Here is a 56,756-nt window from a genome sequence, read left to right on the forward strand (position 1 = left end):
CCGGATAGAAGGGCGCCAACGGCGAAACCACCGTCGCGCCACAGCCGGTAGACACCAACGGAGCGGGCACGCCATTCGGGGCGGGCAGCGTCGCCGATGGCGGCGAGCAACGTGGGATAGACCATGGCCGTACCCGCGCCCAGCAAAATGGCAGCGGCAATCCAGACCGTGAACGTGTGCCCGTAGGCGATCATCATTAGGGCCCCTGATTGCACGATCATCCCTCCGACGATCAGCACTTTGCGTCCGATCCGGTCGGAGAGTGCGCCGGTAATGAGCTGGCCGGCTCCCCAGACAGCCGGGTAGAGGGCGGCCAGGATGCCGATGCGCTCGATGCTCAGCCCTTCGGCGGCGAACAGTACCGGAAAGAGGCCCCACGCCAGGCCGTCGTTGAGGTTGTTGACCATGCCGGCCTGGCTGAGCGAGGAGAGCGACTTGTCCCGGAAGCTTGTGAGTATGAACACTTCACGGCTGCTGAGTGTGGCCACAGCGCTCTCCTGGGCGGAGAGCTGGTTGGCAGCTTCTGTTTTTGCGTATTGGTGCGTTTCCTGCACTTTGAGTACAGAGAGACCCAGACCTAGCGCTATGTAGGCGGCACCGAGCAGGAACGGACCCGGGCGTAGCCCGTAGTTGGCCGCAATGTATCCGGTGGCAAGCGCCGTGGCGGCGACACCGAGGTAGCCGGCCGCCTCGTTGAGGCCCATGGCGAGCCCGCGCCGGTCCGGGCCGACGAGGTCCATTTTCATGATCACGGTGCTGGACCAAGTAAGGCCCTGGTTGACTCCAAGGATGCCGTTTGCCGCAACGATCCACCACCACGTGGGGCCCAGGATGAGAAGCAGCGGCACGGGGATTGCGATCAGCCAGCCGGCGACCAGCACGGGTTTACGGCCGTATCGATCTGAGAGAGTGCCGGCAAAGTAGTTGGCTGCAGCCTTGGCTAGGCCGAAGGCCAGGATGTAGGTCAGGGCGCTGGTGTAAAGGTCAAGGTGGAACACCTGGTCTGCCAGCAGCGGCAGCACGGTTCGTTCCTGACCGAGGGTTCCGCCCACCAGTGCGTTGACCGCAACGAGCAGCACGAATTGAGCGAGGTTCTGCCGAAGCCCCAGCGCGATTTTGCGGTCGGAGCCTTTGCTCTCCGCTGCGGAGCTTGACCCGCTCGTCATCCTCCCCTTTCCAAGGGGAGGTGGGTTGCCTGCGCCCAGTCCGCACCGCCGTCCAGGACGGCAATGTCGGTTCGGCCGGTGCGCTCGAGGATACTTGCTGCCGTCATGGCGCGTTCTCCGTGTCCGCACATGAGGACAAGGGGGCCGCTCGGCAATTCGGAAAGGTGCCCCCTAGTCCCGCCAGTTCGACATTCCGGGCATCGGCGATGTGACCTGCACTGAACTCTGTACCCTGGCGAACGTCGATAACGGATGCCGAGGCTTCCGCGCCCCTGACAAGGCGTCCGGCCGCAATCAAAGACGATGCCATTGCTGTGGTGGTGTCGCCCCAGGCAGGAAGGCCGCCGTCGAGTTCTCCGGCAAGAGTGTCGAAGCCGACCTTGGCTGTCGCCCAGACAATGTCGTCGGGATCCTGGTCCGAACTGCACACGATAACCACGGGCCGCCGGGGATCGGCCAGCCAGCCAAGCCAGGTAGCGAACACCGGGCGGAGCGCGATCGACAGAGAGCCGGGGATGTGGCCGGCGGCAAAGTCCGAGGCCCGGTGGGTATCCACGATTTGAGCGACTTCGTCCTGGAACTCGACTACCTTCTCAAGTGAGAGTGCGGAGAGAGTCGGCGCGGCTGCGAGCACGGCGGGTCCACGCAAGTTGACGTCTCCCGGCCGGAGGAAGTAATCCGGGAATTTGCCAAGCGAGCCGAGCAGGGCGTCGACGAAGAAGTCTTCGCCGTCGACCTCGACCTGCAGGAGCGAATTCGTGGCCCGTTCCCTGCCGATCGTTGTGGTCCTCTCCCCTGTTGAGGCGGCCGAGCAGAAAGACCCGGCACCGTGGGCGGGCCAAACCAGGGTCTCATCGGGCAGCTCCATCAGCAGCTGCAGCGAGTGATAGTGGGCCCGGGCCAAGGGCACCGTCATTTCGGGGCTCACAAGGTCTGTGCGTCCCGCGGTTCCGCCCGCACCTGGTGAACGTCCCGCTCCAAATGTCACCACTGCTAGTCGGTGCTGAACTCGATCGTGAGCGGGATAGACCGGGCGAGGGAGTCACCGACGGGAGAGGAGCGTTCGACACGTTCGCGTAATGAGCGGATCTGTTCGTCGTCGGCGCCCGGGGCGTTAAGAATGATTTTGTAGGAAATGCCGGTATAGCCCGAACCCGGCGCCTCAAGGCCCAGATACGCCCGAACGTTGAAATGGCCGGTAGCTTCGACGCGCAGGTCCTTCACCTCTAGCCCGAGCAATGCCGCATGCAGTGTGATGAGATCGACGTCGCACGCCGCCAGCGCCCCAAGGAGCGCCTGCATGGCGTTGAACTCGCCGTCGCCGCCGATGTGCAAGGTCTTTTCTTCAAATTCCACACGCGACCGCGATCCACCCACCCAGCGTGCTAGGACTGTAGGCCGCCTGTCGGCCAACGAGGCGTCCTTTCGTACCTCGTCGCGAAACGCTTCCCACCCCGCGACGCTGATTCCGTTAATATGCGACATCGTCCCACTTCCCATTTGTCTCAACTTCTTTCTTCTGATCTGGCCGCAATCCATCATCGATTGCCGTGATGTGGTCTCAATATGGACGGTGTCAGTAGCTGAAGGTGGTCGCGCCGTCATCACCGATCCAGTCCCACGCACGCAACGGCATGATGGACCGCTAGCCGGACCGCCTCCTTAGTGAGGAACATAAGGGTAGGGCGGCCCGTCTCGGCTACTCCCACCGCAACGAGAAACGCAACCATCACCTTCCCGGAATCCTCCAGCCCCGTCGTCAGGCTGATAACTGCTTTATTACTCATCTTGGTCCTCCTGGGTGGTACCAATGTACGAGAACGATGAACCAATTCAATGGTTTTCTTGAATAGGACACCCTAGCGAGGGTATTGTCAAGAGAAGACTTGAATACAAGGGCCGGTGGAGGCGGTAGCATGTCAGATCATGTAGCGAAGGCAACCCTGTATGACGCACTGACCCAAGCAGCCAAGGCGCTATCGAACGGCAGACGCGCCGAGTTGGTCGACGTTCTCGCCCAAGGCGAACGACCGGTCGAGGAACTCGCAGACGAGATCGGCCAGACCATAGCCAACACGTCCCAGCACCTGCAGCGGCTGCTGCGGTCCGGCCTGGTCAAGACACGCCGCGACGGGACGCGCATCTACTACTCGCTTTCCAGCCCAGTCGTGCACGCCCTGTGGCGGACCATGCGGCAGACCGCCGAAGAACACGTCGCGGGATTGCAGCAGCTCGCAAACGACTACCTGGGCGACCGGAGCAAGCTCCGCACCATCACCCGCGACGCTCTCCAAGCGCGGCTCAGCGATGGCGACGTGGTCGTGCTCGACGTAAGACCCGAACCCGAGTACACCGCCGGCCACATCCGCGGCGCCATCACCATCCCTATCAGCGACCTGAAGTCGCGTCTCGGCGAGATACCGGCCGGTGCCGAGGTCGTGGCCTACTGCCGCGGGCCGTACTGCGTTTACGCCGACGACGCGGTCCGACTTATGACCAGGAACGGCCTCGATGCAGCCCGCCTCGAGGACGGCTTCCCGGAATGGGTGGCCGCCCGGCTCCCCATCGAGGGCCGCACGCCATAAAGCAAGCGCCGTAAGGAAACATCGATGCCTCCTTGCCACGCGGCGGACGCAAAGACATCGATCAGCTACGCGCTCTTGCTGTTCTCCAACGCCATGGCGGCTTCCACGACGGCGTCGAAGAGCGCGTCCTTTTCATGGTGGCTCCCACTCCCGCGCCCTATTCAAGAGTTCTCTTGACAAGAGCACCGTCCTGGGATTCTTATTCAAGTACCCATTTAAATAAGAAAGGGGGTGGTGGCCATGTCCACCATCCAAACTCCTCACGGACAGCAGTCCCGCCTCCGGACAGGAGCCGCTCTCATGACGCTGGCCGGTCTGGCTTTCGTGGGGTACGCCGTGATCTTCTTCGTCCTCAACTTCACGGACGCCTTCCTCGAGCTGGGTATCGGCCCCGATCAAGTGGGCAAGGGAAAAGCGGAGATCGAGGCCTTCAGCCCGCAGCTGTACCACTACATCAGCCATCTTCATATCGCGGTCAGCGGCTTCATCGCTGCGACCGGGCTGGCCGTCGCGGGCCTGTCCTGGTATGGGGTGCGGCGCGGAGAACGCTGGGCCTTCGCCACGGCCGTCACCGTCCCGGTCGTCGGACTCGCCGTGGCACTCCCCGCGCACTACCCGTGGGGTCTGGCAACACTTGGACACCTCGGCCTGATCTACCTCGCCGTCCTCATTTTCCTCGTCGGAGTCGTGACAGCCTACAGTGGAATGCGAAGCCCCGCGATGACACACCACTAACACTCCACTCGACGGCCCAAAAACCCAGCCCCGATAGTCCTCGTAGCACGAGAAAGCAGCGGAGCCGGAAGTCTTACGTGGCTCCGCTGCGGATCTCACGCGCCGACGTAGCTTGCGAGGTGCTGGCCGGTGAGAGTTGAGCGGGAGGCGATGCGGTCAGCCGGCATTCCCTCAAAGACGACGCGGCCGCCCTGGCCGCAGGGCAGAGGTCCTAAAAGGCAGCTACGTCGAGGTCGGAATGAAGCCTCACCTTCAGCGACCGCTTCCCGGCAGCTGAAAGACTACTAAAGAAATCGCCGGATACACCCTTTATGAGATAGTCCCGGCCGGGGAGATAGTGCTCCCTCTCAGCGGCGGCGAATCCTGACAGTTCCATCATCACCGCACGTTTTCGAGCCTTGCCCGGGTCAAATCGGGAGCTTCCGCTATTGCCTTGACGGCCTCCCTGGCGCTGTTGACGGCGCCAGGGAAGGCGTCGTTTCCGAGTTTGGTGGAGTTGAACAAGATGCTTGGGCGCCGCGTTCGGCCCCGTTCGCGGCGTCGCCCGCAGAGTCCGCGATGATGCAGAGTGCGCAACTGGCAGAGGTTGTGACGTTGGTTGTTATCCGGTCGATGGCTGGTCGACGTCAGGGCGGGAGGACTGACCGGGTAGCCCGAGGGATAGGGAGAGGTCGCTGGGTCCGATCCATATGGCGTCGAGTCCTTGGACTGCGGCGATCCCGGCGCTGTTTGCTGCGTACGGCCTTGTCTTCTGCCTGGGCAATGACGAGGGTGTTCGCCCTGGCGGCCTCGAGGTGCGCCTGCAGCGGCACCGTGCTGTGTCTGCCGGCGAGGGTATTCACGGCCAGGCCTTGGGTCCTGAAGGGCGGATAGTGGGCGGCAGCGGCTTCGGCGGCTGTGGAAATGTGGGGAAGGACCACGCCTGTGGCGCCGACGTCGAGGGCGCGCAGGATCAGCAGCGGGTCGTTGTGGCCGGTTCGATGGTTCCTGTAGGTTTTCCGCAAGAACCCATGATTTTGCGCAGCCCCGGCGCAGGATGATGCAACGTCCTCGACGGGCAGGTGGTCGACACCCGCGCGGACACTCAAGGCTGGAGCGCCACAGTCTCCCTCACTCCTTTCACCGGTGCCGACACTGAAACCGTGATCCCGGCCTCCGCCGCCACCTAGACCCCGGCCGCAGCGGACGAGACCGGAACATCCAACGTGACCGCCGCCGGCGCGCAGGACCCGTCCGCGGCCAGAACGGTGCAGACAGCGGGAGGGGTCAACGGCAACAACACCGCCACCTGCCGCCACCTGGGACCCCAGGGAACAAGGACGGCATCATGGCGTTCACGAAAGACGGCGCCAGATACCGGCTGAGTTACAACGTCCGCTGAGCCAAACGCCGGCAAGAAGTACCGCGCCACCGCTCCGGACTTGCAGGACTTCTTTCCCCGCCCGCAACTTCCTTCCTCCGCATTTGTCCCGGATTGGCCATGACGGATCCTCGCTCGGTCCCCAGTAACCCCATACCCTCTTACCTGACCGGGGAAGCTGGAGCTTCCCGTAGCCTCAACGCGCCCTGTTGCGGAGCTGACGCGCACGGTATGTTGCTCGAATGGACGATACATATCAGGTCATCGTGGTTGGCGGCGGGTTTGCCGGCATGACCGCGGCCGAGGAGCTCGGCCGCAAGGGTATTCGGGCACTCCTGATCGACGTGAACAATTACCACCAGTTCCAGCCCCTTCTGTACCAGGTGGCGGCGTCGCAGATCGGCGTGTCTGCGGTGGCTCGGCCTCTTCGTTCCGTGTTCCGCGGCATCAAAGGCGTGCGTGTCCTCACGGCGAAGGTGACGGCGATCGATCCCGCCACCCGCACCGTTACCACGGCCGACGGCTCCCCTTACCAGGCACGGATCCTCGTCATTGCCGCAGGCGCCGTCCCGAACTTCTTCAACACTCCGGGCGCCGAAGAACATGCCTATCCGCTGTATTCAGTGGCCGATGCCACCCGACTGAGCGCTGCCCTCACCCGCGCCCTGGATGAGGCGGACCGTGAGCATGCGGGCAGCGCGGACGTCGTCGTGGTCGGCGGCGGCCCCACCGGAGTGGAGACCGCTGGTGCCCTGGCGGAGAACGTCAAGTACATTGTGCCGAAGTATTTTTCGCCGGGCCTTGCTGGCCGGTGTCGCATCCATCTGGTGGATATGGTGCCGAACGTGCTGATGGCGTTCTCCGCCAAGTCACAGGCGTATACCCGTGACCGGCTGGTGAAACTCGGGGTACAGCTGCACATGGGCCAGGGCGTGACCGATGTCCGTCCCGACGGCGTCACGCTCGCGGACGGGACCGTCATTCCAGCCCGGATCGTTGTGTGGGCCGGGGGCTTGCAGGCCGGACAAATCATCGCCGAGTCCGGCCTGCCGCAGGGGAAAGGCGGACGCATCGACGTACTGACCGATCTGACCGCGCCCGCGGCCGAGGGCGTCTACGTGCTGGGCGATGCAGCCAACATCACCGATGCCGCAGGCGCCAAACTTCCCCAGCTCGGTTCCGTCGCCCAGCAGTCCGGCAAATGGGCCGCCCGCAACATCTACGCTGACCTCACCGGCGGCACGCGCCAGCCGTTCGTCTATCGGGACAAGGGCTACATGGCAATGGTCGGCCGCGGAGCCGCAGTCGCCGAACTCGGCCGCAAGCGTATCCAACTGCAAGGCCCGCTGGCGTTCGTCTCCTGGTTGGGGGTTCACCTCGCCTTGCTGCCCGGTTTCCAGCAGAAGCTCCGTGCCCTCTTTTCCTGGGCTAATGGCTACGTCACGCACAGCCCGTCGCAGGTGATTGTCGGCAGACCCGACTAGCCGATATGAGGTACGTGCAGCCCTCAAGCGGCACCCGTGGGCGGTCGGGCTTCTTGAAAACCGCTCCTCCCCCGGCGCGGCGACCCCGAGCCACCCTGGGCACCTTAGGTGCGGCGGGGTTTTCGGTTCAGCTATCGTGTCGGTCTTCAAACCGTGGGGCAAGGTATAAAGGTTTGCCGCCTTGCGCGAGCGGTCCGGCCCGCGGCGGGAGGCGTCCGGTTTCGACGCCACGTAAGCCATCGGGTTGACCGACGGCACCCTCGTGAGCCACCGATCCGGTCCTGAGACCGGCCCAGCGACGGACGCGGTAGCGGATATGGGTGGCCTTCGGGGTGTCGATCACCCGAACGATCTCCATCTCGATCCGCGACGGCAATACGTCGAACAACCGACGACCACGACCAGCAGACCGAATCCGTCGCGACAACCTTTGAAGACGGCTACAAAGTCGCAGAAATCGTCGACACCATCGAACGCGCGGCAGAAGAACGCGGCACACTCCCGGTGGCATTCACCCCATAGGAAACAGCGGGGGGCAGAAAAGCCCCCTGCCCGCGCGGCCCAAACCTCGCGACACGTCCGGGCACATAGTGGTTGCCGGCGCGAACTACGGCCAGGGATCCTCGCGGGAGCACGCGGCAATCACCCCGCGTTATCTTGGACTGCGCGCCGTAGTGGCCATCTCGTTCGCGCGAATCCACTGGCAGAACCTGGCCAACTTCGGCGTCCTCGCACTCGAATTCACAAATGCCGCCGACCACGATCGTATCCAGCAAGACGATGTGCTCCTGCTGACAGGCACACGCGAGGCGCTCGTAACTGGCACGGCGATCCTCGTGCACAACAAGACCCGGGATGAGGCCTACCCTGTGCGGCACAGTCTCTCGACCCGTCAGATCGACATGCTCCTCGCCGGTGGTCTCATCCCTTGGCTGCGCGAGCGAAGGGCGCAGGATACGCCCACGAACCCTAGAACGTTCGCGCACGGGTCAGCCATCCCACGCCGTTCATCCATATCGGGGCGCTCGCATGAAGCACTAAGACAGCAGAAAGCCTCGACGCTCAAAGAAGGAAGGAACCGGCCACAAGAAAAGCTACCGACAAACACGGCGTGACCGACACCCAAAGCGAGCTCCCGGACAGGGTGTGTACATTGTGCGCGCAGTCAGAGGCCCGAAAAGGGCCTCTGACTGCGGAAACACTGTTCCAGAGGTGGGACTCGAACCACATTCCAATCCCTGCAAACACTGGGAACTCCAGAAAACATCGCCAATCCAAGCCACTCCGGCAGGTGTACGACCCAGTCCGGAGCCAAATCCGTGACATTGGCAACACCGCCTTTCTGACAGATTTTGTGCAACCCAAAGCAGCTGCCGCACTCCTGAACCAGGGGGCGCGACAGCTGTGCTGAGCCCACCGATGCCGGCGCCGATGATCGCGCGGCGCTTCGCCTTCCCCGTCGTCGCCTGCCTCCCCCTTGTCCACGGGCCGACTGGGAGGCTGCAGGGACCGCTACATGACCGTGACGAGGGGCGCCACCTGTCGACTCGGGGTCGATGCCGACCCGCAGAGGCTCACCGAATTCGTCGACCACGCGAGCCGCGTCGTATCGCTCCCGGTGGGGCGTCGCGCCGCCCAGCCCTACACCGTGACGCACGGTACGGCACCGTCGGGGAGACGACCCGGATGGCCGCGAGGGTGACGACGAACCAGCGTAGTCGCACGCACTCGATCCCAGTCGAGCGCCCCCACTGCAGGGGCAAGTCTATGTGGACGGCGAGCCCAAGCGAGGACTGCGCGGCAATGCCGATGGGACCAATGAGTAGCTGGAGGATGGCTAGCGCGAGCAACGCCGCGACGCCAGCATCCAGACCCTCCAGCCAGCTGCCGGCGCGACCAGGAACCCAGGCGTGGAACACCACTGGCAGCGAGGCCGGAGACTCCGCCCTGCCCGAAAACCAACCCGCAGCCGGCCGCATAGAACAACCGCGACCAACCGCCGATCGGTGGATCAAGGCCTAGGGGCGGCCACCTTCTCGATGGCAACCGTCTCGATGATTCTGGTGGAAGGCTCGCCGACCAGAGCAGGAGCCGTCACACCGGTTTTCCACGTGTCGTTCTGCAGCCGGGCCAGGAAGTCCACGGCGGCCTCCTCCGTATCGAAATCCATCTCCAGCATTACGTAGTCCTCCTGGTCGAGCGGACGCGAGATCCGGTAGGACCGCACCCCCGACGTAGCGCGGTCCAGAGGGTCACTGTCGAAAGCTCTCCTCCACATGCCGAAGTCCCGGACCTGATGTTCGATTTGCAGGGTAATCATGGTGGTACTCCCGTCGACGGTTCTGCACGCCTAACCTTAGGCCGGAAGTCCGGAATTTGGGGCAGTCAACGCGTGAGGTCCTGATTTTTCGGCGCGAAGGCCAGACGGGTCGGTGGTCACGCCGTGGGAAGGACCCCGAGCTCGTAGTAGCAGCGACCGAGATGATTCCACCGGAGTGCGTGGTAGATGGCGAGGCCTCGTCGCCGCGCGGATGCGCGGCACCGACCATAAACCAGCCCAAAGGAAGCCGCATCCGCCGCCCCAGTTACCCGTAGACCAACGTTCTTAGGGTTCGTGGGCGTCCCGCGCCCTACGCTCACGCAGCCAAGGGATGAGACCACCGGCGAGGAGCATTTCGATCTGACGGGTCGAGAGACTGTGCCGCACAGGGTAGGCCTCATCCCGGGTCTTGTTGTGCACGAGGATCGCCGTGCCAGTTACGAGCGCCTCGCGTGTGCCTGTCAGCAGGAGCACATCGTCTTGCTGGATACGATCGTGGTCGGCGGCATTCGTGAATTCGAGTGCGAGGACGCCGAAGTTGGCCAGGTTCTGCCAGTGGATTCGCGCGAACGAGATGGCCACTACGGCGCGCAGTCCGAGATAACGCGGGGTGATTGCCGCGTGCTCCCGCGAGGATCCCTGGCCATAGTTCGCGCCGGCAACCACTATGTGCCCGGACGTGTCTCGGGTTTCGGCGGCACGGGCAGCGTAGGTTTCATCGACCTGGGCGAAGGTGAATTCGGCGAGCTTGGGGATGTTGCTGCGGTAGGGCAAAGCACGTGCGCCGGCCGGCAGGATCTCATCGGTGGAGATATCGTCGCCAAGGACCAGGGCGACCGGTGCCTCGATCCGGTCGGCGAGTGGGCCGAAGACCGGGAGCGATGAGATGTTTTCGCCCTTGATCAGTGTCACTGTGGAGGCCTCTTCCGGCGGCAACGGCTTCTCCAGCATCGTCAGGTTCACACTCGCCACCGCGGGCAGTTCGATCGCGGGATACTCCAGGTCGAAGAGTTCTACCAGGTCCCGCGGGTCAGTGATCGTTCCGGTGAGTGCGGCCGCCGCGGCCGTCTCCGGCGAGCACAGGTAGACCGAGTCTTCCCGCGTGCCCGAACGGCCCGGGAAGTTTCGCGGCATGGTGCGCAGGCTGTTGCTTCCGCTCGCGGGAGCCTGGCCCATGCCGATGCAGCCAAGGCATCCGGACTGATGCAACCGGGCTCCGGCGCTGATCAGATCGAAAGTGGCGCCCATTTTCGTTAGGTCCTGCAGGATCTGCCGGGTGCTGGGATTGACGTCGAAGGACAGGCCGGGGCGGGACTGCCGCCCCTTGGTGATTGCGGCGACTATCGCGAAGTCCCGCAATCCCGGATTCGCCGATGACCCGATCACAACCTGCCCCACGGACCTGCCGGCGACCTCCCGCACCGGCACGACATTCCCAGGTGAACCCGGAAGCGCGATGAGCGGCTCAATCGCAGAAAGGTCGATCTCCTCACGCACGTCATACGCGGCATCGGTGTCGGCGAGAAGTTCGGTGAAGTCGCCCTCGCGGTGCTCGGAGCGCAGGAAGGTCCGAACCTTCTCGTCCGCCGGGAAAACAGTGGTCGTTGCCCCCAATTCAGCGCCCATATTGGCGATCACATGCCGGTCCATCGCCGTCAATGTCGCAAGGCCGGGGCCGTGGTACTCGATGATCCGGTTCAGTCCGCCATCGACGCCGTGCCGACGCAGCATTTCCAGAATGACGTCCTTGGCGCTGGTCCACGGCGGCAACGCTCCATAAAGCCGCACGCCCCAGATCTCCGGCATCTTCAGAAAGAGCGGTTCTCCCGCGATGGCCAGGGCCACCTCGGTGCCCCCGACGCCGATGGCCAGCATCCCGAGCGAACCTGCGGCCGGGGTGTGGCTGTCGGAGCCGACCATGGTCTTGCCTGGAATCCCGAACCGCTGCATATGGGTCGGGTGAGATACCCCGTTGCCGGCCTTGGAGAACCACAGACCGAACCGCAGGCACGCGGAACGGAGAAAATCATGATCCTCCGCGTTCTTGCTGTCGGCCTGCAAGAGATTGTGGTCAACGTATTGCACGGACACTTCCGTCAGGGCGCGGTCCAGCCCCAGCGCCTCCAGCTCAAGCATGACCAAGGTTCCGGTCGCGTCCTGGGTGAGGGTCTGGTCAACATGCAAACCGATCTCCGACCCGGGAATCATCTCCCCCGCAACCAAATGTGATGCGATGAGCTTCTGGGCGACGTTATGAGCCATGGTGAGCGTCCTTACTCGATCCGGCTGCCCCCAGACCTGTCAGGTAAGTAACAGGCCTCCGGGGGCATGCCGCTTTACCCCCAACGTAGCCCGCTGATGGCGCCGGGGCCAGTAGCAGGCGTCGTACCCCGTTACAGCACCCGACGGGCCGGGGGGAATTGCGGAGACGCATCTCGTCCATAATATGGATATCGGCGTTTCAAAGACCACACCAGCACCCGCCCGCCAAGCCAGGAAGGCCGCGCAACTTCTGCTGACACCCGCCACGTAACTCCCCTTCCTAGCGTGGAGTTCTAGCTCCGGGGAGAGGGCCGGTGACGACCGAGATCGGCCGGATTTGCCCTCGGCACCGCAAGGGCACCAGCCGAAACTAAACCCGGTCCCAGGACTGGCGGCGCCGCATGCCCTGGAGACGCCACGAACTGGCCCTATCAGCTGTGGATGAATGTCCTACTCGCGCCCGATGTCTCCCGTTGGCGCGATGTTGAACCGCTGTGTCCCCAGTACCGCGAGCAGCCTCAGCTTCTCGTCCGCGTCGCTCCGGGGCTCGGTAGTGAGCACGAGGAGCGCCTGTGATCGGTCGTCGGTGAACAGCACCTGGCAGTCGAGTTCGATGGGCCCGATGTCGGGATGGATGAGCACCTTGTGGTCGGTGAAGCGTTGGGCCACTTCGTGTTGCTCCCATAGCTCGCGGAACTCTTCGCTGCCTTTGGCGAGCTCGGCCACGAGTTCGGCGGCACGTGATCGGGCCCCCATCGATCCATAGGCCGAGCGCAGTCCGGCGACGAGCGCTCGGCTCTGCCGCGGCCGGTCGTGCTCCGGGTAGTGCAGACGTTCCGTCTCGGGATGGATGAACCACCGGTAGCTTTCGTAGCGTTCCCACCCGGTCGCGCCGGAGTGATCCCCGAGGAGTGCCGAAGCGAGCGAGTTCTGTAGGAGGGTTTGCCCGAGGTTAGATATCACGAGCGCCGGGGTGTCTGCGAGCCGGTCGAACACCCGCTGCAGGGCAGGTGCGACGTGCTCCGACGCGCTGAGCCGATCCGGAACTGCGTGGCCGGCCGACCTGTAGAGGTAGTCGCGCTCGTCCGCGGTGAGGCGCAGCGCGCGGCTCAACGACGCGAGCATCTGCGTGCTCGGCTGCGGCCCGCGCTGCTGTTCAAGGCGGGTGTAGTAGTCGGTCGACATCAACGCGAGCTGCGCGACTTCCTCACGGCGCAGCCCGATCGCCCTGCGCCGCGGGCCCATAGGCAGGCCGACGTCGGACGGCCGTAGCGCTTCGCGCCGTCTGCGCAGGAACTCTGAAAGGGCTTGCCGATTCACTTCTTTATCCTTCCACGTCTGCCCTGGAGGTAACCATAGGACTCCCGGTCCCCCGACAAGCAGTCTCTGGAAGCCACAGGACACAGGCCGAAGACTTGAGATATGCGAATCAACGGAAACACCATTTTCATCCCCGGAGCGACCAGCGGCATTGGACTCGCCCTCGCAAAGCGCCTGCACGGTGCAGGCAATACAGTCATCGTGGGCGGGCGACGGGCCCGGCTGCTCGACGAGGTCGCCGAACTCAATCCCGGCATTGACACCGTCCAAGTCGACACGGCGGACGCCGCAAGCATCGCATCCGCAGCCCAGCAGGTCATCGCCCGGCACCCGGATCTCAACGTCCTCGTGACCATGGCGGGCATCATGCGCTTCGAGGACTGGACAAGCCCCACAGGGTTCCTCGGGACCGCGGAGGAGATCGTCACAACGAACCTCCTCGGCCCCATCCGGCTTATCGGCGCCTTCATCGAACACCTGCGCGCTCAACCCGACGCGACTATCATGACAGTCTCGTCCGGCCTCGCGTTCGCACCCCTGCGGATTACACCCACCTACAACGCGACCAAGGCCGCCGTGCACATGCTCAGCGAGTCCATCCGGCTGCAGCTCGCCGACACGACCGTGCGCGTGATCGAACTCCAGCCCCCGGCCGTACGTACGGGACTGCTCCCCGGCCAAGAGGACAGCACTTTCGCAATGCCACTAGACGAGTTCGTCGACGAGGTCATGATGATCCTGGCCGAGCAGCCGCACGCCACCGAGGTCCAGGTCGAAAACGTCAAGTTCTTGCGCTACGGCGAAGCCCGCGGCGACTACGACCACGTCGTGGCGACCCTCAATCGGCTCGATCCGCACGCGAAGGCATGAGCCGGCACGGGGAACTCCCGGACGGCATATGCGCCGCGCTTCAACAGGCCGAAGCCTCAACCGTCCAAATGGCGTGATCCGTTCTTCCGCTGGACAGGGCAATATTGTCGGTTCGATGCGGACTGGTGACCAGCCGGATCGGTCAGGGGCCTCGCGAGGGACTCCTCGAGACAGTAGCGGCAGTAGCCGAACAGAAAGGTCAGGCCCATCAGGACCAGGAACAGCTCGCCGGGGAACCCGGCGATAACTTCCTTGGTGGTCATGCCTGCGACCGGAACACCCACCGCGAAGGCGGCTACGAAAGCCAGCACGCCCATATTGACAGACCGGACCGTTGCCACGAGGAAGAGAAGAGCCAGGACGATGAGGCTGTGGCCAGGCCTCCAACGCTTCATCGGCTGCAACGGCCTCCGAACAGGCACAGGCGCCCATCAGTGTGGTGACCACCACGAACGTCTATGGAGATATTGCGAATTCAATCGGTGGGGGGAAGGTTCAGGTGACCTCGATCATCAGCAAGACCAGCCAGGACCCGCATTCCTACGAGCCCAAACCGCAGGACAAATTGGCCTTGTCCAAGGCCGGATTGGCCATCGGGAACGGTGGAGGCTATGACCCGTTCTTTGACACGATTACGAAGGAGTCAGGCCTCAGCCCGGACCGCACCATCCAAGGCTTCGACGTCGCCGAGCTGGATGGCGGTGGGGAATCCCCCGCCCACGGTGGGGCCAATGCTGCGGAGACCGACGGCCACGACCATGGCGAGGTCAACGAGCATGCTTGGTACAACATGGCCGCAGCGTCGAAGATCGCCTAGGAAACCGCCGCACGACTCGGCACGATCGACCCTGCCGGAGCTTCTGGCTTCGCCGCCAACGCGGAAAGATTCAAGGCCGAAACGGCAGCAATCTCGGACAGGCTGGCTTCCATCAAGTCAAAGCACAACGGGGAGAGCGTGGCGCTTACTGAGCCGCTGCCGGCGTACATGCCGGAGGAAGCGGGCCTGGAGAACCGGACACCCGAGGACTTCCTGGAAGCCGCCGAGGAGGGCAACGACGTACCGGCAGGGGCACTGAAGGAAACCATCGACGTTGTCTCATCCAAGTCCGTGCGTTTCCTTGCCTTTAACGATCAGACGTCGACGCCTCAGACTGAGTCGGTCCGCAAGGCGGCAGAGACGGCGACGGTGCCGGTTGTCGAGTTCACTGAGACGCTGCCCGAGGGTACGCGTGCGTTGGTGTGAAGGCAAAGAACCCGGGTTTTGGGGTCGGCCCGTGCGAAGTCCCACACAGTGTGGACCAACGCACGGGCCAGTCCGTTTCGGCGGTGCTGTGGGCAGGATAGTCATGTACCTCCCGGCCGGTCACACCATGAACACACGTGCCCGAGGAGCTGGCACTGAGCTGGGAAACCAACCAAGGCCCGCATCGGGAGCACAGAGGCGCAAGACCACATGAATTCGCCGGTTCCGAATACGTCGGCTCACCAGCAGAACCGCGATTATTGCATCTGCTGCAAGATCGACCCCTTCTCCGAAATAGTGCCCTAACTAGGGCGAGAACGCTATCGGTTGCCTGCAGAACATCCGACGTGGGAAGGCTTGGTCGGCAGTCAGGCAAAACCAGTTGGTCCTGCAAGCAGCCGCATGTATTCAGGTGATAACCCTTGGGGCTACTATGACGACATCACGTCTGTCCATTTATCTATGGGGAGCAATGAATACTTCTCGGGTCGTCGCCGGAATCGCGCTCTTGGCGCTAATGCTCACGGCATGCTCCGGCCCGCAACCCCAGGCAGCACCGACAGTCTCAGTTGCGCCCGCATCGGCGCCGAGCGCAAGACCCACCCCCAATGCGGCCGCTGCCGGTAATGAAAACGAACGCGGCCAGGTGGTCCAGGAGATCGGTGAAACGGCCGTACTCGTTACCGACGGATATGACGCCCCTCCTACGATGACCTTCAAGGTGACGTCCATTGAGCCGGTCAAATGCGACGCACCTGACGCACCCCGGCCACATGGAATTGCCATCGCAGTGGCCCTTGAGATCGTCACCTCCCCAACGTTTTCGGGACCACTGGTAGTCAATGGCCAGCCAGGGATGATCAGTTTCCGCCCGCATTACTGGAAGGGCTATGCCTCCAACGGCACTCAGATGAACACCGTTGAGTCTTCCATCGAGCACGGCTGCCTTGCCGACAGAACAAAGCTTCTGCCCGATTATTTTGGTAAAGACCGAAAGCTGAACGGGCTGGTCATCCTTGATGTGACGACGCCGACCGGCGAGGTTGCGTTCGTACCGAACGGCATTGGGGGCTGGGTCTGGGAGTACCCCGGGGATGATTCGGGAACCAGAATCGGACCAGCTTGACGGAATGTGGATTTATCGGCGCGTGGATTATCTGCGTTCAAAGATTGACCGGGGGAGGCTCCGAGGAGCCAATCCTGGGCGGCCCGTCTAGTGCCGCGAAGAAGGGCGCCGCGCGGACGTGTCGCCACCTTCTGGACCTGCTGGCCCGTCGGTAACGAATCGCGACCATGCGATTTCAAAGATCGTCTTCGGGCCGGGCACTGACGATTTTATTGGCGCGCATCTGCAGGATGCCGAGCGACTCCTGGATCAGGGGCGATGTGATGCTGCCCCTGCGCACCGCAGCGACAATGCGGCGCGCGGGTTTCCCTTTGCCAGTTATGCGCAGCCGAACCACGTTTTCGGCACTATGTAGGGGCGCGAGTCGCGGCAGCAGGCCCACGCCAAGCCCCGCACCCACGAAGGCGATTTGGGTTTCCCATTCAACAGCCTCATGGGCAATCCGCGGTGTCACTCCGACTGCCGTGAACGCTGCGGTGAAGAGGGAATGGTAGGTGGAACCGGCGGCCTCGGTGATCCAGGGTTCTGATGCCAACTCTTCGAGAGTCACTGTTTCCCGCGATGCCAACGGATGGTCGGCGGGGATGATCACGTCCAAGGGATCGTCGAGCAGAACGGTCTGCTCGAAGCGCGGATCATCCTCACCATAGGTGTTGGACTGCATGGCGACTATGACCGCAAGATCGATTCGCTCGGCAACCAACAAGTCGAAGCAGCGGGCCGGGTTGGCCTCGAGTACCTGCACCTCCAGCAGGGGGCGCGTTGAGCGGAGGGTGGCGGCCAGCGGCGCGAGCAACTGGGCGGCCGCCGTGGAGAATCCACCGAGGCCGAAACGTGACTGCACCTGGTCGCCGGCCTCCATGGCCGCGGCGCGCAGGCTCTCCCAGTCCGCAATGAGGGTGTCCGAGCCGGCTACGAGAAAGCGGCCCGTGGCGGTCAGCCGTACGCCCCGACCGTCCTTCGTCAGCAGTTGCAAACCAAGCACGCGCTGGAGCTCACGCAATTGCGCGGAGACTGCGGAGGGAGAATAACCAGTGAGCTCAGCGGTTGCGCTCACGGTGCCGCATCGGGCAAACACCCGAAGTGTTATGAGCCTTGGATCGATCATGCATCTATTGTGCACGGTTATCTTCGGAATCTTGCGCTTTTACTGCAGCCCGGTCAGTCCTAATGTGACTACAACGACTTTTGACAACGGCTGCATGCACCCGTGGTCTTCACCAATCGCACGCTCACCCACGCCTCCCGGGAGAAAACTCATGACTGCTCCAGTCCACCTGCCCCTCCATTCACGCCGGAAACTCGCTTCATCCTTGCCTGCCGAGCAGCTGGCGGAAATTGCGGAGTTGTTCGAGTTCCGTCGCGCTGGATACTCCCTCGATGCCCCCTTCTACACAGACCCGACGATTTTCAACATCGACATGGAAGCCATTTTTGGCCAGCACTGGATCTTTGCAGCCAGCATCGCGGAACTGCCGGAGCCGGGCGACTACGTGACCGTCGACTACGGCCCCTATTCCCTGATCGTGCTGCGCAACGATGACGGCGGCGTGAACGTCCTGCACAATGTGTGCCGCCACCGCGGCGCCCGCGTCCTGACCGAATCGGCGGGGTCAACCGGAAACCTGGTATGCGGCTATCATTCCTGGACCTACTCGCCCAGCGGCGATTTGATCCATGCCTCGGCGCCAGGTGAGACGAAGTTCGACAAGAGCTGCTTCGGCCTCAAGCGCGCCCACAGCCGCGTGGTCGCCGGACTCATCTTCGTCTGCATTGCAGACGAACCGCCGACGGACTTCGACGAAACCTCAAAGATCTTCGAGCCTTACCTGACGCCCCACGATCTGTCGAAGACGAAAATCGCCTACCAGCAGAACATCGTCGAGGAGGGCAACTGGAAGCTCGTCATGGAGAACAACCGTGAGTGCTACCACTGCGACGGCCACCCTGAGCTCGCCTGCTCCCTCTTTCCCACGTGGGGCCTCACGGAGGGCCTGATCCCCGCCCATCTTGAGGAAGTGTGGGACCGCAACAAGGAAGCACAGTCCTCCCTCGAGGAGCGCTGCCGCCGCTACGGCCTTCCCTATGAGGTCGTTGAGGAGCTTGACACGCGCATTGCGGGCATCCGAATCTCACGGGAATCGCTCGACGGAGAGGGCGAATCGTTCTCGCCCGATGGGCGCAGGCTCTCCAAGAAGCTCCTCGGTGACTTGCGGGACTTCCGCCTTGGCCGCTGTTCGATGCACCTGCAGCCCAACAGCTGGTTCCATTTCCTCGGGGACCACGTCATCACGTTCGGCGTCTTCCCCATCAACGAACACCAGACGCTGGTACGCACCACCTGGCTGGTGGCTGACGACGCCGAGGAAGGCGTCGATTACGACCTGGAGAAACTCACCTACACCTGGAAGCAGACAAATCTGCAGGACAAGGCGTTCGTGGAGCTGTGCCAGAAGGGCGCCGGCAGCCCCGCCTACGAGCCCGGCCCGTACATGAAGAGCGAATACCAGGTGGAGGCGTTCATCAACTGGTACGTTCAGCGCGTGCAGGAGCACCTGGCATGATTGAAGTCCTCACTGAGACGGCAATCCAGGAACCACAGCGCATTCGCGGTCTTGAGATGCCGTGGAACAGGGTAATGGCCAGCATCGAAGGACCCGCCAGCGCCGCCCGCGCATTGGGCCCCTGGCATCCGCAGGAGTTCATGGCCGAATGTGTCGAGACCGTCCCCGAGGCGGGCGGCATGATGACCTTCGTGTTCCGCCGTTGCGACGGTGCGCCCCTGGCGTTCCGTGCTGGCCAGTACGTGAACGTCGCCTTTCCCCTGAACGGCGAGGAGCAGGATCCGGTGGACCGCAGCTACTCGCTGTCCAGTTCGCCCACGGAGCCATGGACCTTCAACATCACAGTCAAATGCGACCCCACCGGACTGGTCTCACCGTGGGTGCACGAGAACGTCCGACCGGGCACCGTCCTCGATATGCTCGGACCGGTCGGAGCGTTCCATCTGCCCGATGCCGACCGGCGGGCACGGTACCTTATGCTGGCCGCCGGCGCAGGCATCACCCCCATCATGTCGATGGTGCGGACTATCCACTCCCTGCCCGGACAAGCCGACGTGGTGGTGCTCTACCACGGAGCGGAGGCCGGAGGCTTTGCCTTCCATCGGGAGTTGGCCTACATCGCCTCCGTGGACTCGCGCGTCAAGGTCTTCTACGCCCTGGGCGACCGCGGCAAACCCGAGGAGTGGGAAGGGCTCAGCGGAAGGCTGACGGCGGCCATGATCGACGAGGTGGCCCCTGATGCCAACGGGCGGCAGGTCTATGCCTGCGGCCCCGAGGGTTACCTGAACACCGCCACCGAGCTCCTCAAAAAGGTCGGCGTCGACGACACCTCCATCTACATGGAATTCTTCTCGGGAGATCGCCAGACGCTCCTTGAGTACCAGGCCGAGCTCGCGTTTGCAGGGGACATTGCCGAGGAAATCGCGGAGGAAATCGCCGATTCCGCCGCGGGCTACTATGAAAGCCAGCCCACCGCGTTCGGGCTCTACGAGCCCGGCTACGACGCCGACGGTACCCTGAAGGCCGCGGGGCTGCCCCTGGAAACCGTCGACCCGGACGCGCCCTCTCCCGAAGCCCCCGACGGCAGTTCGGACGTGGGGCCCGAGGCCGGCTCCCCCGATGCCTCGAGCTTCGACACGGTGGGAACGGGAAGCCTCACCTTGTCCTTCATGCGCACCGGCATCAATGTGCGGATCGACCCCACCGAACACATCCTCGGGGCGGCGCAGCGTGCGGGCGTCAGGATCGGTGCGAACTGCAAGGAAGGCATGTGCGGCTCCTGCAAGGTCGTCAAGCTTTCAGGGGAGGTCGAGATGAACCATCAGGGCGGTATCCGGGCACGGGAAATCGACGCAGGCAAGTTCCTGCCATGCTGCTCCACCGCGCAGACCGACTTGGTGATCGATGCTTAGCCGGTTCCAGCTGCTCTAGGCCAAGGCCGGGAACTTACATGAGCAAACTACAGGTAGCACGAGCCCCTGGGGATGACCACCGCCGTCGCAATCTGCCAGGGTGCGTAGGCCAATTAGCTCGTGAGTGATCAGGCGGCTTTGTCATTCTGATGTCCCCATCATCGCTGGGCAGTCCTCCGCGCAACCAGGGCGCTCCCGCGCCGGTCCTGATCAAAAACTGCCCTCGGCGCTCCTCGCGAACTTTTTGATCAGGACCGGTCCCCCAAGTTGCACTCCGGCCCGCTGAGCCCAGCGGCTGGTCCCCTATCCGAACGACCCGCAGGACCAACGATCGCAGACAAGTACCCCCCTCCGGGCAGACCAGGCAAACCATGGACCTGATCGTTATTGGTGCGGTGTGAACCGTACGAACATGGCTTTGAAGCCCGGGGTGTTGGATTCGCGCGCGACGTTTTCCTTGTGGACCAGGGCGTTGGCTTCGGGGAAGTACGCCGCGGCGCAGCCCTTCGCGGTGGGGTAGGCGACGAGCCGGAATTTCGCAGCGTGCCTGTCGACTCCCTGGAAGGTGCTGATCACGTCCACGAGGTCGCGGTCCCGGAAGCCCTGCTCGGCGAGGTCTTCGGGGTGGACCAGGATGACCCGGCGGCCGTCGGAAATGCCCCGGTACCGATCATCCACGCCATAGAACGTGGTGTTGTACTGGTCGTGGCTGCGGATGGTCTGCAGCACCAGGTGGCCTTGGGGCGGGGTGAGGTACTCCAGCGGGGACACGGTGAACCGGCCGCGGCCGATGTCCGTGGCAAAGGAGCGGGTGTCGCGGGGCGGGTTGGGCAGCACGAAACCGTTCCTGGTCCGGACCCGGGTATTGAACTCCTGGAACCCCGGGATGACCCGGGAGATGTGGTCCCGGATCACGTCGTAGTCCTCGGCCATCGCTTTCCAGTCCACCGGATGCTCAGGGCCGAAGGTGGCTTCGGCCATCCGCGCGATGATCACCGGCTCGGCGAGCAGGTGCTCGGAGACCGGCTGCAGCCTGCCCTGGGTGGAGTGCACCACGGACATCGAGTCCTCCACGGAGAGGAACTGGGCACCCTTGGGGTGCTTGTCGTCCTTGTCCGTGCGGCCCAGCGCGGGCAGGATCAGCGAAGTCCGGCCATGCACAATGTGGGACCGGTTGGGCTTCGTGGACACATGCACCGTCAACCCGATCCGCTGCATCCCGGCTTCCAGGGCCTCGGTGTCCGAGCAGGCCAGGGAGAAGTTCCCGCCCATCGAGATGAACACGTCCACCTCGTCGCGCTCGAACGCCTCCATCGCCTCGACAGCGTCAACACCGTGTCCGCGCGGGGACACGATCCCGAACTCGGCATCGAGGGCTTCCAGCAGCCATTCCTTGGGCTTCTCCCAGATCCCCATGGTCCGGTCGCCCTGCACATTCGAGTGGCCCCGCACCGGGCAGGCTCCGGCGCCGGGCTTGCCGAAATTGCCCTGCAGGAGCAGGACGTTGACCATTTCCTTGATCGTGTCCACTGAATGCGGCTGCTGCGTCACGCCCAGCGCCCAACAGAAAATGGTCGCCTTGGATGCCACCAGCATGGACGCCACGGACTCGATCTCGGCCCGGGACAGGCCGGTGGCCTGCTCGGTCTCCGCCCAGTCCAGCTCCCTGCGCGCCTCACGATAGGCGTCGAACCCGTCGGTCTGGGCGTCGATGAAGGAACGGTCGACGACGGATCCGGGGTTGCGGTCTTCCTCGGCGAGCAGCAGGTGGCCCAGTGCCTGGAACAAGGCCAGGTCCCCGCCGACCTTGATCTGCAGATACTCATCAGCCAGCGGCGTGCCCCCGCCGACCATACCGGACACGGTCTGAGGGTCCCGGAAGTTGAACAAACCGGCCTCCGGCAGCGGGTTCACCGCCACCACCTTGCCGCCCTTGTCCTTGCACTCCTTCAACGCCGAGAGCATCCGCGGATGATTCGTCCCCGGGTTCTGCCCCACCACAAGAATCAGCTCCGCGTCATGGATGTCATCCAAAGACACCGTGCCCTTGCCGATCCCGATCGTCGGATTCAACGCCGACCCCGAGGACTCATGGCACATGTTCGAACAATCCGGCAGGTTGTTCGTGCCCAGCGACCGGGCGAACAACTGATACATAAACGCTGTCTCGTTCGCCGTCCGCCCGGACGTATAGAAGACACAACGGTCCGGGGAGGAAGCCCGGACATGCTCTCCGATCAGTTCGAACGCATCAGCCCAGGAAATCGGCGAATAATGCGTCTCCCCCTCCCGGATCACCACCGGCTCACTCAACCGGCCCTGGTTCCCCAACCAGTACTCCGTTTTCTCCGACAGTTCAGCGATGGAATGCTGCGCCCAGAACTCGGCGCCGACTGTGCGCAGCGTGTTCTCCTCGGCCACAGCCTTCGCGCCGTTCTCGCAGAATTCGGCAACCTTGCGCTTCTTATCCGACTCCGGCCACGCACAGCCCGGGCAATCAAAACCACCGCGCTGGTTCAACCTCATCAGGGACTGTGCCGTCCGGGTCACCCCGGCCTGCGCCACCGCCCGCTCCAAAGCCACCATCACGGCCTTGACCCCGGCAGCCTCCGTCTTCGGCTTATGGACCGCCAGGTCGTCCTCATTGATGTCTGCTATCGGCGCCGGCTGCTTTCCAAACTTCATGGGTGTCCTAACTGCACGTGTTTTCGCCTGACTCGTCACTCGCTGGAGTGCAGACGGCCCACCGGCCCCGCATCGGCTGCGTGATGATTGGGCCCGGTGGCTGCACCAATAATCGGGACTGAGGTACTAAACGAAATGACGGGAGAGAATCAGGTGCTCTTCGACTCGGAGGTTGAATCGGTGGCGAGAGCCTCACGGGAGGAGGCAAAGACGTGATTCCTCATTGCGGATTCAGCGCCGAAGGGGTCCTTGTGCTCGATCATCTTCAGGACCGCGCGGTGTTCCTGGGTAGAGGCGGCAATCCTGCCCGGATGTTCTACCGTGCGGAGGACCAGCCGCTGATAAGCCAACTGGTTCATGAGGCGCTCATAGTGCTCGACAAGCTTGAAATTGTCCGAGCCTCGCACGATGGCCCAATGGAACTCATGCACCAGACGAGCATAAGCTTCCTTATCGCGGGACTGAGCCGCGGCCTCTGAATCGTCCAGGTTCCGGCGAAGAATTCCCAGCTCACGAACTTCCCCTCGCCGGGCCAGCAGCGACGCGGCCAAACCCTCAAGGGATTCCTTTAACTGGAAAAGCTCGATGATCTCCCTGCGCGTTGGTTCCCGGACGAAGCTTCCCACCTTGGGCCGGATCTCAACGAGGCCTTCGTGCTGCAACTGCTTGAGGGCTTCGCGCACCGGGGTCCGGCTAACGTCGAACTCCTGGGCAAGGTACGCCTCGGGAAGGTTGGCACCGGGGGGAAACTCGCCGCTCAGGACGAGGTTGCGGATCCGATCCAGCAGCGCGGCCTGGTCGCCTTTTTCTGGGCTGAGAAGATCTTGCATGCAACAAGCCTACGTTGTATACAAGAGCACGTCAAAGGCAAAATGGGACTCATCGTCAAATCACAGTAATTCCTAGGGTTTTTGCGGTTTTGCCAAACCGTATTGACGTACACGTGTGAGCTGGCTTACCGTCGTTAGCATGCAACAGACTTCTCAAAAACTTAAAACATCGGATTGGCTCGCTGCTTGGAACGATGGTGACCTGAGCGCGCTCGATAGCCTGATGGCCGACGATTACACCCGTACCAGCAAGGCGACCGGAGCTGTGGTGGACTTGGCCGGCCTCAAGGCGGAAATTGATGGCGTTCGGCAAGCCTTTCCCGATCTGCACACCACGATTGATGACGTCGTCGAAGGCGAAGACACCGTCGCCCTTTTTTGGACATCTGCTGGCACCCACAGCCACGAATACCTGGGGGTTCCGGCCACCGGTCTTACCGTGACCACACGCGGTTCGAACATCGTGTCGCTCCAGGACGGAAAGATCCTGAAGGAGTCAGTGACCTGGGACGGCAGCGAACTGCTTGCCGGCCTTGGAATTCTCCCCTTGCGGGGAATCGCGACACCCCAGATCCCCGAGACGCAGAGCGAAGGCGCTGAACCTGACATGGAGATCATGAAGGCGTTCAACCGGCAGTTCGTCACGGGCGTCACTGTGGTGACCACTAAGGACGGCGATAAAGCCAGGGGCCTGGCCGTCAACGCATATTGCTCCGTGTCCCTTGAGCCTCCAATCGTCCTCGTTTGCGTCCAGAAAAGCTCAAGCACCTACCCTGCATTGTTCTCCTCCAGCCATCTCGGCATCAACATCCTCGGAGCATCACAGCGCTCCACGGTAGGCGTTTTCGCCTCGAAGTCTACGGATAAGTTCGCCGAGCTGGATTGGCATGAGGGACCAAACGGAAGTCCCCTTCTGGACGGTTCGGCAGCTTCCATCGAAGCCGAGATTCAGGAAAGGTTCCAGGCGAAGACCCATACCGTCTTCATCTGTCGAGTCCGGCACGCCGAAGTCGGCGATACGGCCCCGATGGTCTATAAGGCCGGTGGGTTCTACGATGGCGCCGGCCTCGCCGAACTCTAATCGCTGAGATGAGTCAGCAGGGTCTACCCAGATGGGCAGTGCGACGGGTCAGTGCGCTGCCCCAGGTCGAACGTGAGGCTGGCAAGCCGAGGATCAGTTCAATGGAAGTCGTACGACGAACCGGCCTGAACGTACACTTGGCCCGTCGATGCCTGGCGCGTCTCAGCGTGCCCCCTCCTCACACGTCCGACACGACCGCCCGGGAATGCTAGACCGACGATCACAGAAGGAATTTGGCACCCCCGGCGGCTGATTCCACCACAGGGCAAAACTATGGCCACATCCACCCACGGATGGGCGGCCCAGTGTTGTCGCCGCTACCACTCGCCCCCTTCAACCACCCCGGGTTCAACCCCTTTATGCCCCACATCGACTAGAGAGGCAGTTATATGAGCATCACGGAACAGGCACCCGCGTCCACCGGTATTAAGGACAGGATCGCCGAGGTCCTGGAGAAGACCCCGAAAGGGCTGCTGATTAACGGGCAGTGGCGAGCGGCGTCCGACGGAGGCATGTTCGACGTCGAGAACCCGGCCACCGGTGAGATCATCGCGACGCTGGCTTCGGCGACCCGGCAGGACGCCCAAGCGGCGATGGATGCCGCCGCAAACGCGCAGGAGGCGTGGGCCCGAACCCCTGCCCGGAGCCGGTCACAGATCCTGCATAGCGCCTTCGACCTTGTTCAGGAGCGCAGGGACGACCTGGCGCTGCTTATGACCTTGGAGATGGGCAAGCCTTTCGCCGAGGCCCTGGGCGAGGTTAAGTACGGGGGTGAATTCCTGCGGTGGTTCTCCGAGGAGGCTGTGCGTGATTACGGTCGTTATGCGGACACCCCTGAGGGCAACCTGCGGATGCTGGTGTCCCGCAAGCCGGTGGGTCCGTGTCTGCTGATTACCCCGTGGAACTTCCCCCTGGCGATGGCCACCCGCAAGGTCGCTCCCGCAGTAGCTGCAGGGTGCACCATGATCCTCAAGCCGGCCCGGCTGACCCCGCTGACATCCCAGTACTTCGCCCAGATCATGATCGACGCGGGGATTCCGGCCGGCGTACTCAACCTGGTTCCTTCGGCGTCAGCTTCGGCGGTGTCAGAGCCCATCATGGCCGACCCGCGACTTCGCAAGGTCTCCTTCACCGGCTCCACCCCTGTGGGGAAACAGCTGATGCGGGCCGCCACCGATAATGTGCTGCGCACCTCCATGGAGTTGGGCGGCAACGGACCCTTGATCGTCTTCGAGGATGCCGACGTCGATAAGGCCGTCGCCGGGGCGATGGCCGCGAAGATGCGCAACATGGGCGAGGCCTGCACCGCCGCCAACCGACTGATCGTCCATGAGTCAGTGGCCGACGAGTTCATCGAAAAGCTCGCCGCGAAGATGGCCGCCCTCACTGTTGGCAACGGCGTCGAGGAGGGGGTGAACGTCGGTCCGATGGTAGAGGCCAAGGCGCGGGACTCCGTCGAGGAGCTCGTGAACGACGCCGTGAAACGAGGCGCGAGGATCGTCGTCGGAGGTAGGCGAATCGACGGGCCCGGATACTTCTTCCAGCCCACGCTCCTGGCAAATGTTCCCGGCCATGCACGAGTGGTACGCGAGGAGATCTTCGGCCCGGTCGCCCCAGTGATGACCTTCGCAGACGAGGACGAGGCCGTTCAGCTGGCCAACTCCACCGAGTATGGGCTTGCCTCCTACGTGTTCACCGAGAACATCTCCCGCGGCCTGCGCATCGGCGACCGCATCGAGTTCGGGCTCATGGGCCTCAACGTCGGGGTAATCTCCAACGCTGCCGCCCCTTTCGGCGGCGTGAAGCAGTCCGGCTTGGGCCGCGAGGGCGGAGCCGAAGGCATCGCCGAATACACCACTACCCAGTACATCGGCGTCGAGCACCCCTGGGCCTGACACAGGACCCTCACTCGCACGGGACGGGAATTAAGCCCGAAACGGACCGGCCTTTGGGCCGGTCCGCTTCGTGTTCCCCGGCAAAGGCAGCTAACAGCCCTGAGATGCAAAATCGACAGGGCGTGAGCAGACCGACGGTTATATAATTGGTCGCGCGTGAGGCGCTGGCGGACCGCGTCTGTGGCAGTCCGGCTGGAGCCGCGCTTAGCGCTCGATACTTGTCAGTGCAATCTTGGCTCCGGAACGACCAGCGACGATCGCCACACAGTGACGGGTGCGCTTTCAACAGGTTCAAGATGGACTTTGCCGCCCAATTCCACGACCTTTTTAAGGGCCTCATCAAGATTCCACGACCTTTTTAAGGGCCTCATCAAGATTCCGCGACCTTTGTAAGGGTGTCATCAAGATTATCGAGTTCGAAATAGAGGACGATGTCCCCTGTTTCAGCACGCCGATCACGGGTGCAAAACCGCGTTCAAGGTCGCAAATCCGCCCTCAACGTTCCTCGCCCGGAAACAGGTATGGAAGCCGGCGCTCGTCTCGAAACCAAAGACCCCCTCGTAAAAGGCCGCCGAGCGAGCAGGGTCCGTCGCTGCTGGTCTAAGAATGCGAGACCGACTTCCACATCCAGGGGTTTCCGTGTTCTGGGACCGGGATTGCGCTCTGACCGGAAGATCCGTCGGGACAGAGGGCGGAAACACGTTCTCCAGGCTGTGAACGCGGTTTTCTTCGGGCTTTCGTTTCGAAGCTGACAAAGGTTTACGGCCAATCTGGCATGGAGGAATCTGTCCGGGTGTCCGCGTTGGAGCGTTCGGGTCGCCTAGCAAAGACTAAGCCCGGGCAACCGACGGGTTGCCCGGGCGTAGTAACGGAGGGTCTGCGTATTACGGCAGTTCGGTGAGGGCACCGCCATCGTAAAAGCGGGCTGCCCGATACACGATCGGCTCCTTCTCCCCCACTACAACGTGACGGACTCGGCCGATGAAGACTGTGTGGGTCTTGGCTTGGAACCGTTCACGGATTTCAGCCTCCAGGGATGCTGATGCTCCCTCGATCAGTGGCGAACCATGAGGAGCGGGAGTCCACACCACCTGAGCGAACTTGTCCTCTCCCTTTCCTGCGAAGATTCCCACGATGTCCTTCTGGTCATTCGCCATGATGTTGATACCCAAATGCGTGGCAGCGAAGAGGGAAGGGTGGGTCGATGAACTGTGCTGGACACAGACCATGACGACCGGTGGATCATAAGAGATGGAGGCGTAGGCGTTGACGCACAGCCCCCGTGGCTGGCCGCCATCCATGGTGGTGACGACAGTGACGCCGGTGACGAACTGCTTGTTGAAAGCACGGACGAGCGTCGGGTCAACGTCGGAGGTGGCGGGGGTGATTGTCTGGTTCATTCGGACTCCAGTGAAATGATGCCGAGCGCGGAGAGGAGCTGCCGCGGATCCCAGGTGACGTTTTCTTCGACCAGGCTCCCATTGCGGAAAATGCAGTGGTTGGACCCGAACGTTTCGACGGAACGCCGGGTGGGCGGGACCCCAAGGAATTCATTCTGATGGGTACCGGTGCTGTGCCAGAAGATAGCCATCTGGTCACCCTCTTCGACGATTGCGTCGATTATGGTGGTCAGGTCCGGGAAAGCTGCGCGTGCGGACCTGATGGCCACGAGAAGCTCCGTAGCGGACTCGCTACGTCCCGACCCGGCCGAGCGGCGGCGGTATCCGGGGTCGAGCAGGGCTTCCAGGAGCGATGTATCTCCTTCGTTCCAGGCCGCTGCCCAGGCCCGGGTGACGGCTGCGGTCTTGGCGGAGAGGGTAATGGCCGTCGGTTCACCGCTGGTGGTCACCGTGCTCATCCGTCCTCATCCTTGCGTGGCGATGTCGGCGTCGTGGCGAGGATCTCCAGTGACTTCATAGCTAGGATTTCCGGGTCGCGGCGGAGCTCGATCATCAGGGAGACTGCCAGCATCACCACGATGATTGTGAATGGCGCAGCCGACAGAATGACAGCCTGCTGCAGGGCGGCTAGACCTCCTGCGAGCAGGAGCACGATGGCCGTGATGCCGGTAATTGCGCCCCACACAACGAGCACAGGGCGGCGCGGGGTCAGTACACCCTTCGTGGAGAGCATGCTGAGAACATAGGTGTTGGCGTCGGCGCCGGATACGAAGAAGAGCACGACGAGGATGATTGTGACGGCTGAGGTGATGGCCGGCAGGGGCAGTTGGCCAAGCATGGCAAAGAATGCCGAGTTCACGTCGCTGGAAGCCGCTTTACCGATAGCTCCGTCACCGGTCATGTCGCTGTGGATCGCGGTGCCACCGAAGACCGTGAACCAGATGAAGAAGACGAGGCTCGGGACGCCCAGAACGCCTACGATGAACTGTCGGATGGTGCGTCCACGGGAGATCTTCGCCAGGAAGACACCGACGAAGGCGCCCCAGGCGATCCACCAGGCGAGCATGAAGTATGTCCACCACTGCATCCACTGCAGCTCGGTTCCGGACTGCGGCGTGATGAGGCTCATGGAGATGAAGTCATTGAGGTAGCGGCCGATGGATTCGAAAAACAGGTTGCTAATGAAATTGGTGGGACCAACGAAGAGGACGAAAAGCAGGAGACCGACGGCCAGGACCATGGTGGTCTGGCTGATGTAGCGGATTCCGCGGTGGACTCCGCTCAGGGCCGAGGCAGTGAACATGACGGTGATAACGGCGATGATGCCGATCTGCATCCAGGTTCCGCCGGGCAGTCCCCAGAGGCTCTGGGTCCCGTTGTCTATCTGTGCGGCGCCTAGGCCGAGGGAGGTCGTCGTACCAAAGAGGGTGGCGATGATCACGAGGATGTCGATGGCTTTGCCGCCCCAGCCGTCGGCAGCTTTGCCCAGGATCGGACGAAGCATCGTGGAGACGAGCGCTCCGCGGTTCAGCCTGTGGGTGGAGTAGCCGATGGCCAGGCCGAACACTGCGAACACTGCCCAGGCGTGAATGCCCCAGTCGAAGAAGCTGAACTGCATTGCACGTACGGCAGCCTCACGGGTTCCTGCTTCCGCGAGCCCGTGGGGCGGGGTGACGAAATGGGAGATCGGTTCGGCGACACCGTAGCTGATGAGGCCGACGCCCATCACCGCGGAGAGGATCATGGCCAGCCAAGCGTAGGTGGGGTAATCCGGGCGTGAGGTGGAAGGCCCGAGCCGGAGGGCGCCGAAGCGGCTGAACATGATGTACACGAGCAGGCCAACGAGCCCCAGGGTGACCACCAGGTAACCCCAGCCGACAGATCCGGTGATCCAGTTCAGGGCGCCGGTCATGGTGGCGTTGAGGTTTTCGGTGAATACCGTGGCCCAGATGACGAAGGCTGCGATGAGCCCTATGGAGATCCAGAAGACGGATCCGAGGCGCTGGGGGCGGGAAACGGGAGAGGGAGCGTCGCTCATGGCCTCAACGGGCGCTGGCGGAACGCTGGTGGATGTCTGTTCCATACAACAAAACGCTAGGCGCCCGCTGCGGGTCCGTCAAGAGATTCCGGATTAAATATGTGGCTTGGATCATAAATCCCCTCCTGTAGCCCTTATTTTCCAAGGTAATCTAAACAGTCACCGGAAGAAGATCGCCAACTTGCCGCCGTTGCTTGACGCTGTTGAAAGTGTGCGTGTAGCGTTATCTACCATGCAAGAGAGTTTAGGAACGGCCGCTTCAGCCGAGGTTCTTCAGCTTCCGGTCGCTCCGCTTCTGGACCGGCTGCGCGAACTGGTGCTCAGCGGCGACTACCCTGCCGGCGCCGCTGTGAGTGAGACGCTCCTCGCCCAGGAATTCAATGTCAGCCGCACGCCGATTCGTGAGGCGCTGAAGCAGTTGCAGGCCGAGGGCCTCGTGGAGATCCGCCCAAAGGTGGGCACGTTCGTGCGGGAACCCAGCCGCCGCGAAGTCGTCGAGATGTTTCAGGTCAAGGAGATCCTGGAGGGACTGGCGGCAGGCTTGATGGCCCGCCGCGGCGCGGTGCCCCAACTGGAGCTACTCGAGGAGAATATCGAAGCGTCAGAGATGGCCGCACAGAACGGCGATTCCGAGACTTATGCGCGCCTGGTGCATGAATTCCACCAGCTCATCGTCGACGGCAGCGACCATCTCAAGCTTGGGGAACACTACCGGACCCTCATGAACCAACTTGCCTACCACCGCCTGGTGACCACCTCGATCGCCCACCCGGGACGGATGCCGCGCTCGGTTGCAGAGCACCGCAAGGTGGTTGCCATGATCCGTGCCAAGGATGCCATGGGCGCTGAGTGGGCGATGCGCGACCACGTTGTTACCTCGGCCCGCGAGGTCTCGACAGAACACACAAATGCTGACGGCTGAAATGCCGGGTCTACTTCCAACAACGTCAAGGAGCTAGTTAATGATGAACGACCAAAGGCTCGGCATCCGCAAGATCGTCTACTACGCCGAGGAGATCCTCCTCGAAAACGGGCTTTCCCCCGCTGTCCCGGCCGTGCGCGCGACGGCAGCCGCCGTCGTCGCCAACCCTTGGGTAGGCGGAAAGGCGACCGACGATCTCAGTGAGGAAGTAGTACAGCTCGCCCCGGTACTGGCCCGGAAACTTACCGACGTACTTGCGTCCAACCTCGGCGGCGTGGAGGCAATCCAGGCCTTCGGCAAGGCAGCGATAGTGGGCACGGACGGCGAAATCGAACACGGCGCCGCCCTCATACACACACCCTTCTTCGGCAACCTCGTCCGCGAATACTTCGAAGGGGAATCGATCATCTGCTTCGCCGATGACCGGGCCGACGCCGGCGCCTCGCTCGTCGTACCCCTCTGGCACAAGAATTCCGCAGCAACACGAACGCATTACCAGACCATCACCACACGAATCGGCGACGCACCACGGGCCGGAGAGATCGTCGTCGTCCTCGGCGCATCAACCGGGCCCCGCCCGCACTCGCGCATCGGCGACCGCCTCACCGATCCCATCGTTAAAGCAGACACAGTAGGAGAACTGATTTCATGACCATCCGCAAAATCGTCACACTGACAGAAGACGTCCTGACAGAAGGCGGCCGTGAGGTAACGCCATCGGCCCGTGTGGCCGTGGTCGCCGCCATCATCAAAAACCCATGGGCCGGGCAAGGCTTCGTCGAGGACCTCTCTGCCGGCATTGACGGCAACGCATCCGACATCGGCGCGCTGCTCGCCCCCCGCGTGCTCGAAGCCCTCGGCGCCCCGGCCGAAGCGTACGGCAAGGCCGCCATCGTCGGTCTGAACGGCGAAATCGAGCATGGTTCCGGACTGATCCACACGCTGGCCTTTGGCAATCACTTCCGGGACGCCGCCAATGCCACCACGCTCTTGCCGGCGGTGGAAAAGCGCGGCCCGGCCGGTGTTGTCTTCGACATCCCGCTCAAGCACATCACCGACGCAACCATCCGCTCCCACCACCAGAGCATCGAGGTGAGGATCAACGACGCACCGCACGCCGATGAAATCGTGATCGCCCTCGCCGCTGCGGCCCAGGGACGGCCCCAGCAACGCCTGGCAGCGTTCTCCACCGAAGCGAAGTAGGTGACAACCGTCGTGAGCCGCGACCGCATAGCACTCATCCACGGCGTCGGCCTCGACGGGTCGATGTGGAGGCCCCTCCTCGATTTCCTCGAACCGGAGTACGACGTTCAAATCCTTGAACTCCTGGGGCACGGACGCCGCGAGCAAGCCGCTCCTGAAGGGGTCACACTTGCCGAGCTGGCGGCGGACATTGCCGAAAAACTCGAACCGGATACGCATCTGGTGGGGTTCTCACTTGGCGCCCTCGTGGCGCAGCATCTGGCCAGGTTCAGGCCAGACCTCGTTGCCAGCCTGGTCTCGGTGGGCTCAGTATGCGCGCGTACCGCCGATGAACACGCGGCAGTCATGCTGCGCCTGGCGGCAGCGGAATCCGATTTTCCGGCAACAGTTGAAGCATCAATCCGCCGGTGGTACCCGGAAGGGACCTCCGTCCCGAGGGAGCTGATCGAGTCGACCAGGGAAGTCCTGCTCAAGAACGACCCGCAGTCCTTCCTGGCCTGTTACCGCATATTCGCAACCGCCGACGCGGAAATCGCCCCCGAACTACCCCTGATCACCGTTCCTTCCCATGCCGTGACCGGTGAGCTGGACCCGGGGTCGACACCCGAGATGAGCGTCCGGCTGGCAGCAGCCATCCCTGGCTGCACCTATTCCATCATCAGCGGCGCCCGACACATGATGCCGGTTGAACGTCCCCAAGAGCTCGCCAACACCCTCACCGCCTTCATCAAGGAGCATTCAAATGTCCGTTGAACGCCGCTACAACCACTTCATTAATGGGGAGTGGGTCCCGCCGTCCAGCGGGGACTACTTTGACAGCACGAACCCGGCCACCCTCGACGTGCTCTACCAGGCCGCGCGCGGAAACGAAGCTGACGTGGCCCGCGCCGTCTCAGCGGCGGCCGCAGCCTTCGAAAATCCCAACTGGAGAAACCTCAGCCAGACCAAACGCGGGCACCTGCTCCGCCGTCTGGGGGATCTGGTGGGAGAGCACGCCGACGAACTCGCCCGCATGGAAAGCCAGGACAACGGCAAGCTGCTCAGGGAGATGCGTGCCCAACTGGCGGCCATGCCGGAGTACTACTACTACTACGCCGGACTGGCCGACAAGATCCAGGGCGATACCATCCCCGGTTCCACGCCGGCAATCCTCAACTACACACTGAGGGAACCTCTGGGCGTAGTCGGTGCCATCACGCCGTGGAACTCTCCGCTTACTCTGACCACGAGCAAGCTCGCGCCGGCACTCGCCGCAGGCAACACCATCGTCATCAAACCATCCGAGTACACTTCGGCCACCGTCCTCCGCCTGGCGGCGCTGGCCGATGAAGCAGGGTTCCCCGCCGGCGTGATCAACGTCGTCACGGGATTCGGCGCAGAAGCCGGTGCAGCTCTCGTGGATGACGCTCGTTTGGCGAAGATTTCGTTTACCGGCAGCACCTCCACAGGTGCGCGCATCGCCTCGACGACCGCATCCCGCTTCATAGGCTCCACCCTGGAACTGGGCGGCAAGTCACCGAACATCGTCTTCGCCGACGCGAATGTAGCGAACGCCTCCATGGGCGTAGTCGCCGGCATATTTGCCGCCGCCGGCCAGACCTGCATCGCCGGAAGCCGCGTCTTCGCCCACAAATCCATCTACGACGAACTGCTCGAACGTGTCGCCAACCGTGCCCGCAGCATCGTGATCGGCGATCCCCTGCTCGACGCAACGGAACTGGGTCCGCTCGCTTTCCAGGACCAGCGTGACAAAGTCGCCAGCTACGTTGACCTCGGCGTGTCAGAAGGCGCTACGGTCCTTACTGGTGGAGGACGCCCCAACATCCCCCTCGGCGGCTACTTCTTCGAACCCACCGTGCTGACCGACGTCGACAATTCCATGCGCGTCGTCAGGGAAGAGATCTTCGGCCCCGTCGCCGCGATCATGCCCTTCGAGACGGAGGAAGAGGTGCTTCGGCTCGCCAACGACACCACGTACGGCCTCGCCGCCGGCGTCTGGACCACCAACCTGGCCCGGGCGCACAGGATGGCCAGCCGCCTGGAAGCAGGAACGGTGTGGGTCAACACCTACCGTGCCATGTCTCCGGCGTCCCCGCGCGAAGGTTTCAAGACCAGCGGCGTCGGTGTCGAACACGGGGTGGAGAGCATCCGCGAATACACCAGGCTCAAGAGCATCTGGATCAACACCGACGAATCCCCCATCGCCGACCCCTTCATCATGCGGAGCTGAACACCTTGCCTCTTATCGAAGTTTCGATCGCCCGGGGCCGGACCCCTGAGCAGCTCCGCTCGCTCATCGGCGCACTTCACCGCGCCGCCGAGACGTCTGTCGGCGCCGTACCGGAAAACACCACCGTCATCATCCGCGAAATTGAACACGAACACTGGTCCCGCGGCGACCGGACCATCGCCGAACGCAACACCGCCGCCCAGGCAGCTGCGGGCACCCATCAAGCGTCTGCCAACGTCAGCGCAGAACGAAGGAGTCAGTAATGCGCTTTTCCCTCTTCGTCCACATGGAGCGCTGGGACGAGACCGTCTCACACCGCGAATGCTTCGAGAACCTCACGGAACTTGCCCTCATCGCCGAGGCCGGAGGCTTCAGCACCGTCTGGATCGGTGAGCACCACTCGATGGAGTACACCATCTCCCCCAGTCCCATGCCCCAGCTCGCCTACCTGGCAGCGCGCACCTCGCGCATCCGCCTGGGTGCCGGAACGATCATCGCGCCCTTCTGGAACCCGCTCCGCGTAGCGGGCGAGACGGCGCTCCTGGACGTCATCAGCAACGGCCGGATGGAAGTGGGACTGGCACGCGGTGCCTACCAGTTCGAGTTCGACCGCCTCATGGGCGGCATGTCCGCAGTCGACGGCGGCAAGCATCTGCGCGAAATGGTCCCGGCCGTACGCGCACTTTGGGAAGGTGACTACGCACACGACGGCGAGATCTGGCAGTTCCCCACCTCCACCAGCGTACCCAAGCCCCTGCAGAAACCGACGCCGCCCATGTGGATCGCCGCCCGCGACATCTCCTCACATGAGTTCGCCGTCGCCAACGGCTGCAACGTAATGGTGACACCGCTCATGAAGGGCGACGAAGAGGTCGAAGACCTCGCACGCAAATTCGACACCGCTGTAGGCAACAACCCCGGAGTCCCCCGCCCGGACCTCATGGTGCTCCGCCACACCCACGTCCACCCCGCAGACGAACCCGAGGGATGGCGGCGTCCGGCCGAGGGCATCCAGAAGTTCTACAGGACCTTTGATGCCTGGTTCGGCAACAAGACCACTCCGAAAAACGGCTTCCTCGAACCCAGCCCTGCCGAGAAGTTCGCAGACCGCCCGGAGTTCACGCCAGAGTCCCTCCACCAGACGGCGATGATCGGCACACCTGATGAGGTGATCGAGCGGCTCCGCCACTACGAGGCACTCGGCGTGGACGAGTTCAGCCTCTGGTCCGACAACAGCCTGACCCATGAGGAGAAGAAACGCTCGCTCGAGCTCTTCATCGAGCACGTCGTGCCGGCCTTCCAGGAGCAGCCCGCATCCGCGGCACGTTGATGTCAACTGGTGGCTGAGCCAGGACAAGTTCCGGTGCACTGCAGGCTTGACGTAGGCCGGTGATGACTCACCAAACCGACTACAGCCTGCAGTGCACATCCGGATGCGCCTGTGCGGCATTGCACCCTTATTGGTCATCTGGCCGATATGGCCAGGAATCGAATGGGCAAGTCGAGTAGCTCCAGCGGACCGTGCGGCCCCTCCCCGTCGAGCAGGAGGGAGTCGCCGGCCTCCATCGTGTATTCATAGGCGCCGTGCCCGTAGACCATCTTGCCGGAGAGCATGTAGATAAATTCCGTGCCCGGATGCTGGAACAACGGGAACACGTCCGAGGCGTCCGTGAGCGTGACCAGCGTGGGTTCCAGGGCATCAGTTCGCCCCTTGAGAGTCCCGAGCACGCGGTATTCGTGGCCGTGTTGCGTCCCGCTCCTGACGGTCAGACTCCCTTGACCGCTCTTGGTGAAGGTGGCGTCCCGGTCCGTGTCGGCACCACGGAACAATGCCGTGACCGGGATTTTCAGCCCGTCGGCCAGCCGCTGCAGCGTCGTCAGGGAGCAGGACGTGCTCGCAGTTTCGATCTTGGAAATCATGGCCTTGGACAAGCCCGTCCGAAGTGCCAGTTCCGCTGCGGAGAGCTTGTTCACCGAGCGGTAATGCCGCACCTGCCGGGCGATGATCTGTTCCAGAGTGCCGACCTGTTCTCCCGGCTGAGGTTCCCCTGACCGCGGGCCCTCGGGCTGGGGGTCCCCGGACTGCGGCTGTCCGGACTGTGGGTCCTCGCTGGAGGCGTCGTCGGCGTGATTGGTCATAGGGCCATCCTAGGCGGGGACGATTGCACTAGCCGATTGCACCAGCCAATGGCACGCTGCTCCTTCAGCAGTCCGGAGAGGCACGCCCAACCGGCACCCACCACCACGTACTCGGAAGACCCCCGCATTGAAGACCCGGACATTACCGGGCCCCGGGAATCCAGCTGGTTCCGGCAAGGGGCACCCGGGCCATAGCAGCGGCCTCGATGGTCAGTGCCACCAGGTCCTCCGGTTCCAGGTTGCGCAGGTGCGACTTCCCGCAGGCCCGGGCGATGGTCTGGGCCTCCATCGTCAGGACACGCAGGTAGTTCGCGATGCGACGGCCTCCGGCAACGGGATCCAGGCGGGAGGACAGTTCCGGATCTTGGGTGCTGATTCCGGCCGGATCGCGGCCGTCCTGGAAGTCGTCATAGTAGCCGGCGGCAGAGCCCAGGGCGGCGTACTCCGCGGCGTAACGGGGATCATTGTCGCCGAGGGCGATCAGCGCCGCAGTCCCGATAGCCACCGCATCGGCACCCAAGGCCATGGCTTTGGCGACGTCGGCGCCCGTGCGGATCCCGCCGGAAACGATGAGCTGGACCTTGCGATGGACGCCAAGTTCCTGGAGGGCCTGGACAGCTTGCGGGATGGCGGCAAGGGTGGGGATGCCTACGTTTTCGATGAAGACCTGCTGGGTTGCCGCCGTGCCGCCCTGCATTCCGTCCACCACGATAACGTCGGCGCCGGACTTTACGGCCAGGGCGGTGTCGTAGTAGGGACGGGACGCGCCCACCTTGACGTAGATCGGCTTCTTCCAGTCGGTGATCTCGCGCAGTTCGCCGATCTTGATTTCCAGGTCGTCCGGCCCGGTCCAGTCGGGATGGCGGCTGGCTGAGCGCTGGTCGATCCCCACCGGGAGGGTGCGCATCCCCGCAACGCGTTCGGTGATCTTCTGGCCCAGCAGCATCCCTCCCCCGCCCGGCTTGGCGCCCTGGCCCAGGACGATCTCGATGGCGTCCGCCTTGCGAAGGTCATCAGGGTTCATCCCGTAGCGGGAGGGCAGGTATTGGTAGACCAGGTGTTTGGACTGTCCGCGCTCCTCGGGTGTCATGCCGCCGTCGCCCGTTGTTGTGGAAGTCCCAACCTCACTGGCGCCGCGGCCCAGGGCTTCCTTGGCGTTGGCCGAGAGGGCGCCGAAACTCATCCCGGCGATAGTCACGGGGGTCTGCAGGTGCAGCGGCTTGCTGGCATGCCGGTCGCCAAGGACGATGTCGGTATCGCACCTTTCGCGGTAGCCCTCCAGCGGGTAGCGGGACATGGAAGCGCCGAGGAAGAGCAGGTCGTCGAAATGCGGGACGCTGCGCTTCGCGCCCCAGCCGCGGATGTCGTAAACGCCGGTAGCGGCGGCGCGCTGGATGTCGGCGATGGTGGCGCGGTCGAAGGTGGCCGATTCGCGCAGGCCGAGTTCGCCGGGATGCCGGGCGGAGAGGGCTGCGTCGTGGGGCAGTGAAGTGACGGTCATGCTGTCCTCCTAGTAGGCGGTGGAGTTGTCGACGTGGAAGTGGTACAGGTTGCGGGCGGAGCCGTAGCGCTTGAACTCGGAGGGCTGCTCCGTGCGCCCGGCCGCGGCGAGCAGCTGGCCGAGTTCTTCGAGGTGTTCGCCCCCCATGGGCTTCTCCACGCAGTCAGCGCCCAGGGACGCGACGGTGCCTTTGACGTAGATGCGGGCCTCGTAGATGGAGTCGCCAAGCGCGTCTCCGGCGTCGCCGCAGACCACAAGTCGCCCGGCCTGGGCCATGAAGGCTGACATGTGCCCGATGCTGCCTCCGACTACGATGTCCACGCCCTTCATGGAGATGCCGCAGCGGGCGCCGGCGTTGCCGTCGATGACCACCAGGCCGCCGTGGCCGGTAGCGGCCGCGGACTGGGAGGCATCACCGGTAACGTGCACCGTTCCGGACATGATGTTCTCTGCAAGTCCGACGCCGGCATTGCCGCGGATGATGACGTCACCCTTCTGGTGCATCCCGGCGGCGTAGTAGCCCACATGGCCTTCGATCGTCACGCTGACGGGAGCGTCGATGCCGACCGCGATGCTGTGCTTTCCGTCCGAGTTGGTGACGGTCCACTCCCCCTGCACGTGGGGTTCGTGCAGTGCCTGGTTCAGGTCCCGGACAGTGGACTCGGCCAGGTCCACCAGCGTGGCTGTGGCCCCGGAAGCGGCTGGGACGTAGGCGGGGGTTTCGGTTCCGATCAGAGTGACCATGTGTAGACCTTTCCGGGTTCGGGTTCAAAGATTCGGGCGTTGTCGATGCGGGGCAGGGAGGCCAGGGCACGGTATTCGGAGGCCATGGCCACGTAGTCGTCCGTTTCGGCGATGATGGCGGGCTTGCAGGCGATGGGGTCGCGGACCACGGCCATGCTGTCGGCCGTGGTGACCACCAGGGTGTAGAAACCGTCGAAGACCTTACCGAGGTTGATCAGGGCTGTTTCGAGGTCGTCGCCCTGCTCCAGGCGTGAGGCGATGAAGCGGGCGCCCACCTCGGTGTCGTTGTCCGAATCGAACACCACTCCCCGGCGCTTGAGCTCCCGTCGGATGGTGGCGTGGTTGGAGAAGGAGCCGTTGTGCACCAGGCAGAGGTCGTCAGCCACGGAGAAGGGGTGCGAGCCGCCGGCGGTGACGGCGGATTCGGTGGCCATCCGGGTGTGGGAAAGGCCCTGGCTGCCGGCCATGTTTTCCAGGCCGTGTTCGGCGGCGATCTCCATGGGATGGCCGACGCTCTTCATCACGGCCACGTGTTCGCCGCGTCCGATGATGGTGGACTTCGGCAGGGCCTCCTTGACCGCCTTCATCAGGAGCGGGGTCTCGACGGCGGAGCTCACCAGAGTTGTGTCGCCCACCACCTGGACCCTGGTACTTGCGGCGTCGGGGAGCAGGCGTGCCAGGGAGGTTTCGATGTCGGCGAGGGCCGCGCCCTGCTCTTTGCCTAGGAGGCTGAGGGTCGCCTGACCCGGCGAGACCAGGCCGGGCGTGTTGTAGACGGCGAGACCGGCAGAGTCCGGTCCGCGATCAACGATCTGGCACATCATCGAGGACAGAAGGCTGCCCATGTGGGCGTGCAGCCCGGGATTGCGCAGCTGCAGTGCAGCGATTCCGCACATAGTGGATCCTTTGCTGTTGGTTGTTGGTTTGTCAGATGGCCGTGAGGTAGCTGCGGATTTCCCAGTCGCTGACCTGGTTGTGCCAGACGAGGAATTCCTCTTCCTTGGCATCGGCATAGTAAGCGCCGATAGCCTGGTCTCCACTGAGGCTGGCCAGCATCACGGGGTCGTTGCGGAGCGCCTCGACCGCATGCAGGAGGGTGGCCGGGAGGGCATGGGCGGCCGGCTTGGACTCGCCAGGGCCCGACGGCGTGCCGGGATCCCTGCGCTGCTGGATTCCGTCCAGGCCGGCAGCGATGACGGCTGCGATGGCGAGGTAGGGGTTGGCGGAGCCGTCCCCGGAGCGCAGTTCTATCCTCTTGTCGTCCGGGACGCGGATCATGTGCGTCCGGTCGTTGCCCCCGTAGGAGGCCTTCCGGGGAGACCAGGTGGCGCCCGAGGAACTGGTGGTCGCTCCGGTTCGCTTATACGAGTTCACGGTTGGCGCGAGGAACGCCTGTAGCGCCGGTGCATGCTCCAGAAGGCCGCCAATAAAGGAATAAGCGAGCTCCGAGAGTCCCAGGCCCTCGGCGTCGTCGTCGCTTGGAAACAACGGGTCGGACCCGGACCACAGGGACAGGTGCAGGTGCAGCCCGCTGCCCGTCCGGTCCGTAAACGGCTTGGGCATGAAAGTAGCGGTCATGCCCCGCTGTTCGGCGAGGATGTTCAGGATGTAGCGCAAGGTGACGACCCGGTCCGCCGTCGTCAGCGCATCCGCAAAGTTGAAGTTCTGCTCGAATTGGCCGGCCGCGTCCTCGTGGTCGTTGGCGTAGTTGCCCCAGCCCAGGGTGTTCATGGCCGAACTAATCTCAGCGAGATGGTCATACATTCTGGTGACGCCGCGTGCGTCGTAGCAGGGGCGTGGCGAATCGTCCCTGGCGTCGGCGGTGGCGAGCGTGCCGTCGTCGTTCTTCCTGACGAGGAAGTACTCCACTTCCGCGCCGACCTTTGCCTGCATCCCGGCATCGGCAAGCCGGGACAGTGCGTTCTTGAGGATCACGCGAGGGGCGTACGGCCACGGTTTGCCGTTCACATATGGATCACAGTGCACAACGGCGAGGCCGTCCTTGATGAAAGGGACCGGGGTGAAGGACTGGAGATCAGGAACGGCTATAAGGTCACCGTCCTGGGGATTCTGGCCGATGAGCCCTGCGGCGTAACCGGCGAACCCCATTCCGCCCCCTTCCAGCTCGTCCGCGGCTTCAACGGGCACCAGCTTTGCGCATGGCTTGCCGGTCATGTCCACGAAGGTAGCGAGGATGAAGCGGACATCGTGGGCGCCTGCCAGATCGGCCAGGGTGATCCTGTCCTGAGGGGTCTGTACTTCAACGGGAGCAGAGTTCAGCTCGGGTGTAACGAGACTTGTCATGGAAACGGTCCTGTCCGTGATCAGTTACTACAGTGAAACGCTGTTGAACCACAGTAGTCAAATTAATGTTTCCAAACAGTCCCTCTTGTGTTAAATCCGCATTGCCCAGCGAAGCATGGACCTTTTGGCTTGTTGCAGTGTCGCCGTCCTCGTGCCCGCCGGGATCCTGGCGGCCCTGTCTGCGAAGCCCTCATCCGGCCCCTGTGCCTTCTCGACGCAATGGCCGTCCAAGTATCGACTGGTGACTTCACGGCCTATGCGTCTCACCAGTTGCGAACACCACTGGCGGCCCTTCGCTTGAACCTGAACAGTCTGCGTGACCGGCTTGAAAGCCCGCGAAGAGAGATCGTCCGTGGACAATGCACTGGCGAAGGCCGGGCGACTGGCACGGCTGGTCAACAGCCTTCTCTGGCCCTTGCCCGCTTCAGTCCCCCATCAGGCGCCCCGAAACAATCGACGTCGCGGTCGTTGTTGCCCCCGGACTGGACCTTGGAGCGATGCTTCCGACAGGCCGCCGTCGAACTAGTGAGCTCCCCGGCCGCAGTCCCACACGATGGTCAACAGCCCGTCCCCGCCTGGATAACGCCAGGTCACCTTGAGCAGGTGCTGGACAGTTGCTGGCGAACCCGTGCAATCATCGCCTCCAGGCACCACTGCGACGATTACTGTCCGCCAAGTGACGGGCAGGTGATCCTGGATGTTTGCAGACCCAAGGTCCAGGCCTGACCGACGACGAGCTTGAGCGCGTGTTTGACCGTTTTTAGAGCATTGCTCCTGGCGGTTCAGGCCTTGGGCGGCCCATCGTGCGCCAACTTGTGGAGCACGACACCGGTAGGGTTCAGCTGCTGGCCGATCCAAGAGTAGTGCCACAACACACGAATCCGACCAATCCAACGGACTCACCGTCCGGATCACCCTTCCCGCCTGAAAACCACGGGACAAAAACCAGCGCCCTAAACATCCGCTTCACCGTCGGTGATCCGGCCCAATTCCCTGCCAACGGAATCTCATAGGGCACGCGGCGGCAGCAGTCTATGATCCGAGCCCACCACAGCCTCGATGTCCTCGCCCTGTGCGATGTTCATAGGCCAAGGCCACCCATCGTTGCGAGAGGTGGCCTTGGAGTCTTGAGGGACAGCGCATTTTCAGCAGGGGTATACCGTCTACAGGCGGCGTGCCACTATTCCAGCCGAGAATCCACCTGCCCCGACGGTAAGCAGCGCCAGCCCCAAACCGAAACGGAGTGTGGTCGTTGCGGCAACTGTGCAAAAGATACCCGCGGCCACCAACAGCAGTGTGCTGGCGAAATAGATGTGGCTCATGAAACCTCTGAAGGGTCAGGGAGAGAGCGCCTAACGGACGCCTACCCCACAGTGCCGCGAGGTAGCTGGGTGGCTGTATCAGTCCCGCGACAGGTGGAATGTTCGTCCTAAGGGCAGACGAAGGTCCAGATGACCGATTTTCCGTTGAGTCGGCATGAGCGAACCTTCGGTGAGTTCTTTTTTCTGGTGGGTGATTCTTGGGAAGCCCAGGTCCCGCTAAGCGCGATCTCAGCCCCCGCAGGAACTTCGCGGCATATTCGACGGGTCCTTGGGTTCCGCTCCTGGAGACCTATGGTGTCGTTGCAAGACGGCGACGCAGCCGCTCGACGGCTCGCGGGCTGGCGCCTCTTTTCTCAATCGGTTTCGGGGCACGGGCAATAGAAGCAGTTGGGGCCCTCACAGTCGGTGTAGGAAACAGAAGCGTCTTGCCTCATCGTTTTTGCAGCGCTGAACGTGTGACCACCGGGCGCATTTGTTTGAGCGGTTGACGTTTTTTGCATTGCTGTGCTCCTTTCTGAAAACCTACTGAACATTCCGCTGAGGGTCGTTGACTTTGGTCGATGCCCCTTGGATGTGACCGAGGGGCATCAACTAACCACGACGGCTTTGACCTGCGGCCGTCCTAATGAAACCTAAAATCGGTCAGCGGCGAGGCTGGCCCTGCTGGCGGCGGAGGTCTGCCCCGTGGCCAGCTCGGCAATTAGCTGGCCTGTTGGTGGGGCCAGACTGATTCCGAGCATCGCGTGGCCGGTGGCGACGAGAACGCGGGGTTTTCGCGGCAAGGGCCCAATGATGGGCAGGCCGTCGGGGGTCATAGGCCGCAGCCCCGTCCAGGGTTGAGGTTTCCGGGTCAGGTCAGGCCAGCGGCTGAAGTATGAGGGCAGGCTGCTCAGGAGGCCGCCGGCGCGGACCACATCGATTCGTTCATTGATGCCGCCGAAGCCCATCGTGCCGGCGATCCGCACCTTCGTGGCCAAAGGAGTGATGGCCACCTTGGCCTCCGCCAGGTACAGGGGACGGGTTGGGCCGTCATCCTCGAGGGGCAGATCATAGCCATAGCCTTTGCCTGCCTGCAGGGCGATCCGCTCACCGATGCCAGCCAACACCTGATTCGTCCAGGCTCCGGCCGCAACGACGATGCGGTCAGCACGTAGAGCCTTCTCCCCCACCACGACGGACGCTGAACCATCCGTTTCCTGACGGAGGGAGGCCGCCTTGCCCAGCAGGAATTCCACGCCGTCACGGGTACATGCGGCCGCAAGGCCGTTCGTAAACGACGCGGGGTCAAGGGAACGATCCCCGAAGGTCTGCAGCCCACCTGCGAGTCCGGCGGCGACGGACGGGCACTCTCTGACAAGCGCTTCACCTTCCAGTGCCCGCCAGGAAAAGCCAGGGATAACCGATTTCATGGCATCCAGCTCGTGTGCATGGTGTTCGAGCTTCCGGCCGTCCTTGAACAACATTGTGAAAGGGTCCGCATGGCTTTCGAACCGCACGCCATCGGCCCTGAGGTCGTCGAACATCTGCACCGTCTCGGCCCCCAAGTCGGCGAGAACCTTGAGTCCGGCTTCGAAGCGGGCCGTGGTGCAGTGTCGCAGCATCGTCAGCATGAACCGGATGAACTGCGGACTCAGGTTGGGTTGGACGTAGAGCGGGCTGTCCCGGCGGAGCATCCATCGCAAGGCCTGGGGCAGCACTCCGGGCGCAGGGACCGGTGTGGACATACTCGGCACCACCCATCCTGCGTTGTGGCTGGAGGCTTTGGAGCCTGGCTGCACCGCGTCCACGACTGTCACGTCGGCTCCGCTCTTGCGGAGATAGTAGGCGGCGGACAGCCCGATGGCTCCTGCGCCGATGACAATTGTTCTCATACGTTCTCCATGGTGTGAGGTGCCGTAACGGTCCTCGTGCGGACGTCCTTAGCCTGAGGCGGCGTCAGAGGGGCGGGCGATGATGTCTTCGTAGATGGCAGAGGCCGTGACAAGGTCCTGCCATCCCATCCCTACGCTCTTGAAGAAGGCCGGACCACGGCGAGGTACTGCACCAACCCGGACCAGGGGTGAGAGCTGGTGCAGTTCTTCGCCGGTGATGGTTCCGTTGTGGATGCCGATGATGATGTCGCCGGCCTCACGGAGGGCGGTATCGGTGTCCTCCACATAGATTGTGCTGCGTTTCAGCAGTGCGTCGTCTACCTCCCGGGCGTCGGGTTCGTGGGAGCCCATGGCGACGACGACGGCGTCGTCGCGTACGAGCGAACCGTCAAAGAGAGGCTCCCTGGCGCTGGTGCAGCACGTGATGATGTCGGCTTCGGCCACGTCCGCAGCAGTCCCTTGATGTGCGTTGAACCCTTGGTTCCTCAACTGTGCGAGGAGAGCCTCGGTTCCTCTTACTGACCGTCCCACCACCGTCACCTTGGTGAGGTGTCGAACAGCAGCCACAGCCTTCACGTGATACAGCGCCTGCGGTCCGGTGCCGAAGACAAGGAGTGAGGCGGCATCCGTTGCGGCCAGATGCCTGATTGCCAGGGCTGAGAGCGCTGAGGTGCGAATGGCGGTGAGTGAGACACCGTCCAGGAGCATGAGCGGGTGAAGCGTGTCCGAGTTGAAGAGCAGATAATTGCCTTGAATCTTGGGAAGCTGCTGCTTGTGGTTTTCGGGCGCGACGGTGACGATTTTGACCCCTGCATACCCGCCGTGCTCCCCCGGCATCAGCAGAAAGCTGCCTTTGGCCAGGGGGACGTTGCTTCGGGCCAGGGAATCTTCGGGTTTCAATCCGGATTTCAGGGCCCGCTCCAGTGCGGAGATCGCTCTTTCCATGGTTAGGTGCTCGAAGACCTGTTCTGCGGAGACCACCGCAATGTCATCGGATTGCATGAGGGGCATGTATATCTCTCCTGGGACGTGTAAGGAACAGTCAGTTGATCAGGCGGGGTTCGCCGACTTCGGCGGCGGAATCCGGCAGTCCGTGGTTTTTGAGGATCTCGACGATCCGTCCCGAGCTGTGAAGCTCGGAAATCGTCTCATCCAGGGCCTTGCCCAGCTCGGTGTTGTTCTTGCCGTATGGCAGGGTCGTCTGTGCCGGTTCCACGGTGGCTGTCACAGCAGGGTCCGGCGTGACTGTGGTGACCTTGAATTTGGAGTCCTTGAAGTTGTAAAGGGCGGTTCCATAGGCGTCGATGCCCACGTCAACGCGGCCTACTTCAACGTCCTGCTTCAGTTCGACGCTGGAGGGGTAGACCTTCAAGTCTGCGCCGAGCAGCTTCCGCAGGTCCTCGACCCACAGGTAGCCGTCGATGGTGCCGACCTTCTTGCCTTTGAGCTGTTGGATGGAGGTGATTCCGTCAGTGGAAATAACACCCAGTTCGTCGAGGTATAGAGGTGCGGACAGGTTGACGACTTCGCTGCGGGCCTTGGTGCGGTACCAGTCCCCGATAGTCAGGTCGATGCGGTTGTTTTGCACCGAAGGAACGGCGGAGGAATAAGCGACCGGTTCGTACTTGACGTTAAGGCAGTTCGCCTTTGCGAAATCAGAGGCAATATCTACATCGACCCCGGTGGGCTTGCCGTCCTTGGTATAGCTGAAGGGAGGGATTTCAGTCAGGCCGACCGTGAGAACGCCTTTGTTGATGGTGGAAAAGGTATGGGCGGGTTTGCAGTCGGCGGCTACCGTGCTCTCGGCGTTGCGGCTGCAGGCGGTGGCGGTCATTGCCAGGGCGGCGGCCAGTGTTGCGGCGGCCACGGGACGGGACATGAGTTTCATGGGATTCTCCTGGAAAGTGAGAACGGGAAAGGAGGGGGAAGGGGAGGCAAGGGCGGGGTGCGAATCAGTGAGCCAGTGTGAGGTGCCTGGACATCCTCTTCTCAGTCACTCCGACGAGCCAGGTTGCCGGTATGGTGACGGCCGCGTAGAGCAGTCCGGCCAAGGCAAGGACGCTGAAGTATTTGAAGGTTGAGGACCCGATGGAGTAGGCCTGGCTAAGCAGTTCAGGAACGGCGATGGTGAAGCACAATGAGGTGGCCTGGAAGATTAGGATTGCGAAGCCCATCAAGGCGGGCAAGGCGATCCGCAGCCCTTGAGGAATCACCACGAAGCGGAGGGTGTCCAGGCGGGAGACGCCCAGGGTCTGGCAGGCCTCGATCTCGCCGGCGGGTACCGCTTGCAGACCGGCCCTGAGAATCTCGCTGGTAAAGGCGGCGGTGGTCAATGCGAGGGCGGCAAACCCGGCGGTAAATGACGACAGGGTAATTCCGGTGCTCGGCAGCCCGAAGTAGAACAACTGCAGGACCACCAGGGCAGGGGCACCGCGGGAAATCTCGACGACTCCCACGCAGATTCCCCGGACAAGGGCATTGCGTGAGGAAGCGAAAACCGCCAGCAGCAGGCCCACGGGAAGGCCCAACAGGAGACTGAGACCGGTAATTTGCAGGCTCAGCAGAAGCCCGTCAAACAGGGTGGGAAACCAGTCCAGCCAGTCGGTGATGAAACTCATCGGGACACCTTCTTCCGTAGTGAGGAATCGAGCTTCCTGGACAGCAGACCCAGGGGAATGCACATCGCGACATAGACTGCCGCGGCCAGGAGGTAGACCGTCAGCCCACCGCCGCCGGAGCGTGCGTCCTGGGTGGTGAAGAAGACGATCTCCGTCACTCCGATCGTGGAGGCGATCGAGGAATCCTTAATCAGGCTGATGGCATAGGAGGTCATGGAAGGAATCGAAACCCGCAGGGCCTGCGGACCGACAATGCGGGAAAATGTCGTCCAGTCACTCACTCCCAGCGCATGGCCTGCCTCCCACTGACCTGCGTGGACAGCTGAGATGCCGCCACGGTAAATCTCGGCCATGTAGGCAGCGGAGATGAGGCCTAGACCGATGATCGCCGCTGAGATGGCGTCGAACTGGAAGGCGCCAATGCTGACACCGAAGTAGATAATGAACAGCCACACAATCGCCGGGATGCCGCGCAGCAGGTTCACCGTGTACCGGCAAGCCGACCGGATTGGCATGTTTCGGGATCGCAAACCCATAACAAGTGGTACGCCCAACACTACACCGATGGAAAGAGAGGCCCCCGTGACCAGCAGGGTCAACGGAACGCCCAGGAGTACTGCTTCAAGAGCTTCCATCATCACCTCCCCAGAACGGCACGCAGGAACAGCCTGGTTCTGTCATGGTTCGGTTCTGACAGGATCTGGCGCGGATCCCCGTGCTCAATAATCTTGCCGTCGGCCATGACCACGAGAGTGTCAGAGACATCCCGGGCAAATCCCATTTCGTGAGTGACGATGATCATCGTCATGCCGTCGGAGGCAAGCTCCTTCATCACCGCCAGGACCTCAAGGCCCACTTCGGGGTCAAGAGCGGAAGTAGGTTCATCGAACAACATGACCTCAGGGTCCATTGCCAGGGCGCGTGCAATGGCGATGCGTTGCTGCTGCCCGCCGGAACAACGGGCCGGATAGGAGCCGGCAAAATCAGCCAGCCCGACACGATCAAGCAGCGCCAAAGACCGTTTGTTCGCATCCTCGCGGCTGCGCTTAAGGACCCTCATCTGGGCGAAGGACACATTGTCCAGAACCGACATGTGAGGGAAAAGGTTGAAGTGCTGAAAGACCATTCCGGCCTTCCGGCGCAGAGCCTGCACATCCCGTCCGGATACGCCCTCTCCGGCACGGATAGTCCGGCCACCCAAAGTGATCTGACCGCTTGTGGGTTCCTCGAGGAAGTTGATGCAGCGCAGCAGCGTGCTCTTGCCTGCACCACTGGGGCCAATGACGGCCATCACTTCGCCTGGGGACACGTCAAGGTTGACGTCGCTGAAAATCGTGCGCTCACCGTAGTTCTTGGAGACGCCGCGCAAGCTCACCATAGGCTGCGCCCGCTGGGAAGCATCCATAATTCGTCCTGCCGTAGAAGGGGTTTCGGAGTGGGAAAGAGACTGTGACTTGAATCTCATAGGAGACACTGTATCAGAGAAAGGTGTGATACCTCACTCTCCTCCTCAAATATTTTTTCCGCCGTTTTTGCGGAACTGCACTGTTTTTACACGCCTCCCTGCGGCACCGAGCCACTTATGCTCCCTGTGAAGCCTTACACCTTTCTTCCCGTGCAGTGGAAGAGTTTGGACGGCAGCCTTCCCGTGAATCCGCTGCATATACCAGACGGGACACTGAATCCTCCCGGTTTGCCCCACATTCCACGACCATGTGCTTCATGATCCGCCGCGCACTTCGCTGCTACCCCCTGGGCCCACGGTTGGCCTTGGTTGTTGCAGGATTCCGTTCACCGCTGCTGTCCGGCGCTCCTGGTTGCCGTGGTGGATTGTCTTCTGCTGTCGTCTCGACCAACGGTGGCGGGGAGGACGTGCATTTACGGCGCGGAGGCGCGCGCTGCACCGTCTCAGTTCAAAGGCTAAGAGGAGGCATGGTGCTTTCCCCGTGGCACTGTAGCCAGGTTTAGAAGCAGCGGCTAAGTCTCGTCGGTCTGAAGGAGATACCGTACTCCGGTTGCGGTCACAGGACTAGGAGGCCGGACCCGGGCTGCGTGTGGCCGACGTAGCATTTGCGACTCCGATGCAATGGGTACAGAAGCATTCCTCGACGCTTTCGAAGCCGCCTTCACGGCCCAGGCCAAGCTACTGGATATCCTGAACGCTCCGGCCGCGTTGGACACGACGCCGGTGCTCAGGTCGAGCTTTCCCAGCTTCTCGAAGATCCGGATCCCGCGGTTCTGGTGAATGTCAGAGATGGCCCTTAACGAAGGCTCACTCGCAGCGTGCCTCTCGATTGATGGCTGGGGTGCTTCTACCACCCCATCCTCAAAGATGTCACCGCGGCCGCCCGAATCCTGTCCCAGGAAACCTCTGGCCCCTGGCCTCTAGCAGCACTTTTCGACTCCAGGACGAGGCCGTGCGCTTGGGCAACAACACGGAGTACGACTTGGCGGCCTGCGTCTTCCCCGGGGACATTAAGAGTTCAAAAGCCGGCCTCTTATCTCCTAATGACGTCCCGCGGCTGGCACACGCGAGTCTTGGGGCATCGCTACCTAGTACCTGCATGCCGGACAGGCTGGCCAACGGCTGGAAGTCAGGGAGGGCTACTTACCGGCTACCCGGCTGGGGTGTACGGCGAATCCTTACTGTCAGTCTCGTCTCGGCCGGCCCAAATGCCGCGGACGTGGCCGAGATGGCTGGTCATAATGTCTGCAGCTCGCTCGCTCTCCCCGCCCTCCATAGCATCCAGCAGGAGTGCGTGCTCTTTCGTGGACCGCTCGAGCAAGTCCGTCCCGGCGAACTTGTCGAGTCCGAGCAGTCGGCTTTGGTCCCGCAGCGTGCCGATAATATCTAGGAGCTTCTCATTTCCAAGTGCGGAGAGGATCGAGAGGTGAAATTCACGGTCGGTTGCGACGAACTCCTCCCATTCACCTGCCGCTGCAAAGGCCTCGGTCTTGCGGCTGAGTTTCCGGAGCGCTGAAAAGTCTGAAATAAGTGACCGCTCCGTGATCTCACGGACGGACGAGACTTCAAGCATGGCTCGAATCTGAACAATATCGTCCAGTTCTTTATTCGACGGTTTACGAACGACAAAGCCACGGTTTCGCTTGATCTCAATAAGCCCCTCCTTGGCCAGGTCGTGGAGGGCCTCGCGGACCGGGGTAATGGAAACGTTCAACCTCTCGGCAATGGCACCGATGGAATGCATAGATCCTGGCTCCAGGCGTCCGGATACGATCTGCGCCCGAATGATTCGCACCGCCTGCTCTCGGTAGCTTTGAGTACGGACCTCTCCGCTATTCTCTTCATTCCAAGTCAGCGAGGACGACATCGTATGCCCCTTCGATAGCGCGTGAGGTGTCATACCTAACTCTACCCCCCGGTAGCCACTCTTCAGCCGTTCTCGCTGGATGCTCTCCCACATCATCCGGACAGCATCAGAGGCGCGGCACTCCTTTGCGACTCAAGTCAAACTTCCGACTTGCCACATCTTGAAAGAGTGACGGAGCAACCGGCGACCCTGGCTTTGGAAGCAGGTCTGGAACAGATTTTCGGTGACCGCTGGGCAGGTCCTCTGCAAAACAGTCGTAAGCCTGCTCACCTCCGCGCCAGCGTCGAGCGACCCTGTCCTCTTATGCGTTCAAATTGCACGGGCAGCGCCCAGTCATGTAGCTCCTGCCCTGCCACGCCATGAATTAATGACCGAGTGACCAAGAATCCTGTCCAGGAAACTCGCCTCAAGAAAACTCCAGAAAATTTTGTCAATGATCATGCTGGAGTCCATGAAAGCCACCATGAACATGTATCGTCCAGCCCAAGAGAAAGGAAGCCCTCGGCCACGCGAACGGCCAGTCACAACTAGATACAGCCCGCGGCAGCACACGCACTCAAGGCGGACAAAATGTGTACAGTGTACAAGCGGTCAGAGGCGCAAAAGGCCCTCACCTGCGGAAACACTGTACCCGAGGTGGGACTCGAACCGGGCGCCACGCCTCGGAAACCCGCCACTCCCCCGAAATCATCCCCAATCCGCCTCAATCCGCAACCGGTACAACCGAATCCCCGGGTGTGCACATTGTGCACACCCTCTTTTTGCCCATTTGATGGCAGATGCCGAGAAGTGGCGCCTCCGTCAGACCCAATCGGGTCCGGCGCAAATCTTCATACCGTAGCGTTACGACGCCTCGGTGTCCTGGCCGACAAAGGCCGCGGTTTCAGCACGACATATTTGGCCGTGGTCAGCGGCTCAGGGTCGCCGGCTACTGTCAGTCGGCTGACGTCGCACAGGTCGAAGCTGACCCAGCGGGTCCCGTTAAAGGACCACCATGCGCGGCCCGCATAGTCCGCCGCCCGACCGCACCTAACATCGTCATTCCCCCGGGTTAGCGGGTCAGCGCGATGGCGACTTCGCCACCGAGAGAGACGTTACTTCGGTACACATCGACATTTACATTCACGCTGCGACCATTCGTCTCGCGCTGAATGAAGTCCAAAAGGAACGGCGTGGTGTCCTTGCCGTTAATCCCGTTCTTCTCTGCCTGTGCCCACGCCCGGGAGAGAATGGCGTCGAGCTCGGCCGGAGGGAGCTGCTTGTCCTTTGCGATCGGGTTTGCCAACAGGATGGCCGATTCAATGTGCAGGTCATCGCGTGCGCTGCAGATCGCCGCAACTTCGTCCGGAGTGTTGACCGCGTACTCGATCGCCAACCCCGAGTCGGAAACGAAGAAGCCAGGGTACCTGTTGGTCCTGTAACCAACGACCGGGATGTTGAGCGTCTCGAACCGTTCGAGGGTCGCCGGGACGTCCAGGATGGACTTCACGCCGGCGCTGACGACGATGATCGGAGTAGCAGCCAAGGTAGTCATATCGGCAGATTCATCGAAGGACGTTGCCGCACCGTGGTGAACTCCACCCAAACCGCCGGTTGAGAAGACTTTGATGCCGGCGCGGTGTGCCAAGAACGCCGTCGCCGCCACCGTGGTGCCACCGTGGAACCGAAGAGCAGCGGCCACGGGAAGATCGCGGAGGCTGACCTTCTTCACTGCCCCATCATTGGAGAGCGCGGTGATCTGCTCACGGCTGAGCCCTACCGTCGGAGCGCCGGCGAGGACACCGATCGTTGCAGGAACGACCCCTTGACCGCGAAGCCGTTCCTCGGCTTCCAAAGCAACCTCGAGATTGCGCGGACGCGGAAGGCCGTGAGTGAAAATGGTCGATTCCAACGCGACGACAGGCCGCCCTCCAACAACGGCTGCGGCCACCTCCTCTGAGACGTGGAACGCGACCCTGGTGCGAATGGATGACACGGTGGTCTCCCGGTAAGAACGTGATCTGACCTGACCCACCAAGGTTCCCGTACCCGAGAACCAACAACAAGACATCGCCGTGCCACCGGTCCGGGCTGCGGCCTTGGATTATTGGCGGCCCGGCGGGGTTGTGGCCCGTGGCCCGCTTCGGTCGGACAGCTGCCAACGGGGCCGCGTGCCCATTCTGGAACAGGGCCAAACCGCTGTCCATACCCAGCGGCCGTGACAGAATGGTGCCATGCTGCTCGACGAGCTCGTGCGGACCTCGGAAGCCGTCGCGGCCACCCGCTCCCGGCTCGCCAAGGTCAACGAACTGGCAGACCTGCTGCTCCGGCTCGACCCCGCGGACATCCCGACGGCGGTCGGCTTGCTCACGGCCAAGCCTCGCCAGGGCCGAGTCGGGATCGGCTGGAGCGGCATGAGGACGGCCAGGGGCGAGCCCGCTCCTGAACCGAATCTCACTATCGCCCACCTCGACGTTGCGTTGGATCGGCTGCTGGCAGCCGCTGGCGCTGGCTCCGCCGTAGAACGCGCCGCCACCCTTCGGACTCTGATGGCGGAAGCCACCGAACGAGAGCAGGCCTTCATCGCCGGCGTCCTGCTCGGAGAACTTCGTACCGGTGCACTTCAAGGCGTACTGACGGATGCGGTTGCCCGGGCCGCCGGCCGGCCGGTCGAGGCCGTACGCCGCGCAGCGATGCTCTCCGGCGATCTCGGCGGGACCGCCCTGCTGGCGATCACGGGCACCGCGGCTCAGCTTGACGCGGTCGGCCTCGTCGTCGGGCGTCCCGTGCAGCCCATGCTCGCCACAACCGCGGCCAGTGCCGGCGAGGCGCTGGAGGCGACGGGGGAAGCGTCGGTGGAATACAAGCTCGACGGCGCACGCATCCAGGTGCACCGTGCCGGCGACGAGGTGCGCATCTACACCCGCACCCTGGCCGAAGTGACCCATCGGCTGCCTGAGGTGGTGGAGGTGGTGCGCGGACTGCCCGTGCGCAATGTGATCCTCGACGGCGAGACCCTAGCCCTCGACGAGGACGGCGGGCCCCGGCCGTTCCAGGAGACCATGTCCCGGTTCGGGGCGAACGCGGCGCGCACCATGCTGCTGCATCCGTGGTTTTTCGACGTGCTGCACATCGACGGGCGCGACCTGCTCGACGAGCCCCTGTCCACACGCATCGGCGTGCTCGAACGAATCGCCCCCGGGCACCGCATCCCGGGGAAAATCACTGCGGATGCGGCTGTTGCCGAGAGAGTGTCGCGCGATGCGCTGGCCGCCGGCCATGAGGGTGTGGTCGTGAAGGCGGTGGACTCGGCCTACGCCGCCGGGCGGCGGGGTTCGAACTGGATCAAGGTGAAGCCGGTGCTCACCTACGACCTGGTGGTGCTCGCCTGCGAATGGGGGTCAGGACGGCGCACCGGCCTGCTCTCGAACCTGCACCTCGGAGCCCTGGACCCTGTTGGCGAGTTCGGCGAACCCGGCGGTTACGTGATGGTGGGCAAGACTTTCAAGGGCCTCACCGACGCGCTGCTGCAATGGCAGACTGAAAGGTTCCAGGAGTTGGAGGTGCGGCGTACGGCGGGTACAGTGTGGACCGAGCCGGTCACCGTGGTCGAGATCGCCATCGACGGCGTCCAGCACTCTCCCCGCTATCCGGGTGGAATCGCCCTTCGGTTCGCACGCGTCAAGCGCTACCGTGACGACAAGACGGCCGCGGAGGCCGACACCATCCAGACGTTGCGCGCCCTGCTCCCTACCCCACGGGGCAGAAAGGTATCGCCCGCGCCGGCGGAGCCAGATTCGGGAAGAGACGCCCCACTCCCGTAGAAACGATAGATTAGCGTTTTCCGTGCAGGCACTGCACGAGCTTCAGATCCTAAAAGCGGCGAAGGTCTTGATGAGCCGACGATCGTCACGGGCCGAGCTCTCCGGGCCCTGGCTGAGGATCCATAATTAGGATGTTGCTTTGATGGAGGGAAGCCGGTGAACAAGAACCGTCTAGAGGCGTTCAGTGATGGTGTGCTCGCCATCATCATCACAATCATGGTGCTGGAACTCCATGTGCCGGACGAACCGACCTGGCGTGGTTTGGGGTCCGTCCTGCCCACGTTCCTCAGCTACCTGCTCAGCTTCGTCTACGTCGGAATTTACTGGAACAATCACCACCATATGATCCATCTGGCAAGCAGGGTCAACGGCGCGATCCTTTGGGCCAATCTGCACTTGTTGTTCTGGCTTTCACTAATCCCGTTCACCACCCGCTGGATGGATGAGTCCGGCTTCGTGCAGATCCCGGTGCTGACGTACGGGATCAACTTGCTGTGCGCCGCGATCGCCTACTTCATCCTGGAACAGGCACTGATCCGCCAACAGGGCCGGGATGGCCCCCTCGCGCAGGCAATTGGCCGGGACTGGAAAGGCAAAACGTCGCCACTGATTTACCTCGCAGGCCTTGGGCTGACCGCCGTCCAGCCCCTGCTTGGGGTTGCGATCTACACCATCGTGGCCCTGATCTGGCTAATTCCAGACCGCCGGGTTGAGCACTTCGTCACCCGGGCTCACCGGGACTGACCCGCGCGGGGCCGCCTATGGTCCGGTACCTGAAGACGCTTGAGTAGCCGGCTGCCTGTCCCATCAGAACCGCCGAAGCTCTCCGGTGTTCCGGATCACGACAGTTCTCGTTGTTTGCTTGGCCACGCACTCCGCTGCCTTCAGGTGCCAAGGAACGCCCGGAGACGGTGACGGGCCATTTTGCATCGGGCTGTGAATCCAAGCGGAACGAACAGTTTGCTTCCTTCGTGGGGTTGATCCCGACGACTGTTGCTGCATCCCCGGCGGCCGCAATATTTTCGGTACCCGGCAGGTCGGGATAGTCAACAGTGAATTCGACTCTGTCTCCTGGCTGAAATACCGGGTCGTCGTAGACGGTGTCGCTGCTGCTCCGGAAGAGAATTTCACTGCCGTCAGCATCGCGGGCCGGTCTGTCCTTGAAGTCGTCATGGCATGCCCGGATCGCTGCTGCCAGCATCTCCGGCGGGGTGGTCTTGAGCAGGAATCCACTGGCCCCGGCCTGCAGCGCGGCAAAAACATACTCATCAAGATCGAACATCGTCAGGACCAGCACCTTGGCGCGCGGGCGGGCCGCAGCAACCCTGCGCACCCCTTCAATGCCGTCAGTTCCGGGCATCTGGATATCCATGAGGACGACATCGGCGGCTTCCGTTCCTGCGACCCTCGCAGTGGCTGCACCGTCTGCCGCCTCACCCACCACCTCGATGTCTGGCTCCGCGAGCAGGATGGCACGCAGCCCGCCCCGGATCAGGGCCTTCCCCCTGTGCAAATGCATCCGGGCCCGACAATTCCTGAGGTGAGGGTTCGCGGCTACCTTCGTTATCACGACACCGCCAGCATGGATCGGGCGGGTTGGATAAGACGGTGGCGACCTGACGGCGGCTCGCAAAGCACCTTCGAAGTGAGGGTGCCGACCTCACGTCCATGTACAGGTGTCATAGCCTTCCCACAAAGGCTGCCGCCTAAGCCCGAGGAGGCCGGCGGTGGAGGGCATGCGAGGCTGATCAGCGCGGCCCATCCAGCCCGCCGTCGGCCGTCCAGTTACTGCTTGTTCAGCCCTAGAGTTTGGCGAGGCGCTCGGCCATGGCGCGGTCCTTCCGGAGCGCGGCCGGTGCCCGATTCAGCCACCGCTCGAGTATGGCGATTTCTTCGTCACGTTCCTTGAGTTTGCGGTGAATGATGGCGGCCTGCGGGTTGCCGTTCCTTGAATCCTGTTAGAACGCGCGGAGGATGTCTTCGACGCGTTGTTTGGCGTCGCCGAAGAGCATTTTGCGACACCATTCCACCACTCCCCCAGCGCCCAAAATCCCATACATGTGAATCGCAGCTCTAAAGGGCCTCCTTTCTGCAGCGCTAAGTGGCGCGCTTATAAGCCCGACTCGAACGGCCCAGCGGGCCGAATCTGCTCCTGACGACTGCCGGTAAAGTCGCCACTGGATGACGTAGCCCTTCTTGGAGGATGTGGTCCGAACCCGGGCCGCCCGGGAGTGGGCATTGGTGGCACAGAATGCCGAGGCCGAGCGCATCGAGCGGCGGGTCATCTCAACGCGAGAAGCAAGGCACGATCAGCCGGCCGCCAGGACGCCTACATCGCGTTCCGGCTATTGGTGATCGAAGAGCCCGTGTTGTCAGTCTTGAACTTCAACC

Annotated in this window: 52 protein-coding genes and 1 pseudogene (1 of these 53 only partly in view); 22 read left to right on the top strand and 31 right to left on the bottom strand. The window is 62.8% G+C overall.

Annotation, left to right across the window (positions count from 1 at the left end; translation table 11 throughout):
• The 4 genes from J7E80_RS19115 to J7E80_RS19130 all read right to left on the bottom strand — a co-directional run.
• On the bottom strand, window positions 1-1,166 hold the 5' portion of the coding sequence (locus J7E80_RS19115; protein ID WP_215053806.1) for an MFS transporter. The gene continues 121 nt to the left of window position 1, outside the view; the window shows 1,166 of its 1,287 coding nt (coding positions 1-1,166); its start codon is at window positions 1,164-1,166; its stop codon lies beyond the left edge, outside the window.
• Window positions 1,167-1,269: 103 nt separating this feature from the next.
• Window positions 1,270-2,094, bottom strand: a complete 825-nt coding sequence (locus J7E80_RS19120; RefSeq protein ID WP_215053807.1) for a rhodanese-like domain-containing protein — start codon at window positions 2,092-2,094, stop codon at window positions 1,270-1,272.
• A 65-nt stretch (window positions 2,095-2,159) separates the two neighbouring features.
• Entirely contained in the window at window positions 2,160-2,522 is a 363-nt protein-coding gene (locus J7E80_RS24355; RefSeq protein WP_215053808.1) for an OsmC family protein, read from the bottom strand.
• 248 nt (window positions 2,523-2,770) lie between these two features.
• On the bottom strand, window positions 2,771-2,953 hold the full coding sequence (locus J7E80_RS19130; RefSeq protein ID WP_251037103.1) for a hypothetical protein: 183 nt from the start codon (window positions 2,951-2,953) through the stop codon (window positions 2,771-2,773).
• Between the two features lie 129 nt (window positions 2,954-3,082).
• On the opposite strand from J7E80_RS19130, the gene J7E80_RS19135 reads away from it, so the two are divergent.
• Window positions 3,083-3,751, top strand: coding sequence for a metalloregulator ArsR/SmtB family transcription factor (locus tag J7E80_RS19135; RefSeq protein WP_215053809.1), 669 nt, complete (start codon window positions 3,083-3,085; stop codon window positions 3,749-3,751).
• A gap of 240 nt (window positions 3,752-3,991) precedes the next feature.
• Window positions 3,992-4,486, top strand: coding sequence for a hypothetical protein (locus J7E80_RS19140; protein ID WP_251037104.1), 495 nt, complete (start codon window positions 3,992-3,994; stop codon window positions 4,484-4,486).
• Window positions 4,487-4,697: 211 nt separating this feature from the next.
• On the opposite strand, the gene J7E80_RS19145 is transcribed toward J7E80_RS19140, so the two are convergent.
• Both J7E80_RS19145 and J7E80_RS24475 read right to left on the bottom strand, forming a co-directional pair.
• Window positions 4,698-4,865, bottom strand: a complete 168-nt coding sequence (locus J7E80_RS19145; RefSeq protein WP_215053811.1) for a hypothetical protein — start codon at window positions 4,863-4,865, stop codon at window positions 4,698-4,700.
• Window positions 4,866-5,112: 247 nt separating this feature from the next.
• The gene (locus J7E80_RS24475; RefSeq protein WP_311380886.1) at window positions 5,113-5,490 is read right to left on the bottom strand and encodes a hypothetical protein; all 378 of its coding nucleotides are present in this window, start codon (window positions 5,488-5,490) and stop codon (window positions 5,113-5,115) included.
• 598 nt (window positions 5,491-6,088) lie between these two features.
• Here J7E80_RS24475 and J7E80_RS19155 point away from each other — a divergent pair.
• Entirely contained in the window at window positions 6,089-7,330 is a 1,242-nt protein-coding gene (locus J7E80_RS19155; RefSeq protein WP_215053812.1) for an NAD(P)/FAD-dependent oxidoreductase, read from the top strand.
• Between the two features lie 590 nt (window positions 7,331-7,920).
• Window positions 7,921-8,445, top strand: a complete 525-nt coding sequence (locus J7E80_RS19160; RefSeq protein ID WP_396020811.1) for a hypothetical protein — start codon at window positions 7,921-7,923, stop codon at window positions 8,443-8,445.
• A gap of 896 nt (window positions 8,446-9,341) precedes the next feature.
• Here the strand turns inward: J7E80_RS19160 and J7E80_RS19165 are convergent.
• The 3 genes from J7E80_RS19165 to J7E80_RS19175 form a co-directional block, all read right to left on the bottom strand.
• Window positions 9,342-9,650 carry a hypothetical protein gene (locus tag J7E80_RS19165; RefSeq protein WP_215053813.1) on the bottom strand — a complete coding sequence of 103 codons (309 nt, stop codon included), beginning with the start codon at window positions 9,648-9,650 and terminating at the stop codon, window positions 9,342-9,344.
• A 285-nt stretch (window positions 9,651-9,935) separates the two neighbouring features.
• Window positions 9,936-11,912: an aconitate hydratase gene (locus J7E80_RS19170; RefSeq protein WP_215053814.1), complete on the bottom strand. Its 1,977-nt coding sequence runs from the start codon at window positions 11,910-11,912 to the stop codon at window positions 9,936-9,938.
• Window positions 11,913-12,362: 450 nt separating this feature from the next.
• Window positions 12,363-13,232, bottom strand: a complete 870-nt coding sequence (locus tag J7E80_RS19175; RefSeq protein WP_215053815.1) for a helix-turn-helix transcriptional regulator — start codon at window positions 13,230-13,232, stop codon at window positions 12,363-12,365.
• Window positions 13,233-13,334: 102 nt separating this feature from the next.
• Here J7E80_RS19175 and J7E80_RS19180 point away from each other — a divergent pair, with 102 nt between their 5' ends.
• Complete coding sequence (locus J7E80_RS19180; RefSeq protein WP_215053816.1) at window positions 13,335-14,102, top strand: SDR family oxidoreductase; 768 nt, start codon at window positions 13,335-13,337, stop codon at window positions 14,100-14,102.
• Window positions 14,103-14,158: 56 nt separating this feature from the next.
• On the opposite strand, the gene J7E80_RS19185 is transcribed toward J7E80_RS19180, so the two are convergent.
• The gene (locus J7E80_RS19185; protein ID WP_215053817.1) at window positions 14,159-14,497 is read right to left on the bottom strand and encodes a hypothetical protein; all 339 of its coding nucleotides are present in this window, start codon (window positions 14,495-14,497) and stop codon (window positions 14,159-14,161) included.
• A gap of 44 nt (window positions 14,498-14,541) precedes the next feature.
• On the opposite strand from J7E80_RS19185, the pseudogene J7E80_RS23975 reads away from it, so the two are divergent.
• A pseudogene (locus J7E80_RS23975) lies at window positions 14,542-15,345 on the top strand (metal ABC transporter solute-binding protein, Zn/Mn family).
• Between the two features lie 472 nt (window positions 15,346-15,817).
• Window positions 15,818-16,471, top strand: coding sequence for a hypothetical protein (locus tag J7E80_RS19200; RefSeq protein WP_215053819.1), 654 nt, complete (start codon window positions 15,818-15,820; stop codon window positions 16,469-16,471).
• Between the two features lie 175 nt (window positions 16,472-16,646).
• Here the strand turns inward: J7E80_RS19200 and J7E80_RS19205 are convergent, their stop codons facing one another.
• The gene (locus J7E80_RS19205; RefSeq protein ID WP_215053820.1) at window positions 16,647-17,579 is read right to left on the bottom strand and encodes a LysR family transcriptional regulator; all 933 of its coding nucleotides are present in this window, start codon (window positions 17,577-17,579) and stop codon (window positions 16,647-16,649) included.
• A 151-nt stretch (window positions 17,580-17,730) separates the two neighbouring features.
• Here J7E80_RS19205 and J7E80_RS19210 point away from each other — a divergent pair, with 151 nt between their 5' ends.
• A complete protein-coding gene (locus J7E80_RS19210) occupies window positions 17,731-19,035 on the top strand; it encodes an SRPBCC family protein (protein WP_215053821.1) in 1,305 nt (434 codons plus the stop codon).
• Entirely contained in the window at window positions 19,032-20,447 is a 1,416-nt protein-coding gene (locus tag J7E80_RS19215) for a ferredoxin reductase (protein ID WP_215053822.1), read from the top strand. Before J7E80_RS19210 ends, J7E80_RS19215 begins: the two co-directional genes overlap by 4 nt.
• 384 nt (window positions 20,448-20,831) lie before the next feature.
• Here J7E80_RS19215 and J7E80_RS19220 read toward each other — a convergent pair whose 3' ends face one another.
• Together J7E80_RS19220 and J7E80_RS19225 are read right to left on the bottom strand one after the other, a co-directional pair.
• Window positions 20,832-23,132, bottom strand: coding sequence for an FdhF/YdeP family oxidoreductase (locus J7E80_RS19220; protein WP_215053823.1), 2,301 nt, complete (start codon window positions 23,130-23,132; stop codon window positions 20,832-20,834).
• Between the two features lie 149 nt (window positions 23,133-23,281).
• Window positions 23,282-23,962 (bottom strand): GntR family transcriptional regulator, encoded by a 681-nt coding sequence (locus tag J7E80_RS19225; protein ID WP_215053824.1) that lies wholly within the window; start codon window positions 23,960-23,962, stop codon window positions 23,282-23,284.
• 139 nt (window positions 23,963-24,101) lie between these two features.
• Here J7E80_RS19225 and J7E80_RS19230 point away from each other — a divergent pair, with 139 nt between their 5' ends.
• Together J7E80_RS19230 and J7E80_RS19235 are read left to right on the top strand one after the other, a co-directional pair.
• Complete coding sequence (locus tag J7E80_RS19230) at window positions 24,102-25,043, top strand: flavin reductase (protein WP_215053825.1); 942 nt, start codon at window positions 24,102-24,104, stop codon at window positions 25,041-25,043.
• Between the two features lie 389 nt (window positions 25,044-25,432).
• Window positions 25,433-26,938: an NAD-dependent succinate-semialdehyde dehydrogenase gene (locus J7E80_RS19235; RefSeq protein WP_215053826.1), complete on the top strand. Its 1,506-nt coding sequence runs from the start codon at window positions 25,433-25,435 to the stop codon at window positions 26,936-26,938.
• Between the two features lie 884 nt (window positions 26,939-27,822).
• Here the strand turns inward: J7E80_RS19235 and J7E80_RS19240 are convergent.
• Genes J7E80_RS19240 through J7E80_RS19250 form a run of 3 tightly spaced genes read right to left on the bottom strand, consistent with a single transcriptional unit; the run spans window position 27,823 to window position 30,421 of the window.
• Window positions 27,823-28,338 carry a flavin reductase family protein gene (locus J7E80_RS19240; RefSeq protein ID WP_215053827.1) on the bottom strand — a complete coding sequence of 172 codons (516 nt, stop codon included), beginning with the start codon at window positions 28,336-28,338 and terminating at the stop codon, window positions 27,823-27,825.
• Window positions 28,335-28,796: an ester cyclase gene (locus J7E80_RS19245; protein ID WP_215053828.1), complete on the bottom strand. Its 462-nt coding sequence runs from the start codon at window positions 28,794-28,796 to the stop codon at window positions 28,335-28,337. Before J7E80_RS19245 ends, J7E80_RS19240 begins: the two co-directional genes overlap by 4 nt.
• Entirely contained in the window at window positions 28,793-30,421 is a 1,629-nt protein-coding gene (locus tag J7E80_RS19250) for a BCCT family transporter (RefSeq protein ID WP_215053829.1), read from the bottom strand. The genes J7E80_RS19245 and J7E80_RS19250 overlap by 4 nt, the downstream gene beginning before the upstream one ends.
• A gap of 187 nt (window positions 30,422-30,608) precedes the next feature.
• Between J7E80_RS19250 and J7E80_RS19255 the strand changes: the two genes are divergently transcribed.
• From J7E80_RS19255 to J7E80_RS19285, 7 genes are read left to right on the top strand one after another with little or no spacing between them, the layout of a single operon-like run.
• Window positions 30,609-31,298 (top strand): GntR family transcriptional regulator, encoded by a 690-nt coding sequence (locus tag J7E80_RS19255; RefSeq protein ID WP_215053830.1) that lies wholly within the window; start codon window positions 30,609-30,611, stop codon window positions 31,296-31,298.
• A 40-nt stretch (window positions 31,299-31,338) separates the two neighbouring features.
• A complete protein-coding gene (locus tag J7E80_RS19260; protein ID WP_215053831.1) occupies window positions 31,339-31,950 on the top strand; it encodes an amino acid synthesis family protein in 612 nt (203 codons plus the stop codon).
• Window positions 31,947-32,501, top strand: coding sequence for an amino acid synthesis family protein (locus J7E80_RS19265; RefSeq protein ID WP_215053832.1), 555 nt, complete (start codon window positions 31,947-31,949; stop codon window positions 32,499-32,501). The genes J7E80_RS19260 and J7E80_RS19265 overlap by 4 nt, the downstream gene beginning before the upstream one ends.
• Window positions 32,502-32,513: 12 nt before the next feature.
• The gene (locus J7E80_RS19270; RefSeq protein ID WP_311380887.1) at window positions 32,514-33,254 is read left to right on the top strand and encodes an alpha/beta fold hydrolase; all 741 of its coding nucleotides are present in this window, start codon (window positions 32,514-32,516) and stop codon (window positions 33,252-33,254) included.
• Entirely contained in the window at window positions 33,244-34,731 is a 1,488-nt protein-coding gene (locus J7E80_RS19275; RefSeq protein WP_215053833.1) for an aldehyde dehydrogenase, read from the top strand. Before J7E80_RS19270 ends, J7E80_RS19275 begins: the two co-directional genes overlap by 11 nt.
• 5 nt (window positions 34,732-34,736) lie before the next feature.
• Window positions 34,737-34,994 (top strand): tautomerase family protein, encoded by a 258-nt coding sequence (locus J7E80_RS19280; RefSeq protein WP_215053834.1) that lies wholly within the window; start codon window positions 34,737-34,739, stop codon window positions 34,992-34,994.
• Entirely contained in the window at window positions 34,994-36,061 is a 1,068-nt protein-coding gene (locus J7E80_RS19285; protein ID WP_215053835.1) for an LLM class flavin-dependent oxidoreductase, read from the top strand. Before J7E80_RS19280 ends, J7E80_RS19285 begins: the two co-directional genes overlap by 1 nt.
• Window positions 36,062-36,195: 134 nt before the next feature.
• On the opposite strand, the gene J7E80_RS19290 is transcribed toward J7E80_RS19285, so the two are convergent.
• The 5 genes from J7E80_RS19290 to glnT form a co-directional block, all read right to left on the bottom strand.
• On the bottom strand, window positions 36,196-36,870 hold the full coding sequence (locus J7E80_RS19290; protein ID WP_215053836.1) for an XRE family transcriptional regulator: 675 nt from the start codon (window positions 36,868-36,870) through the stop codon (window positions 36,196-36,198).
• A 142-nt stretch (window positions 36,871-37,012) separates the two neighbouring features.
• Window positions 37,013-38,371, bottom strand: a complete 1,359-nt coding sequence (locus J7E80_RS19295; protein WP_215053837.1) for an FMN-binding glutamate synthase family protein — start codon at window positions 38,369-38,371, stop codon at window positions 37,013-37,015.
• A 9-nt stretch (window positions 38,372-38,380) separates the two neighbouring features.
• Window positions 38,381-39,115, bottom strand: a complete 735-nt coding sequence (locus J7E80_RS19300; protein WP_215053838.1) for a protein glxC — start codon at window positions 39,113-39,115, stop codon at window positions 38,381-38,383.
• On the bottom strand, window positions 39,103-40,011 hold the full coding sequence (locus J7E80_RS19305) for a glutamine amidotransferase (RefSeq protein WP_215053839.1): 909 nt from the start codon (window positions 40,009-40,011) through the stop codon (window positions 39,103-39,105). The genes J7E80_RS19300 and J7E80_RS19305 overlap by 13 nt, the downstream gene beginning before the upstream one ends.
• A gap of 31 nt (window positions 40,012-40,042) precedes the next feature.
• Complete coding sequence (glnT, locus tag J7E80_RS19310; protein WP_215053840.1) at window positions 40,043-41,419, bottom strand: type III glutamate--ammonia ligase; 1,377 nt, start codon at window positions 41,417-41,419, stop codon at window positions 40,043-40,045.
• Between the two features lie 219 nt (window positions 41,420-41,638).
• Here glnT and J7E80_RS24715 point away from each other — a divergent pair, with 219 nt between their 5' ends.
• Window positions 41,639-42,145, top strand: coding sequence for a histidine kinase dimerization/phospho-acceptor domain-containing protein (locus tag J7E80_RS24715; RefSeq protein WP_215053841.1), 507 nt, complete (start codon window positions 41,639-41,641; stop codon window positions 42,143-42,145).
• A gap of 437 nt (window positions 42,146-42,582) precedes the next feature.
• Here J7E80_RS24715 and J7E80_RS19320 read toward each other — a convergent pair whose 3' ends face one another.
• The 7 genes from J7E80_RS19320 to J7E80_RS19350 all read right to left on the bottom strand — a co-directional run bounded on the left by J7E80_RS19320 (window position 42,583) and on the right by J7E80_RS19350 (window position 48,635).
• Window positions 42,583-42,741, bottom strand: a complete 159-nt coding sequence (locus tag J7E80_RS19320) for a hypothetical protein (RefSeq protein ID WP_215053842.1) — start codon at window positions 42,739-42,741, stop codon at window positions 42,583-42,585.
• Window positions 42,742-43,373: 632 nt separating this feature from the next.
• Entirely contained in the window at window positions 43,374-44,612 is a 1,239-nt protein-coding gene (locus tag J7E80_RS19325; protein ID WP_215053843.1) for an FAD-dependent oxidoreductase, read from the bottom strand.
• Between the two features lie 48 nt (window positions 44,613-44,660).
• Window positions 44,661-45,623 (bottom strand): ornithine cyclodeaminase family protein, encoded by a 963-nt coding sequence (locus tag J7E80_RS19330; protein ID WP_215053844.1) that lies wholly within the window; start codon window positions 45,621-45,623, stop codon window positions 44,661-44,663.
• A gap of 31 nt (window positions 45,624-45,654) precedes the next feature.
• Entirely contained in the window at window positions 45,655-46,500 is an 846-nt protein-coding gene (locus J7E80_RS19335) for an ABC transporter substrate-binding protein (RefSeq protein ID WP_215053845.1), read from the bottom strand.
• A 64-nt stretch (window positions 46,501-46,564) separates the two neighbouring features.
• A complete protein-coding gene (locus J7E80_RS19340) occupies window positions 46,565-47,230 on the bottom strand; it encodes an amino acid ABC transporter permease (protein WP_215053846.1) in 666 nt (221 codons plus the stop codon).
• The gene (locus J7E80_RS19345) at window positions 47,227-47,868 is read right to left on the bottom strand and encodes an amino acid ABC transporter permease (RefSeq protein WP_311380888.1); all 642 of its coding nucleotides are present in this window, start codon (window positions 47,866-47,868) and stop codon (window positions 47,227-47,229) included. The genes J7E80_RS19340 and J7E80_RS19345 overlap by 4 nt, the downstream gene beginning before the upstream one ends.
• Complete coding sequence (locus J7E80_RS19350; protein WP_285291880.1) at window positions 47,868-48,635, bottom strand: amino acid ABC transporter ATP-binding protein; 768 nt, start codon at window positions 48,633-48,635, stop codon at window positions 47,868-47,870. The genes J7E80_RS19345 and J7E80_RS19350 overlap by 1 nt, the downstream gene beginning before the upstream one ends.
• A 681-nt stretch (window positions 48,636-49,316) precedes the next feature.
• On the opposite strand from J7E80_RS19350, the gene J7E80_RS19355 reads away from it, so the two are divergent.
• Window positions 49,317-49,475, top strand: a complete 159-nt coding sequence (locus J7E80_RS19355) for a hypothetical protein (RefSeq protein ID WP_215053847.1) — start codon at window positions 49,317-49,319, stop codon at window positions 49,473-49,475.
• A gap of 370 nt (window positions 49,476-49,845) precedes the next feature.
• Here J7E80_RS19355 and J7E80_RS19360 read toward each other — a convergent pair whose 3' ends face one another.
• Both J7E80_RS19360 and J7E80_RS19365 read right to left on the bottom strand, forming a co-directional pair.
• Window positions 49,846-50,658: a GntR family transcriptional regulator gene (locus J7E80_RS19360; RefSeq protein ID WP_311380889.1), complete on the bottom strand. Its 813-nt coding sequence runs from the start codon at window positions 50,656-50,658 to the stop codon at window positions 49,846-49,848.
• A gap of 955 nt (window positions 50,659-51,613) precedes the next feature.
• Window positions 51,614-52,537, bottom strand: a complete 924-nt coding sequence (locus J7E80_RS19365; RefSeq protein WP_215053849.1) for a pseudouridine-5'-phosphate glycosidase — start codon at window positions 52,535-52,537, stop codon at window positions 51,614-51,616.
• A gap of 238 nt (window positions 52,538-52,775) precedes the next feature.
• Between J7E80_RS19365 and J7E80_RS19370 the strand changes: the two genes are divergently transcribed.
• Together J7E80_RS19370 and J7E80_RS19375 are read left to right on the top strand one after the other, a co-directional pair.
• On the top strand, window positions 52,776-54,365 hold the full coding sequence (locus J7E80_RS19370; RefSeq protein ID WP_215053850.1) for an ATP-dependent DNA ligase: 1,590 nt from the start codon (window positions 52,776-52,778) through the stop codon (window positions 54,363-54,365).
• Between the two features lie 156 nt (window positions 54,366-54,521).
• Window positions 54,522-55,109, top strand: coding sequence for a TMEM175 family protein (locus tag J7E80_RS19375; RefSeq protein ID WP_215053851.1), 588 nt, complete (start codon window positions 54,522-54,524; stop codon window positions 55,107-55,109).
• Here J7E80_RS19375 and J7E80_RS19380 read toward each other — a convergent pair.
• Window positions 55,087-55,884: a response regulator transcription factor gene (locus J7E80_RS19380; RefSeq protein WP_215053852.1), complete on the bottom strand. Its 798-nt coding sequence runs from the start codon at window positions 55,882-55,884 to the stop codon at window positions 55,087-55,089. The two genes, J7E80_RS19375 and J7E80_RS19380, sit on opposite strands and share 23 nt — an antisense overlap.
• Window positions 55,885-56,756 lie beyond the last annotated feature (872 nt).

It is taken from the genome of Arthrobacter sp. ISL-28, from assembly GCF_018613875.1.
In the GTDB taxonomy this organism is placed as follows: Bacteria; Actinomycetota; Actinomycetes; order Actinomycetales; family Micrococcaceae; genus Arthrobacter.

Coding starts and splice junctions, on each gene's coding strand:
- J7E80_RS19130 (WP_251037103.1), bottom strand. CDS start 2,953: ATGAGTAATAAAGCAGTTATCAGCCTGACGACGGGGCTGGAGGATTCC.
- J7E80_RS19135 (WP_215053809.1), top strand. CDS start 3,083: ATGTCAGATCATGTAGCGAAGGCAACCCTGTATGACGCACTGACCCAA.
- J7E80_RS19140 (WP_251037104.1), top strand. CDS start 3,992: ATGTCCACCATCCAAACTCCTCACGGACAGCAGTCCCGCCTCCGGACA.
- J7E80_RS19145 (WP_215053811.1), bottom strand. CDS start 4,865: ATGATGGAACTGTCAGGATTCGCCGCCGCTGAGAGGGAGCACTATCTC.
- J7E80_RS19155 (WP_215053812.1), top strand. CDS start 6,089: ATGGACGATACATATCAGGTCATCGTGGTTGGCGGCGGGTTTGCCGGC.
- J7E80_RS19165 (WP_215053813.1), bottom strand. CDS start 9,650: ATGATTACCCTGCAAATCGAACATCAGGTCCGGGACTTCGGCATGTGG.
- J7E80_RS19170 (WP_215053814.1), bottom strand. CDS start 11,912: ATGGCTCATAACGTCGCCCAGAAGCTCATCGCATCACATTTGGTTGCG.
- J7E80_RS19180 (WP_215053816.1), top strand. CDS start 13,335: ATGCGAATCAACGGAAACACCATTTTCATCCCCGGAGCGACCAGCGGC.
- J7E80_RS19185 (WP_215053817.1), bottom strand. CDS start 14,497: ATGAAGCGTTGGAGGCCTGGCCACAGCCTCATCGTCCTGGCTCTTCTC.
- J7E80_RS19200 (WP_215053819.1), top strand. CDS start 15,818: ATGAATACTTCTCGGGTCGTCGCCGGAATCGCGCTCTTGGCGCTAATG.
- J7E80_RS19205 (WP_215053820.1), bottom strand. CDS start 17,579: ATGATCGATCCAAGGCTCATAACACTTCGGGTGTTTGCCCGATGCGGC.
- J7E80_RS19210 (WP_215053821.1), top strand. CDS start 17,731: ATGACTGCTCCAGTCCACCTGCCCCTCCATTCACGCCGGAAACTCGCT.
- J7E80_RS19215 (WP_215053822.1), top strand. CDS start 19,032: ATGATTGAAGTCCTCACTGAGACGGCAATCCAGGAACCACAGCGCATT.
- J7E80_RS19220 (WP_215053823.1), bottom strand. CDS start 23,132: ATGAAGTTTGGAAAGCAGCCGGCGCCGATAGCAGACATCAATGAGGAC.
- J7E80_RS19225 (WP_215053824.1), bottom strand. CDS start 23,962: ATGCAAGATCTTCTCAGCCCAGAAAAAGGCGACCAGGCCGCGCTGCTG.
- J7E80_RS19230 (WP_215053825.1), top strand. CDS start 24,102: ATGCAACAGACTTCTCAAAAACTTAAAACATCGGATTGGCTCGCTGCT.
- J7E80_RS19235 (WP_215053826.1), top strand. CDS start 25,433: ATGAGCATCACGGAACAGGCACCCGCGTCCACCGGTATTAAGGACAGG.
- J7E80_RS19240 (WP_215053827.1), bottom strand. CDS start 28,338: ATGAACCAGACAATCACCCCCGCCACCTCCGACGTTGACCCGACGCTC.
- J7E80_RS19245 (WP_215053828.1), bottom strand. CDS start 28,796: ATGAGCACGGTGACCACCAGCGGTGAACCGACGGCCATTACCCTCTCC.
- J7E80_RS19250 (WP_215053829.1), bottom strand. CDS start 30,421: ATGGAACAGACATCCACCAGCGTTCCGCCAGCGCCCGTTGAGGCCATG.
- J7E80_RS19255 (WP_215053830.1), top strand. CDS start 30,609: ATGCAAGAGAGTTTAGGAACGGCCGCTTCAGCCGAGGTTCTTCAGCTT.
- J7E80_RS19260 (WP_215053831.1), top strand. CDS start 31,339: ATGATGAACGACCAAAGGCTCGGCATCCGCAAGATCGTCTACTACGCC.
- J7E80_RS19265 (WP_215053832.1), top strand. CDS start 31,947: ATGACCATCCGCAAAATCGTCACACTGACAGAAGACGTCCTGACAGAA.
- J7E80_RS19275 (WP_215053833.1), top strand. CDS start 33,244: ATGTCCGTTGAACGCCGCTACAACCACTTCATTAATGGGGAGTGGGTC.
- J7E80_RS19285 (WP_215053835.1), top strand. CDS start 34,994: ATGCGCTTTTCCCTCTTCGTCCACATGGAGCGCTGGGACGAGACCGTC.
- J7E80_RS19290 (WP_215053836.1), bottom strand. CDS start 36,870: ATGACCAATCACGCCGACGACGCCTCCAGCGAGGACCCACAGTCCGGA.
- J7E80_RS19295 (WP_215053837.1), bottom strand. CDS start 38,371: ATGACCGTCACTTCACTGCCCCACGACGCAGCCCTCTCCGCCCGGCAT.
- J7E80_RS19300 (WP_215053838.1), bottom strand. CDS start 39,115: ATGGTCACTCTGATCGGAACCGAAACCCCCGCCTACGTCCCAGCCGCT.
- J7E80_RS19305 (WP_215053839.1), bottom strand. CDS start 40,011: ATGTGCGGAATCGCTGCACTGCAGCTGCGCAATCCCGGGCTGCACGCC.
- glnT (WP_215053840.1), bottom strand. CDS start 41,419: ATGACAAGTCTCGTTACACCCGAGCTGAACTCTGCTCCCGTTGAAGTA.
- J7E80_RS24715 (WP_215053841.1), top strand. CDS start 41,639: ATGGCCGTCCAAGTATCGACTGGTGACTTCACGGCCTATGCGTCTCAC.
- J7E80_RS19320 (WP_215053842.1), bottom strand. CDS start 42,741: ATGAGCCACATCTATTTCGCCAGCACACTGCTGTTGGTGGCCGCGGGT.
- J7E80_RS19325 (WP_215053843.1), bottom strand. CDS start 44,612: ATGAGAACAATTGTCATCGGCGCAGGAGCCATCGGGCTGTCCGCCGCC.
- J7E80_RS19330 (WP_215053844.1), bottom strand. CDS start 45,623: ATGCCCCTCATGCAATCCGATGACATTGCGGTGGTCTCCGCAGAACAG.
- J7E80_RS19335 (WP_215053845.1), bottom strand. CDS start 46,500: ATGAAACTCATGTCCCGTCCCGTGGCCGCCGCAACACTGGCCGCCGCC.
- J7E80_RS19340 (WP_215053846.1), bottom strand. CDS start 47,230: ATGAGTTTCATCACCGACTGGCTGGACTGGTTTCCCACCCTGTTTGAC.
- J7E80_RS19345 (WP_311380888.1), bottom strand. CDS start 47,868: ATGATGGAAGCTCTTGAAGCAGTACTCCTGGGCGTTCCGTTGACCCTG.
- J7E80_RS19350 (WP_285291880.1), bottom strand. CDS start 48,635: ATGGATGCTTCCCAGCGGGCGCAGCCTATGGTGAGCTTGCGCGGCGTC.
- J7E80_RS19355 (WP_215053847.1), top strand. CDS start 49,317: ATGGGTACAGAAGCATTCCTCGACGCTTTCGAAGCCGCCTTCACGGCC.
- J7E80_RS19360 (WP_311380889.1), bottom strand. CDS start 50,658: ATGATGTGGGAGAGCATCCAGCGAGAACGGCTGAAGAGTGGCTACCGG.
- J7E80_RS19370 (WP_215053850.1), top strand. CDS start 52,776: ATGCTGCTCGACGAGCTCGTGCGGACCTCGGAAGCCGTCGCGGCCACC.
- J7E80_RS19380 (WP_215053852.1), bottom strand. CDS start 55,884: ATGCATTTGCACAGGGGGAAGGCCCTGATCCGGGGCGGGCTGCGTGCC.